The following is a 56,727-nucleotide window of genomic DNA, read 5'->3' as shown; positions in this document are numbered from 1 at the left end:
ATGCGGCAGGGGGACTTTTGGAACTCATCTGCATTCTTTTTTATCAGGAGCACTTATCCAAACGTCCTCGCTTCGGCACTCTCATGCTGGTGAATGTACTGTTGGCCGGATTGATTCTGGGACCGCTGATGGGTGCCATAGCCGTATTTGGACCTGTTGAGGCGGCAAATCAACGATACCCTGCATATGAGCAGTGGCGCTTGGTTCAACTCGGGCACTATATTTCGCACCTTGATTTCTTCTCCATCTACCAGTGGCTTTCCGGCACATTTGTTCGCGTCTCGCTGGCTCTGTTTATTATGGTTGATATTTGGAAACCGGGCAAGCGATTGCCATGGCTCATTTTATACGGCACGCTGATGATCGTTGCCGTTGTGCTGCCTGTGAGCGATGCACGGTTCCTTGATTCTCTCGGGAGCGTGCTTTTCCCGTCGTCCGTTTACGCTGCTTTGGGCTTGACGGCATTGTTTGTCGCGAAAATCTGGATTTCCAACAGAAAGAGAAGGTGAATCCCCATGCTCAAAAGGTGGTTAAGACCATTTCGTTTCCAAAGACCTGTCGGGGCGGTTGAGGCTTCTTCTCGACCAAGCGCCTCACCTTCCGAACGGCCAGCCGTTGAACTGGCCGATGCTTCCGCTATTTTAAATTTGTTCAATCGTTGCGCCGATGTCAAGCATCATACATACACCTTGAACGCACGGGAGGAACGTTCAACCGTACTGTTCGTCTTCTGCGAAGGGATGAGCGACAGCCAGCATATGATTCATGAGGTGGTACTTCCCCGATTGCATCGTTTTTATGAGTGCTACGGGTTTACGGACGCGGGCATGCTTCAAACAGCGAGCCAACTTCAACTGGAACGTCTGCCGGATGATGATTGGCAACGGAAAGCGACGCAACTTGTTTTTGAAGGCAAATTGCTTATGTATATTCCCGCGCTTCGGCTCATCTGTTCCGTTGATATTGCCAAGCTGCCGGGGAGAAAACCGGAAGAATCCAATGTCGAAGTCTCCGTTCGGGGCGCCAAGGATTGTTTTGTGGAAGAGTTAGCCATCAATGCCGCGCTCATCCGCAAACGGCTTAAATCCCCATCGTTAGCCTATGAGCAAATGGCGCTCGGCGAACGTACGCAAACCCGAATCGGATTGATGTACATGTACGATATTGCCGATCCAAAGGTCATACAGGAGGTGAAGCAGCGCCTGCAAAAGATAACGATCGACGGAGTATTCAGCGCGACGGAACTTGAAGAAATGATCGAACCGACATGGGCGTTATTCCCGCTTATGGCGTATACAGGAAGACCGGACTTTGCCGTCAACTGTTTGACGAACGGGCGATTTGTTTTGCTGGTGGACGGAACGCCGGCGGCGCTCATTGGCCCCGCCAACTTGCTGCTCCTGATCAAAACGCCGGAAGACATCCACTTTACAGCGTTATCCTCAACGTTCGGACAATTATTGAGGCTGTTAGGTTTATTCGTGTCGCTCATGCTTCCGGCATTTTGGCTCTGCCTGCTTTCGTACCACCAGGACCAGCTTCCGTTTTACTTGCTGGCGACGTTGAACGTGAATCGTCTCGGAATCCCTTTATCTGCCGGGCTGGAAATGTTTCTTGCGTTGATTTTTCTTGAAATGTTGCGCGAGGCCGGCGTTCACCTTCCTTCCGCTATCGGTTCGACGCTTACCATAGTAGGCGGCCTAATCTTGGGGGATGCAGCCATTCGGTCCGGAATTTTGTCGCCCGGAATTGTGATAGTTGGCGCAATTACTCATGTATTCGGCGCATCGCTAACCAATCAAGCGTTAGGAGGTACGGTAAGCGTGCTGAGAATTATACTGTATATATTTTCATGCATTTTCGGTTTATACGGTTTTTTTCTCGGCGTATTTTTATTGCTGGTCTTGCTGGCGTCTCTTCAGTCTTTCGGGGTTCCATACCTGGCTCCAATGTCTCCTCCGTTTTTCAGAGACTTGCCGCATGCTTTGTTTCGGTTGCCTTTGGCATGGAAGAGAAAGCGTCCGAAGATGCTTCATCCGATTGATGATACGAACCAGGGAGAACAGTCAAAATGAAAGTCGTGAAATTAACTGGAATTCTGATTGTTCTGCTCGTCATCACGACCGGCTGCTGGAATATGAAGGAACTCCAAAATATCAGTTATGTAACGGCCATCGGGTTCGATTATCATGACGGGAAGTACGTTGTGTATTTGCAACTACTTGATTTCTCCAGCGTCGCCAAGTTGGAAGGCCAGCAAAAATCGAAGGAAGCGCCTGTATGGGTAGGGAAAGGCTCAGGAGCATCGTTTACGGAAGCGGCAAACCATTTATATGAAACGTCGCAACAAAGGGTGTTTTGGGGGCATGTTTCCACGCTCGTATTCAGCGAACGTATTCTGAAACAAAATAAATTTCAGGATGTAATGGATTTGCTGAACCGTTACAGGGAAATCCGCTATTTGGTTTGGGTTTTTAGCACCAAGGAACAGATTGAAGATATCTTCAACACAACTCCTTTTTTCAATGAGTCTCCGATGATGTCCATTTTGCACAGCCCGGAGGAACCGTATCGGCAACGATCGATCATTTCACTGATCAGGTTGTATCAATTTGTCATGACGCTGAAAGAAGATTCGCGGATGAGTTACCTGCCTGCTCTACGGATTGAGAAAAATCAGTGGGAAGTAAGCAGAAAAACGCATCCGTTGTTAGAATATGCAGGTATAACCGTGTTTTGGAACAATCGGTACCATGGAGAATTGGATCCGGACGATTTGCAAGGATTGCCTTGGATGCATAAAAAGACGGTTCGCGTGCCGCTTTCTCTCGAACGTGAAAAATCGTTAGCGGCTGTATTGGTCATGGAGAAGCCAAAAGTGCGCATCAAGCCGTCTGTTCAAGATCTTCGCGTTTATTTTGACGTCGAGCTAACGGTAAAGGCAGGCATTAACGAATTGCATCAGGAAATGTCCGAGAAAGAATTGATCGACCTGGCCGAACGAAAGATTGAAGAACAAATTCGCCATACTTACCGGAAAGGCTTTGAGCGGAAGGTTGATGTTTATAATCTGGGCGAGTCGTTGTTTCGACGCTATCCCTCGGTATGGCACCGGATCGAAGACGAAAATCATTTTGTGCTGCATGAGGATTCTTTACGAAACATACGAATCGGTGTTCAACTGACCAATACGGGGAGGTACAAGTTAAAGCCCAGTCAAGCCTAGATGTTGAAAATTCCGATTTTCAAATGATGGATTCGCGGCGCGATTGATACATCCGATCAATCGCGCTTCCACGTCGGCAGCAATGCCGTAACCATTTTACATCCATCAAGCTTTCTCTCTGAAGACAACCTCCTATTCCATTTCGGACAATTCCGTATCGGATTCCATCCATAGCAGCTCCTTGAACAAAAAAGCAACAAACTCTTCTTCAAGTCCCATGTCCCAAGCTGTCGCTATACATTCGAGCAGTTGTTCCTTGCTGAGCAGCCTCGTGGCAACCCTTCCCCTTATTTCTCGCATTCCATTCTCAGTCTGTTGACTTACGCTTTCCAATAATCGAGTCAGTCTTGTAATCTCCTTGGAAAGCTGGACCACTTGATTATGGCTCAAGCCGATTTCCTGCCGATTCCCAAACAATACAGTCTGCGCAGCTATCATGACATGATGCATGACTTCTGACTCCTTTTTATCGAAAATATTGGCTTAAAGGAATTTGTGACAAAATAAGCTCTTTGGAAAATTATATCGCAAAGATTTTAAAGGTACAATCAATTGAATGGACTGTAGTTTAAGAGTACTCCATCCCTCCGACTGCTTTGACTACACTTTACTATAGAGAGGGGTTGTGAGGGACATTATGTCTACCTTTGCACAAATAGTCGGAGCAAAAATTCGCCTATACCGCATGGAGCAAAATTTGACTCAGGAACAACTAGCCGAATCGATCGGCATGGCCGCGACATATCTTGGTCAGATTGAACGCGGCGAAAAAAACGTCAAACTTCAGACAATTGAAAAAATTGCTTTGGCATTACATATGAGCGTATACGATTTATTCAGCGACGAGAAAGAGGCCAATTTGCAACAAAAAAAATGGTTATGGGCCAGCATTCTCTTATTGCTCAAACACAACGATGCCAAACAGCGACAAGCGTATCGTATTTTACGGGAACTGTTGGAACCGGCAACCGAAGATTCGTAAAAAGTGATTCAAGCTATGAAAAAAGCAAGCGGTTGGGACGATCTGAACCAACCGCTTGCTGCTTATTTACCGCGATTCTCTATGTTAAATGGCAAGTCTTTACCGATTTTTTGGATAAATACGGTTTCTTAGGAACACCCGTTTGGAAGGAGTTGGCGCTTTTTGCGCGAATTATTGGGTATAAAGAAGGATTTTGTCGTACATGATCCAACTTCATTCAAAAGGGGGAGGTTCTATTCGTAGGTCCTCAGGCTGATCCCTTTCTTTCAGGATCATAAAAAACGAAACGGCAAACCCATTGAAAAATGGGGGCGCAAAACTTCAGGCCTAAGGATGATATCTATGGTAGCTGGGTTGCCGAAATTATTGCTTCCGAGCTCAAAGCTGCCCCAAATCGGGGTGGCTTCTTATTTTGATTCTCCAGCAAAGGGAGTAGCCTCGATGCCGAATATTGAACAATTAATAGTACAAAACGATTTTTATCATGTGTTCCAGCCCATCTTGGGGTTTCCCGAAAAGAGAATCCTTGGTTACGAGGCCCTCATTCGCAGTAACTCCAACATGAATCCGGATCTTTTATTTCAGCGCGCCATGGAGCAGAACAAGTTGTTCGAAGTCGATTCTTTTTCAATTTTCCAGGCGATTTCAGCCTACTTCGAATTTCCGGGCTCACGGGAACATAACCTGTTGTTTATTAACATATTCCCTTCAACTTTGGTCTCGCCTTTATTTATCGACTTACTCGACTCCCTTGCCGAGCGATTCGAGCTATATAGAAACCAAATCGTATTTGAGATTAACGAGTCCATTTATGAGGGCCTCTTATGGAAAAGCGCTTCTTTCAGAGATGCCATCCGATTGCTGCGTGAACTGAATTTCCTGATAGCCCTGGACGATGTAGGAGATGGAACAACTTCTTTTCGAAATATTGTGGACGTCTCGCCTGATTTTATCAAAATCGACCGCTTCTTTGCTTCTGACTTGAGTACATCCAGGAAAAAACAAAAAGTTGTCGCACTGTTTGCCGAGTACTGCAATGACGAGGCCAATCTGATCCTGGAAGGAATCGAAAAAGAAGAGGATTTGGATACCGCGCTGTCTTTGGGTATCAAGATGGGACAAGGCTATTTATTCGGAAAACCGAATCGGTTAACGTAAACGGTCGAACGTGAAGTCTCACCCGAACATGAAGGAGTAATCAGGATGCAGGATAAACTGAACTATTTCCGCAAAGCAACGCTCTCTTTAAAAATTTCAGAGTTTGAAGTTCCACCCATGCAGGATTTGTTGATCATCGGGAAAAAAGCCCCGATCGGGCCGGAAGCGGTAAAGCGAATGGCGCAGGCGCTATCGCCGGAACAATTTACAATCGTGAAATTGGACCATGCCAAAATTGAAGCGGTCTTGATTCGGAACTCCATTCTTCAAATGTTGGACGAACGTTTGCTGATGCAAATCATATTGGAAGAAGCGGACCGGTTGATCAGCGACAACATGGTCCTTCGTTCCGAACTGAAAATTTCGGTGTCCGTTCAGCGGGAGGTGGAGTTGTCATGAAGGTGGCGGAATTCATGTCGTCCCCGGTCTACACAGTTTCATCGGAACGAGGCGTCCAGTTCGTCTCCGACATGATGAATGAACTTAAAATTGGTTCGCTGGTCGTCACAGATCATGGATCAATCGTAGGGATCATTACGTCTCGGGATATCCGATCTTCCCACCCCAATCGCATTGCGGCAGATGCGATGACCCCAAACCCGATCAGCATTTCGCCTGACCGATTTGCCTGGGACGCCTTAGAAGTGATGGAACAACATTGCATTGAACGTTTGCTTGTCACTCATGAAGAACAGGCAATCGGGATCGTGACCCGAGTAGCGCTTCAAGGCAAGCTGAACCAAATCGTGGATCCGCTAACGGGTTTGTACCGTGCACCTTATATCCAGCATATCGGCGAACATTTTCTGAACCGTCACCAACATTTCCGTTTGCTCTTTATTGATCTCAATAACTTCGGTGAAATCAACAAATTTCATGGGCATCCGGTAGGGGACGATTTTCTAGTCGAGTTCTCCAATCGCTTGCGTACAATAACCAACGAACAGGATTATGTATGCAGGTATGCAGGGGATGAGTTTATTGTGATTACATGCCGGAATGAGAACGATGCCATGCAATTAGAGGCGGCCCTGTCCCAACCCGTCGTCATTCAAAACGTTACATTATCCGCATCGGTGGGAATCATAAACGGCTATCTCGTACCTGACTTTTTTTCGTTGTCTTTTCGAGAACTGATCAGCAGAGCCAGTCTTCTATCCACTTCTTTGAAGCAAAAATCTCTTGCATGATGGAGAATTCGACTTTTCGCCAAACTTGAGAGCGGTAAAAAGCGTCAAGCATTCTGACACGCGTCCTAAGCGTAAACAGAAGGTTGGCGCTATTATTTTAAAACGGATGTTCATCCGATCAGAACGTGTCCGACTGTCTCCGCGGTTCAATCCTGCATATTTTTCTTCTTCCATTGTTTTCTGATCCAGGCCACACCGAGCAGCGCCGCGGGAATGCAAACCAATACCGTCAATGCCGAAAAAATGATCGAAGTCGATAACGCATGCGTCAACTCCTGCAGATTGGGCGCGACCCATACGCTCATTAACAGCAGTAAGAAGCCGACAGGGAATACGATTGGCTTGTATTCACGAAGGCTCATCCATTGAGCGGCGCCCATGGCCGTCACATAAAAGAAAACACATATTTTAACAAATGCGCCCAACACCCAAATAGCCATAAAAAGTGACTCCAGATGGGTAAAGAAATCGGCCAGGTTGATGTATCTGGCGACAATCAGGAAAGGATAGGTATAATTTCCCGTTAGGTCCCCCAATAGCAGCAGCGTAACCAGGTTGGATGACACAAGCGTCACAATGACGGCCAGCAAAGTTATCGCCATGCTTTTTTTCACTTTTTCCGCACGGTTTGCAAATGGAATTAAAAACGACACGGTCAGAAATTCGCTGAACCATGCTTGCAAAACAACCGAACCTGAGAGGGAAGGCCCGATACCTTCTCCCATGATCGGCAGCATCTTCAGAATATGAAGATCCGGAAGCAAGGGGATGATCAGAAGCAGAAAGAGCAGCGCAAAAACAGGGATAAATACATCGGCAAATCTCGCGATGATTTCCACGCCGCTGCGAACAACAATGGCACAAACGAGCACCATGCTTCCGGATACAACCAGCAACGGCGTTTGAACAAGAAACGCTCCGACTACAAATTCGCCGTATTCCCGAACGATAATGCCGCTTAAATACAAATAGTACAACAGTATAACCAGCCCGAACACTTTACCCAGCATTCGACCTAATATACGTTCGCTTGACTGAACGAGATTCTCGCCTGGAAACAATGTTTGAAACCCTAACGCAATACCAATCGCGATCAAGCCGCTGAATGCCCACATCGGAGATATCCACAAATCCTGTTTGGCATATTGATACGTAATCGCCGGCGTGCTTAAAATAGCCGTCGGAGTAATCGCCAAATAGATCATTTTTCCGATTTGCGGGGCGGATATTTTTCCTTTTTCAATCATGTTTCACCCGTTCCTTCGTACGGTAAACTTCTCCATCAAGTCGACCAACGGTTTGTAGATAACATCCAGCCATTGCGTAGGGCCCGGCATTTGGGGATCGATCACAAGCAAGATCGCCAAAATCGCACCCAGTCCGGTCAGGGCGCAATAAGCCGTCTTCTCCCGCTTCGTATAAGACGGCATGGAGCGCCAATCATGCAAAACCATCAAAGTAAGCACCGCGGCAACGCCCAGCAGTTTCCCCCAAATCAAGATCATATCATCACCTCTGCGCCGGCTTGAATATGCTTCTGTTGGTCATGCCGGGGCGGACAACCTTGACTTTCGCCTGTACGTTGACTTGCAGATGGGAATAAATTTCGTCCCAGCGATCCTTGTTTCGGTTCCACTCCTTCGGATACTTCCGGTAAAAAGCATCCGCAAAATTGAAAATATCGGCTTTCATCTCTTTTTGCGCCCGTTCTAGCGCCATTTGAATGCGGCGTTTAATATCGTCTTCCAGCTCGCGCTCCAACTCGCTGATATGGTCCGGCACGGACAGATCCAGTTCCGACGTGTTTTCAACGATGTCATCCTGGGTTTCGATTCGAACCGTCAGGCTCCATTCTCCTCCTTTAAGGTGCGGGATCAGATCCGTACGGCTTCTCAGCAATTGTAGCGACACGAGTCCATTGCTCTCGCCTGGGGAAACGGTAACCGTCGCTTTTTTCACTTCGTTTCTCAACCACATGATTCCGCGTGTCTCGGCATCGTTCATGCGGCCGATCATCTTTCCATTTTTCAGAACCGCCGTGCCTTTAATGAATGCGAACGCTGCTTGCTTTCCATCGCCAGGCTTGATTTCGACCCATGGGATGACGGCGGATCTGGATCTGCCCGCCATCATCTCCGCCAATTCTTTCAACGTAATATTCAGACCTGTTTCATTTTCAGCCATTTTACGCAGAGCATGCGAAACCGAGCGTTCAATCGGCGGATCGAGTCCCAGTACTTCCTTGGCAGGACTTTGGCTGACGAAAACATTGGCCCGCTCTCTCGGAATCGGATGCCTCGTCAAAAATTCCAAAGGTTCGGCGAGCCCTTCTTTCGCCAGCTGCTGACCGAATACGAACACCTCGTCCTGGCCCCAAAACACTTTGCGGCTTAACACCTGCTGCAAATGGGATGCCGCATCGGCCATCGATAACCCACGGGAGGAACGAACAACCGATTTGCCGGAACCTCCGCCGGCGTCTGAAGATACGCTGCCCGATTGATCGGAGGATGATGGCGATACCAAATATTGCTTGACGGAAAGCTCCAGTTTCCGATCTTCCGTCAGGTCCAATCCGCCGGCTGTAAGGATCGCCAAATCATTCACTTCCATCCGGTCCCAACATCCGGACAGCAGCACCGCCGAGGCAATCAGCCCCACCATCAACGTCCTCTTTGCGCTCAGCTTCGTCAATCTCCTGTCTCCCCTTTATGCGGGCCCGGGCGTTGACCGCGGGGCTGCCTTATGGGATTCCACGCCCCCGTCATGTGGGGACGTTTGGTCATGAGCCAGCGCGGAGCGCGCCAGAGTACATCGTTCAGGCTGCGCCACTGCATCGGGGCCAGGGGGGCCATATACGGAGCGCCGAACGAACGCAGTTTGAACAGGTGATTCAGAATGAGAATGCCTCCCATAATCAATCCCAGCAGCCCAAGAAAGCCGGCAAGCACCATCATGGGGAACCGCAGCAGCCTGATGGCAATGCCGACGGTAAAACGGGGGGCCATAAACGACGCGACGCCCGTAATGGCCACGACCATTACCATCGGCGCAGAAACGATACCCGCTGCAATGGCCGCCTGACCGATGACCAGCGCTCCGACAATACTGACGGCGGTGCCGATTTGCTTCGGCAGCCGCGCGCCGGCTTCGCGCAGCGCTTCAAACATGGATTCCATCAACAATGCCTCGATAATGGCGGGAAACGGGATTTGATCCCGGGATCTTGCCATTGTAATCAACAAAGCGTTCGGTATCATTTCCTGATGGTAAGTAATAACCGCAACGTAAAAGGACGGCCCCAGCAAAGAGATCAAAAAGAAGAAATAGCGCAGCCAGCGTATTGCGGTACCTACAACAAACCGCTCGTAATAATCTTCCGGCGACTGCAACAAGGAATAGAAGGTAATCGGTGCAATCAGCACGCTGGGCGTACCGTCGATCAAAACGACGACGTGTCCTTCGAGCAAGTAAGCGCTCGCCACATCCGGCCTTTCGGTGGAAAGCAATTGCGGGAACGGGGAGAACGGGTTGTCCTCGATCAGTTCTTCGATGTACACGCTCTCCAAAATGCCGTCGATCTCGATTCGTTGCAGACGGTTCGTCATTTCTTCCACCAAAGCAGGGGCTGCAACCCCCTCCAAGTAGGCGAGCGCAATCTGCGTGCTCGTATAAGTCCCCATGCTCATCGTGACGATTTTGAGATGGGGAGTTCGGATTTTACGCCGCAACAAAGCCGTATTGGTGCGAAGCGACTCGATGAACCCTTCCCGCGGTCCGCGTAACACCGATTCGGCGGACGGCTCGTCGATGGCCCGTTTTTCCCATTTCGGCAAGCCGATCGCCAGTCCGTGAGGCTCACGTTCCATCAGCAATACGGGATTGCCGCCGGATATTTCTTCAAGCACCTTGGCAATCGTATCCACCGGCTTTATCGAGGAGACGGCAATTTTTCCGCGAATGTCTGCCAGCGTGCAATCCATAGGGAAATCCTGTTGCAACGGAGCGAGCACATGTTGATCCACTTCTTCGATATGAGCCAGACCGTCGATGTAAACGAGCACAGCCTCCATGCGATTGCCTATGCAGAACTCGTGAAAAATCACGTCAGAACAACGAGTATACAAGCGCTGAAGCGCCTGAACATTCTCGGCCAGATTTGCGGAAAGAACCTGATCGAGTTGCCGATTTTCTTCCTGATGAGCAAAGCGTTCGGTCTCGCGCTGATTGGAACGCGGGCGGCGGCTCCAAAATCCGTTCGATTTCCCCATGGCGATCCCCTCATGTTTCATTTCCATTTTATTGTTGGCAATTTACCCCCTTTTTATTCAGTGTCGGGGAGGGGGCGCACACATTAAAAAATCCCGATCTCCGTCGGGTGAGGGGATCGGGACTTGCACTCATACTTTGAACTTGCCGACTAACGTTTTCAGGGAATCGGACATTTCGCCAAGCTGGCGAGCGGTTTGCAGCATTTCCTGACTCGTGGCCGCCTGCTCCTCGGTCATGGCCGCAACCTCTTCAGTGAACGAGGCGGTTTCTTCCGTAATTTTCGTAATTTCCCGAATGGAACCTTCAATCGCTTTGCTGCCGGCGGACATCTGTCCCACAGAAGCGGCAACCTCCATGACTTGAACGCTCAAGTTGTTCACTTCGTTCATGATGGCCCGGAACGACTCGCTGGCTTTCATCATGGCCTGAACGCCATCCTTGACGCCATGGCTGTTCTCATTTACTTTCTGGACGAGTCCGTTGATGCCGTTCAACATCACTTCGATGGTTTCATGGATCTCGCGGGTCGAATGCGCAGCCTGGTCCGCCAGCTTGCGGATTTCTCCGGCGACGACGGCAAACCCGCGGCCTTGTTCCCCGGCGCGCGCCGCTTCGATGGCGGCGTTCAGCGACAACAGATTGGTTTGATTGGAGACGTCCTGAATATATCCGACCACATCCCGAATTTTTTCAGACAGCGATGCCAGTTCCGCGGCGGAAGCTTGAATGTCGGAAAACGTTTCTTCGATCTGGCCGATTTTTTCCGCATTTGCCTGCATTTCGCCGGCATTCTCCGTCGCGACGGACTGCGCTCGCTTGGCAAGGTCGGAAACGTCGGTTGTCGTGGCGGCAACCTGCTCCAGTCCCGATACCGTCTCCTGCAAAATCGCCGACATCTCTTCCGTCTGGGATACTTGTTGTTCCGCTCCCTGTGCTACGCGCTGGACAGATTCAGAGATTTGATCGGCGGCTTTGTAGCTCTCGTCTGCGCCAACCTTCAACATGGATGAGGAGCGTTCCAATTCCAGGGTCTTCCCTTGAATATCGGCGATCATGCTCTGGAGACTGGCTAACAGCAAGTTCGTTTGATCCGCCAAATCTTTCGTTTCATCTTTGGTCTTCACTGAAATTCGTTTCGTCAAATCACCGCCGGAAGAAGCAATTTCTGCGATGGCGTTCCCGACTTTGCGTACGTTCCTGGCCGTCAATGCGCCGGTGAAGTAAGACGAGATAACCGAAACGATAAGTACCAGCAACAGGGAGCCGTACAGTTGCAATCGGAGTTGACCGTTTTTCTTTTCGAGCGCCGACACCCGATTCAACGTGAGCTGTTTTTCGATGGAACGGAACGACGAAAGCTGTTCGCGCAGGGCATCCATATCCTGCTTCCCCGGATCGTCCTGGAAAAATTGCTGGAGTCCCTTGTTGTCATTGGCCTTTTTCAAGGCAATCACTTTCTCGCCGGCGTCTTGAATCCAATGTTCCACATTTTTTTGAATGGCTTTCAAGTTGTCCTGTTGGCTTGGATTGTCGGCAACAAGCTGGAAAAGGGCCTCATAGTGCTTCTGCCAATTGGTTTTGCCGTTGTTGTACGGGTCCAAATATTTGTTTTCCCCGGTTATAATAAAACCTCTTTGACCGGTTTCCATATCTACCAGATCCTTCTCGATGGACTGGGCCAGGCTATGTACTTGCATATCATGATCCGTAATGAATCTCGTTTCCTTCTGGAAGGAAGATAGTTGCCGGGTTACGCTAAGAATGGCGATGACAAAAAACATGACGACGACCAGAAAGCCAAGGCCGATTTTATTTTGGATGCGGTTTAGACGAATGGGTACAGTTTTCATAAATTTAAGCGCTCCTTGTTGTAAGTTGAATTCAGAACCGGATTAACGTAAAATGGCTTTGTTCAAATTGTTAGGCCTTGCCTGTGGTGCACATGTCAGTCATTGTGGCGGCTTAATTTTTGCTTGTACATTCTCTTGTCCGCCATTCTCAAGAGCTCGCCAAGATCGGTGCTCTCGTCGGGACAAACCGCATATCCGACAGAAAGATACGCGTGCGTCTTCAATTCCTCCAGCGATATCGACAGCGCACTGCCAAGACGTCTCTGGAGCGCTCTGGCTCCTTCTTCGTCGGTGTACGGCACAATGACTACAAATTCATCGCCTCCCCATCGTGCAACATAGTCGTATTTGCTCGTTATTTTTTCAAGCAAGTTTGAAAGTTGACATAACACACGATCTCCGGTTTCGTGAGAGTATGTGTCGTTGATATCCTTGAAGTTGTCTACGTCAACATAGAACACGAGCAGTTGTTTTCGCAGCCTTTGAGATCGGCGAACCAGTCTGGGGAAAACGCGCTGAATGAACCCTCGATTATACGCCCCGGTCAAGTCGTCTCTTTGCGAGAGCCGCAACAGCGTATCGAACCGCTTGCCGCACAAGTAGGCCAACGGCAAAAAGACCGCGAGCGACATGGCCACGGCCTTATCCACTACATCATAAACAAGTTTAATATAAATTAGTTGAATCGCGACAAGAGAGAAAACGAAAATGACAGCTGTAACGCGACCGATCTTGTTCATATACACTCGACTATTTCAACGCTTTGGCCAGCGTCTCCACAACTTTTTCCCTCTGAAACGGCTTGACGATAAAATCCGCGGCCCCCGACGTAATCGCATCGACAACCCGATCTTTTTGTCCCATTGCGGAACAGATGATGACTCGCGCCATGGGGTCTATTCGTTTTATTTCCTTCAAAGCGGCGATGCCGTCCATTTCAGGCATCGTAATATCCATCGTGACAAGTTCGGGTCTGTACTGCCTGAAAAATTGCACGGCCTCTTTTCCATTCTCCGCTTCCGCTATCACTTCAAAGCCGCAATCCGTTATGATCTCTCTCAGCATCATTCTCATGAACGCCGTATCGTCCACAATCATAATTTTGGCCATGACAACCTCCCTCATGCCAATGCTCTCAAAGGCCTATGATTCCAAACCTATTATACTCGAAATTGGCACATATTTCATAGTTCGCCTTTTTAAGAATCAGATCAACGTATTTTTGTCGATATCATGATTATTCATCGACAAGAAGGGGCTGACCTCATCAGAGACCAGCCGCTTCTCGCCTCTTCCTTCTATTCACCCGGCTTAGTCGTCATCAGACTATACAGCTTCGTATGCCGTGGGAACTTGTCGGTAAACGGCACAAGGGAGCTGCCTACCTTCATCAATCCGTTCCCGGCGTCAACATTGGTAATATAAGAGAGTTGCAGTTCCGAAATATTAAGAAGCTCGGCTAGCTCTTTCCGGTCGGTGCTGGCCTGATTCAGCATGACAATAAATTCGCTGTTCGCGAGCATAGTCCGGGCCGTATGGCTTTGCAGCAAATCGTCCACGTTCTGCGTAATGCCCGTACAAAAAGCGCCATACTTTCGAACGCGCTTCCAAAGCGTGAACAAAAAGTTGGCGCTGTATTCGTGCTGAAACAGAAGATAGATTTCATCAATAATGATAAACGTATTTTTGCCTTTAACCCGATTTTGTGTAATCCGATTCAGGATGCTGTCCAGTACAACCAGCATGCCGATCGGGAGGAGTTGTTTGCCCAAGTCGAGAATATCGTAGCAAATGAGACGGTTATGGACGTTAACATTGGTCGGTTTGGCGAACGTGTTCAGGCTGCCCGAAGTAAACAGTTCGATCGCCAGCGCAATGTCCTGCGCCTCCGGCTCCGCTTGCTTCAGCAATTCCTCACGAAAGTCCTGAAGCGTCGGCGGCTGCCCCTTATAGTTGCTCTGCAAATACTTCCTGTATACGCTGGCAGTGCAACGGTCAATGAGCGACTTTTCCTTGGCTCCCAGCTGATATCCGCCAATCAGCTGCTCGCAAAGCGAGAGGATGAATTCCGACTTGAGAATAATCGGGTTGGCTCCGTCGCCATATTGCCGGTTCATATCCATCGCATTGATATGGTTGGGCGAGGTGGCAGATATATGAATCGTCTCGCCGCCCAATGCGTTCACCAGTGCGGAGTATTATACCGATAGGTAACGCTTTGAAGTGATCGCCGCGTTTTCCCCCGGTTCACACCGTACGTGATGGTTTCCCATCATACGGCGTTCCAACAAGCAGACCTACTTTCCAGTGATTTCGACCAGATGCACGCTCGCGCCACGCAACTGGCTTTAAGGAACCTCGATTAATCGCTCAATGTATCTTGCAATTTTCTTTGCAAACTTTGGCAGCGCATGTTCAGTGGACACTTTCCCGTGAATCATTCGGTGGCATGTCATACAAACCCAAGCCAAGTTTGGAACTTTGTTGATCAGGTCGATTTTCAAATGTGGCCTCACATGATGGCAATGACGATTCCCCGGTCTAAGCGGCTCTCCGCAACATTTACACTTGCCCTTGTCACGATTGAAAGCATACTCTCTGTTCATGAAATATTCAAAGTTGTACAGCTTATTTGAAAGAGAGTTGTATAGCGTGACTTGGTCGTCATATAACGCAGGGCGGGTTAAGGGCAGAAGCTTCTTTCTTGTCTTCCTGTGCCGCGCTCGTCCATCCTCGGTGTATGGTGTTATTTTCTGGTCAAAGAATCCCCGGATGTGTGCCGCATGGGTGATATATGCCTTGGTTAATCCAATCCACATATCGTTTAGCTTGATTGCAAACACTTTGTCCTTGTAGCCGCTGTGCCGATTAGGCCGATTGTGAAGCTCTTTCATGGGAACCTTATAGTCTTTGGCGTTGCCGGTATACATTTTGTTCCATACTTTGAAGGCACACTCGCTTACGGCATAATCCAGCTTGTGAAAAGCTCGGCTACATATAGCCACCTTCCAGTATTCCGCTATACCAATAATCTGCGCATTGATCTTTTCGACCTGCACCGCCCTTCGCGGTGCTTCGCCCATATGGTATAGTTCATGAATTTCGTCCCGGAGGGCACGCATCTGCTTTTGCAACTTTTCAGGATTTGGATAGATTTTGCACAAGGAAAGCTCACTTCGTGCGCCACACGGTTTTCGCCCTTGTTCCACTTTTAGCATAAATCCGAGAAAGATGACGGGGTGTTCCCTAAGATTCGTAATGACCGTTTTCTCCAGAGAAAGCTCGACCTTTAACTTGTACTTGAAATACTTGGTGAGTTTGCGAAGCAACCTGTCGGCTTCAGCCTTTTTGTTCGTCATCAAAATCCAATCATCGGCATAACGAATCAAATATTTGGGCGTTACGCCTTGATAGCGGAGTCTGTTTCGGTCGCAGGTTAGTAGAGTAGTCCTTTGATGTGGGTAATGATACATTCTCCCGACTGTCCAATCGAAATCGTTCAAATACAGATTCGCTAAAAGTGGGGATAAAATGCCCCCTTGAGGCGTGCCCTTGGTTGTTGCGTTCCATTGTTCCCACTCGATATAGCCCGCTTTCAGCATTTCACCGATAATGGCGATGATTCGCTTGTCGTGCACGCCTGTCTGCCATAGCTTCTTCTTCAACAAACGATGATTGATATTGTCAAAGTAGCCCTTAATGTCGCCTTCGATGCAGTGATATGGCTTCTCCTTTAGTTTGCAGTTTGCAAGTTGAAAAGCTTCATGTACCGCATTTCTGGCAGAGCGATAGGGACGAAAGCCATAACTTTGGGGATAAAACCGAGCCTCGAAAATGGGTTCGAGCACGATTCTCAGACATTCCTGTACGATTCGATCCAGGATCGTCGGGATTCCTAACGGTCGTTTCTTCCCGTTGTTCTTTTCGATGTATATCCGTTTGACTGGCTTTGGCTTGTAATGATACATCGCTTTTTACACCAGAGCCACCAACTCGTCATAATCCATTTGCAAATATCGCTTCATGGTGCGACCGTCTATTCCCGCTGTTTTTGCTCCTTTATTGGACTTGATGTTATGAACCGCCGTTACAATGGTTGCCGGATTCGATGCCACTTCCAGAATTCCATGAAAGCTGCGTCCGAACTGCGAATGATGATAGATGAGATCCAGTTGAGCTTTCAATTCAGCTTCGCTTGAAAAGCCTCCGTTTAGATGCACGGACATCACCTCCGTGGTTCGGAACCCAATATTTCAGGGAGTTTAGAGCTTTTCATTTGAAGTTCCTTAGAATCTGCTTGTCTCGTCCCCTTCGCCATGTAGTTGGCTTTCCCAACCGCGGACTACTATGGGACGGCTGACTTCCTGCAAATGTCATCACCCTGTCCGGCTCGATTTGCAGGCTCTCAAACGTTCCGTTCTGCTTATCCTTTGGCGTACCCCTTAGGTCAACGCTATACCCCGGAAGGCCCTGCCGTGGTTTAAACCACAATTGTGCCACGGTCTACTATCGCTATTTCAAGCGGTAAGGCAGCAATCCAAATGCAGAGGGCCTTGCTGCGCCTTCCATTGCTCCGCCTTTCGGCGGTGACCCCTGACGAGGCTTGAGCGTTTTCATATACTTAACCATAGGGTACGGACGCCCGCGCCATTAGTCCATGCCAGCTTTCGCTGGTTTAGGCATTCAGGCTACGACTTTACCAAGCTATCATACCGCATGTGGTGACAGCCACTTGCGGCATGTTGGAGGTTTCAGCGCGCGCACCATCTCCGGCAGACAGCCTTCAACGATGTTGGTTTTGTGCGGCAAGGGATTTTCACCCTTGATTTCAGCAGAACAGTTCTCTCATCCCTTGTCAGTTCAGCTTCAACCGCTTTGCCGACGATGGGATGCCGTGGCTTTCGCGTCGCTTGTCAGGCGACACTTATACCTCGACGTTTCGCACCCCGTTCCGGGTCGATCAAAATAATATCGTCGTCGCTGGCCAGCATCTGGTTGACGATTTCCCGTTTCGCGGTAAAGCTTTTGCCGGAACCGGATACGCCGAGAATAAAGCTGTTTCCGTTCAGCAGCTGCTTGCGATTGGCAATAATCATGTTTTTGCTGATCACATTTTGCCCATAGTAAATGCCGCCCGAATGCACGATTTCCTGTGCCCGAAACGGAATAAAGACAGCCGTGCTTTCTGTCGTTAACGTCCGCAGCGCGTGAATCTTCCGCAAGCCGTAGGGGAGCGCCGTATTCAGACCGTCCATTTGCTGATAGGTCAGCGTAGAAAACTGGCACAAATGCTTGCGGGCGGTGGTGAGCAGCGCCTCCGTATCGCTTTCAAGCTGCTCCTTGCTGTCTGCGATGTGGACCATCGTCAGCAGGCCGAACATCATCCGCTGATCGCGGGTGGTCAAGTCGTTCAGAAATTCTTTGCTCTCTTTGCGTTGCTGCTCCATGTCGTAGGGGACCACGGCAGAAAAATTATTGTTTCGGTTTTGTCGCCGCTGCCAGTTGGTGATGTTCGTCTCCACGCCAAGCAAACGGCTCTCCACCTCACGAACGGCCTCGTCAGTCGGAATCGGGATAATATCCAGTGACAGCAGCAAATTCCGGTTCAGGTCACAAAGCTCGGACACCATGCTGTCCTTTATATAGCTGGCGTATTCCCGCAGAAAGATGACGCGGCCAAAAAAGTTGCCCATCCGAAAATGATCTTTTTCAAACTCGAACGTATCCGGGCAAATGTAGTCCTTGAAATCATGACCCTTGCGCATCGTTTCGGACAAATGGAAACGAAAATCCGCTTCCTCGCCGATCCGAAAGAAATCATGGAAAATGCGCAGACGGTCGGTTGCATCCAGTTCGATACATTTGGAACCGAGACGGGAAAAATGCGTCATCAGTTCGGTTCCGACCCTTGCGAAATATTGACGGGCTTCCTCCACATTTTTCTTGACCACAGAAATGGTAACGTACTTTTCCTGAATCGTACCGTTTGCGCCGATGGCCTTTGCGAGCAACATCTCGTTGTACTCCTGCCGGTACACATCTAGATGATCCTCCCGAAGCGGAATCAGAATCGAGCTTTCAAAATCGGCCCGATTCAAACGCCGGTTATGGATTGTAATTTTCGTGGTCGCTCCGCTGTCGAAGGAATTGAGCAACTCGGAATAAGACAAAAACATCGCTTCCTTGTCTTCTCTGGACGCTACGGCGTAGTTGATATCCTCGAACCGATACGATTTGGAGAACTTGTTGCCGACAAAAAAAATCCCGTCCGGCCAGAGGGCGCGAATCGGGATGACTTGCTGAACGCCTTTCGGAATGACAAATCGTTCCTTGTCCTGCTTGATGATGCGTCTGAGCGTTTTAATCATGGCGCTTCATCCTTTCCTGCTCGTAACTATGCATGTTCTTTTTCAGCGCTTCAACATAGACATTGGTCGAATAGAAGACGAAGCGTCTTGGCAGCAGAAATTCCGATTTCACATACGCCCAAAGCAGCTGCTCGGCCGTCATGCCGTGATAGCTGATGAAACCCAAGGCTGCGCAGGGCGCAGCCCCCAAAATGCACATCCAGCTGAGCGTTTCCAAGCCAAAGCGGCCGCGCAGTCCAAAATATAGTCCGATCGCCACGCCAACAGCCAGCACAGAAAAAAAGAACTGCCGCAAGGACAGTCCAAAGAATAAGCTTTCCGTATAATCCCGGATTTCCCGGTTAATTTTCACTTCCATTTGAAATCCTCCCATAAACGATGCTCACTATGGTCTACAACTCGCCCTCAGCTTCCGGTTGAACCGATGTTGGCTCTGTCTTTTTCGATCTTGCCAACAACTTATCGCCGGATAGAAGAGGATCGGCTAAAAGCGCAAATACAAGCTGAGCGCCGTCTCGCATGCCTTGCAAATATAACCATTCATTCATGATCGCCTGCTTAAAATGGTGCTTGTCCTCCCATTCCATAAACGCCGGCAACTGCGTCATATCCACGCCGGAAAACATTGCTTGAAAAGCCGATTTCTCTTCATCGCGACATCTACGCAACTCGGGATGGTGTTCGATCCGAGCCGAAACGTGGTCCAGCCGCCGCTGGATCGCATTTTGAAACCATAACGGAAACTCCATTGACATCCCCCCTCCTTGTGCGAATGCGATCTAGCGCAACTGATGCTCTCGTCCGGACTTCCTTTGAAGCCACTGGACAATCCATTCGTCCACCTTCCGGCTTTGAGCCTGAACCGCCTCATTCTCAAACAGAGGAATTCCCTGATCAAGAGATTTTTTCCCAAGTTCGTTCAACTTTCTTCTTTCCTCCTCCAATTGACCAAGCAAACGTGTCATCGGTCGGCCTCCCCGTGTCTTCATTAGATCGGCGTTCCTGGCTGTCTGAAAGATAGATTACCTCTCTATTTTATTGCGTAAATCGGTTTATTTCATTTTAATGCGATATTCGCATTAAAACAACGATGCACTCACGTACAATTTTGCTTGTAATGTGAGGTGCATACAAATGAAACATCGTAAAGAACCGCCAGGCGACAAAAATATAATCGGCGTGAGAGTCGTTGCCATCCGCAAGGCAAAGGGGATGAAACAGAAGGAGTTTCTCGCCAGACTGCAAACGGCTGGTCTCGACATCAGTCCAACGAGCCTTTCGCGTCTGGAAGGGCAGTATCGGCTTGTTCAGGACTACGAAGTCGTTGCGATCGCCAAAGCGCTGGATGTTTCCGTCCGGGAATTGTTGGGCGAAGAATCGGAATGAAGCTACAGCCCCATCATCTCCCTCACCACCCGGTCCGCCATTTTGACCGTCCCCACGAGCACCAGCATGTTAAAAATCAGCTCGCCGATGTACGTCCACACCATCGTAACCGCGCCAGCGCCTTCATCGACCGCCGGGGGAGCGGAGGCAAAGGCGGAGTAGATGATGCAGGCGAGTATGATAATCGCTCCCTCTAGGCAAGCGGCCGCATACCCTTTGAGAAACGATTTACCGATATTTTGGCTCGGCTCCCCGGCAAAGGAGGAAAGCGGAACGGGAGCGATCGCCGTATATAAGTAGATACGAAAAAAACGTCCGTACACCGAGAGGATCATCACAAAAGACAGCACCGTGATGAACAGACTGCCCAGAAGGGTGACAACCCACAGGGGAATGCTTTGCCAAAAGCCGACATCTTCAATCGCTTTTGCAATGGTGTTCGGCAAAGTCATAGCCTCCGTCCTTCCGAACCCGGAACGTCCCATCATCGTGGAGATGATTCCCTGAACAATGGTAAACAGCGCCATCATGAGCTCCAGCCCGTAGGTAACGACCGCTTTGGCCAGGACAAAACGGATAAACAGCTTGACGGCCATCTCCGGCTTTTTCACTTCGGCAAAATTGCCGGTCGTCTTCACCACGCCGATCACAAAAAACAAGACCAGAAGCGCCAGTCCCGTCGCCTGCAACGCGCCGTGAATGTCGGTAATGACGCGCCAAACGCCGCCGCCCTTGAAGTCGGCCGGCGACTCGGTAACAAGCTGCCAGATTTCGTTTATTTTCTCGTTCCATGTATCGAGCGCATGTTCGAGGTTGTCAATAATCCAACTGTTTTTGGCCATATTCTCACCCCTTTTCTGTAGACGGGGAACGGATAAATCGCCCGTTCCCCTCATGTGCGACTCCCGTTTAACCGGCTATCAGGGTAAGAATTTCCTTCGTGAAGGTAATGATAATTCCGCCGGCGAGCGTCAGGAACCCGTTCGCTCGCTGGGAAGGATCGTGAGACTTGAGCGACAATCCGATCTGCACAATGCCGAAGCCGAGTATGATCATACCGATGGCCCGTATTAATCCGAATATGAAAGTGGACAAATTATTGACCGTCGTCATCGGGTCGCCCTCGGCATAAGCGGTAGAGACGAATACGGTTCCCGTTAACATCAGCATGATGTACAGTGCCAGCAGCCGTTTCTTTTTGAACTTCATTTTCATCATTCCCCTCGTAAAAATAGCGACTCCATGTCTTCTTCCGACAGAAGCTCGTACTCTCCGTTTTCATCAAGCGTCACGGTTCGCCAATCGAGCGCAAGTTCCGTGCCCCCATGCTGGTAGGGAGGACCGTTGCCATCCGTCGTGAGAGCGACATGGGGATGCCTGAGCAAATCGTATTTGTCGTCCTGAACAGGACGCTCGCCGCGAATAAAGAGCAAGGCATGACGGTTATCGAGAAGCCGCACCTCATCGGGCGTCAGCAAGTCGCGGCCGGACAACTGATAGTTGATCGAATAGCTGCCGCTGCGTCCCTTGCTTTGGCCATAGGTGTTCGTGTCGATCGTTTCCTTGCCCAGCAGCTCCGATACGTATTTGTGGGTGGATTGTTCATTGCCGCCCAGGTACAAAAACACATCGCAGTTCCCAACGATCGATTCCCACGACTCCTTGTACAGCGATTTGAGCTGCGCCAAATTTTGCAGGATGATGGAAACCGAAATCTCGCGGCTGCGTATGGTGGAGAGCAGCTTGTCGAATTCATCGGGCAAGGCGACGTTGGCAAATTCGTCCATCACGAAATGCACGTGCACCGGCAAGCGTCCGCCGTGCCGATAGTCGGCCTCGTACATCAGGCATTGGAAAAGCTGGGTGTAAAGCATCCCGACGATGAAGTTGAAACTGCTGTCGTTGTCGGGAATGACGGCAAACAACGCCGTCTTCTTTTCTCCCATGACAGCCAATTCCATTTCATCGACCAAGCTCATTCCGGCGATTGAATGCAAGTTGAACTTCTCCAGCCGAACGCCTAGGCCGATCAATATCGATTTGGCTGTTTTCCCCGCCGCCAGTTTGAAGATGTTGTACTGTTTGACCGCCAAATGCTCCGGGTCGCGCATCGCCAGCCGTTCAAACAACTCGTCCAGCGGACTCTGGTAGGTTTCGTCTTCTTCCCGCACTTCGGCGGCGGCGATCATCTCCATCACCATCGGGAAATTCTGTTCCTCCGGCGGCGCTTCATAGAGCAAATACAAAACGAGCGCCTCCAATAGCGCCGTTTCGGATCGTTCCCAGAACGGGTCGTTCGTGTTGCTGCCCTTCGGCGTCGTATTGCGAATCAGGTTGGTGACCAGTTTCAGCACGTCCTTGTCGTCGTGCAAATAGGCGAAAGGGTTGTAGCCGTGAGAGCGGTGAGGATTGATCAGATCGAGCACCTTGATGTCATACCCTTTGGATTTAAGCAGATGGCCGGTATCCCGCAAGATTTCGCCTTTCGGGTCGAGAACGACGAACGATGTGTTCGCTTGCATGACGTTCGGTTTTGCATAAAACCTTGTTTTGCCGGAGCCGGAACCGCCTACGACGAGCACATTCACATTTCGGCGATGCTTGCGGCCGTCGAGCCCGATGCAAACCTGCTTGGTTAAAATTTTGTTTTGTCCCGGCTGCTTGCTTCTATATTTGGCGCATATGGTTTTCGCCCGGCCCCAGCGGGCGCTGCCGTGCTCCTCCCGTCGTCGATAGTTTCGCGGGGAGGCCAAGTAAATACAGACGCCGAGTCCATAGGCCAGCGTAAAAATGAATAGACAGCGCGGCGTATCGTCTACCCACTGAATGTCGAACGGGTGATTGATCGCCGCGCTGAGATGCTCCACAATCGCCGGCAGCCCCCCGGAAAGTGCAGGGGCGGTGAGCAATGCCGCCCAAACGACGGGAATCAAAAAAATCGCAAAGAGTATCAAATGACTCCTTGCGGTTTCAACGCGCCTCATGATGGCTCCGTCGTTTATGTTTTTGATAGGGGGCTTCAATTGTTTTGAGCAACAGATCATCGACGGCATCGGTGGGGCGCTTCTCGCCGATCAAATCGTTTCGCAGCGCATTCAGCGCATGCACCACGATGCCATGCTCATAATGATCCAAACAGAGAATCCGTTCTTCTTCCTTCACAGGCGCTCCCTCCCTGAGCAAAATAGAACTTGACGGCGCTTACCTTGCCGGTTCCGGCCGCTGTTGTTGCCGCTGCTGCGCCAGCATCCGGTTCATCCTGCGGGCCATGTCATGCGCGGTATCCTTCATCACCGCCAGTTCGGTGCGAATTTGCTGCGGCTCGATGTCCTTCAGCTTCTCCGGCACTCGATGAAAACGAAAAGAAGACGTGTCTACGCCGAACTGTTTGCACAGCATATAGGAGGCGCAATATGCATGGAACGTAAAATCGGAACGGCTGTATCGGCCATCGCCGCGATCCAGTTCCGCATGCGCCAGCTCCTGCGCGAGCGACCGGAAAATATCCCCGGCATCCAGGCCGCGGCGGATGACAATATTCCGCATGTCCGGCTGATAGAGCGCATGCGCTTCCGGCGGCAGCGCATCCCCGATGACGATCGGAACAGGGGCGCGATCCATCAGCGCTTTGATCCGCATCCGGTCGTCCGGATAGGCCGGTTGTTCCCTCTTTTGGCTGGCCGTCGTTTGTGCGATGTCGAACATTTTTTTGGGGTTATAGCTAATGCCGGTGCTGCCGTCATCCCTCCGGTACTCCTCTCCCGGCTCTAAGATGTAAAAGCCGGTTTCCTTGCGGCGGATAAATACGCCTTGTTCTTTCCACGTATCGAAATCAGAGATGCGGGTCGCCTCCGGCCGCTGTGCGAGAATCAGAAGTGCATTGGATACGCTGTAGCGATCGAAACGGCTCTGCACATCCAGATAACGCTGAAACTCATCGCCGCTTTGCGCAATGGACGATGTCGCGGCATCAATCGTCTCGTAAGTCCATTGCCTAAGTTCCTGCTTTTTCTGTGCCCAGGTTTCCTTGTCAAAAGGTTGCTCAGACGGATTCGTGGATGATCGACTGGCTGCATCCTGACGGAATAAATCGTCCAGATTGTTCACTTGGCTTTCCCTCGCTTTCGAGATCCGTTGGATTTTCCCGTCTTCGCTTTATCGGCATTTCGCACGCTTCGTTTGGGCAGCGACGGTTCCTTGACGATCTGACGCCGTTCTTTCTCCGCCCTTCGATTTTCTTCACGAATCTCGCGCAGCAGTTCGCGAATCGATGGCCGTTGCTGCACTGTCTCGGCTTTCGGTTCAATCGTACCCCTTGCGGATGCTTCGCTGCGCCCGGAGGTAGGCTCGGACGGATGGGGCGGCTCCGTCGTCGCCATCGTGGGGTTTGTTTGAACGTGTGTCGGGAAAGTTGGCTGCTTTGATTTGTTCTCCTGCATCAATTCGTCCAAAAAATCGTCGGCTCTCTTTTCCGGAGTCGTTCCCTTGGACGCGATGTCTTGCTCCACCGTTCGCTGCTGGGTTTGATCCAATGCTTGCTCATGCCCTTGCTCGGACGCATGTTGAACGGGCTGTTTCCCGGCGCGGGATTTCTCAATTTCGCTTTTAATGCTGGCCGTATCCACGGTCGCCAGTTTGAAGCGTTCGACAATACGGTTGATTTTGGATGCGTCCTCGGCCCGCACCATCACATCGCACAAGCCATCGACATTCTTTTTGTCCCGCAGGGCACAGTACAAAACGCCGTATCGTTTGGCCTCCTTGCAGAAGGTAGGCAAGTCTTCGTTTTTGACGGCAAATACTTTCAATTCCTTGCCGCTGCGGAGCAAGCTTTCCAGACGAATGCTGCCCTTCGTCCGTTTCTGCCCCTGCAGGGCGGCAAACAAATAGACGGCCAGATGCTTAGCGCCTTCGCCGGAAATCTTGGCCATCACCTCGATGCCCCGAAGACTCATGTTGACGACCTGATCGGCCGCCTCGGCACCACTGCTCATGGATGGAATCCTCCCTTCGTAATGATTGATTTTTCCTGTCACCATGTAGTTTAGTCATCATTTCCCCGGATCGGGCCAGGATGCCCGCACACAGCTTCACCTCCTTTCGAAGCGCGGCAAGCCGCTTGGATAATACGGCTATCTGCTCTTTGCAAGCGTAGATCCGGCCTTCCTCCTTGCAGCGGCGAAGACGGTTGTACAGCGCTTTGCGCTCGCTGGAAAGTAGGCGCATCTCCTGTTGGGCAATGGATACATAGTCCAAAAGCTGCTCTTTGCTGGAGATACGGCGCTGGCAGAGTAGTTTGGTCTGAGCGGTAATAACCGCCAAGTGTCGCAAGTCTTCCCGTAATAAAAAAGGCGTCCTTCTCACGGACGCGCGAAAACGGGGCCACATGCCCATCTCATATAAATAGCGCAGGTACAATGCTTGTAAGCCGCTGAACTTCCTGCCGGATCGAAGCGTTCCTTTGCAAACGGCGCGCCTGCGTTGCGGCATTGGCAGAGGCTGTGTTTTACGGGGAATGCGATTTCGTAAAATCCGCTGTTTCAGAGCCTCTTCCGTATAGTCGTCTCCCAAGCTGCGCAAACGAACGAAACGTTCCTTACCCGGTGGACGCACTGCCATATGCTTCACGGTCGTCTTCACATCATAGCCTTGCTTTTGCAAAGAGGCGATAAACTGGGTCCACGTCATGGATGCCGCAATCGCCTGATCCACATCGCTCCGAATCGTCCCCCTCCAAGTCGGCTTACCTTCCCGATCTGCTTTCCATTCTCCATAGTGTTTGGCCTTGCTCTGCTCGGGTTGCTCGATCACAGACAATGCATGTTCACGGCATAGCCGGTCGGATGTTCTTCTTAGAAGGGCGTAGGAGGCTTTGTTGTCGTAATACCGTTTGCCGTCCATAAAGGAGACGGAGTTTAGCACAAAGTGATTGTGCAAATGCTCCTTGTCCAGATGGGTCGATACCACGACTTCAAAACGATCGCCCCATAGCTCCTGTGCCAGCTTGACGCCGATGGTGTGCGCCATTTCCGGCGTCGTTTCACCGGGTGCAAACGCTTGGTAGCCGTGAAACGCGACGATGCCATCCATCTTTTGAAATTGACGCTTGGTGCGCTGCATTTGCTCATAAGCGGTGAGCGGATCGCAATTGATTCCGCTCACATAAAGATGCCTCTCTGTTTTGACATCCGAGGCTGCATATACGAGCGCCTGTTGCAAACCTTCATTCTCGATGCGCCCTAAATCCGTTTTGTCGGGATTGGAAGCATAGTCCAGCACGCGCTTGAGTCGATCGGTAACGTCCCAGATTGCAGTTGTCGCCATACGCATGCCCCCTTTACGGCAGATGTACGTTCAAATTCCCGCGCGGCTCGGTTCTAAGCTCCGGCGCTGTTACAGCCTGTTGAATGTATTGGACGGCGCGGCGCAATTGATCCGCCTCCTGCTGAAAAGCGGCCCGATCCAGATGCCCGGTTGCGTGCGCCTTCGCCGCCAATTGATTGAGATTATTGCCGATTGCGTGAAGCTCTCGCATCATCGCATAATAATCCGGCGGCGGCAGCGGCTTCGGTATATACCCATTGATGAGCGCCCGGATGTACGCTTCCCGAGAAAGACCTGTTTGTTTCACTTCATTCATTAGACGAACATGTTCGCTTTCACTTAAACGAAGCAGAAACGAGATCGAACGTTTTCTCAACGAACAACCCCCTTTCAAAATCAACTATTCGAAGAAGTTTACGCCGCAATAAACAAGCGATCATGAAGGGTCTTAGGGGCGCAGGCCCCTAACAAGCGAATTTGGATATCCAAATTCAGTGCTTGCTGCAACACGAGACATTCGTCTCGTGTCGCCTTCAAAGCACCTGCCGGGAAAAAGAGAGGCCCCAAAAACACAAAAAAGACGCCGATCCGCTCAGCGTCTTCCGCAGAATTTTTTTGTTATCGCACCAACCAGCGGTAATCCTGGCGGCAGTCTACAATGAAATCGACATACACGATTTCATCCTGAATCTGATACAACACCAGATACCATTTATCTACGAACATTTTGTGGTACTTGTTTGACGGAATAAATTCCGCTTCCAGAAAAGGATAGCGTTCCGGCATTTGCGCCAAGGAACGTATCGCTTGCAGCAATTCGTTTTTCGTTTTCCGCGCCGCATCCGGACTTTTCTCCGCAAGAAATCGCACATGAACCGCCAGCATTTGGCGGGCGCGATCGGAGACGACGATCTTATAACGGGGCATCTTTTCCATGCTGAACCTCGTCAATAATGCCCTCCAGGTAAGCGTCCAGTTCGTCCGGCGTCACACCAGCACGGCCCGCCAAACGATCCTCTTGCACAGCGAGCAGTTCTTCGCGCAGCTTTAACATCTTCTCGCGACGGGAGAACGTCTCAATGTCCATCACGACGAGATCGCCTTCACCGTTCTTGGTCAGATAAACCGGTTCCCCGGACGATTTGCATAGATCGGCGATTTCATTATAGTTTTGCCGGATACTGGCGGAAGGTTTGATAATCATCATGGTCACCCCTTGCATAGCTGTATATTGATTTTATTATACCTATTACATGCTATATAATCAATGCGGTTGCGCTTATCCCCAATCTATTCACATCTTATCCACATACAGTGAGAATTTTCCGTAGCCCAGAAAGAAAAGACGCCAACCGTTCAGCGTCTACCGCTATCGGGATGGTTCACCGCGTCTTCTTCGGAATTCCATTAAATCGTTGTTTACATCCTTTCCGAACTTAGGCGGCTCATCGAATATGAGAAGGGCTGGAGAGAGGAGTCTTTGTATCGTGGCTGCCGCCAATCGCCCCGGCTCATCATTGTCCAGATGCAGGACAAGTCGATTCACCTGGGGAAAGCACTGCAAGTAATGCATTAGGGCTGACGGGGGAGTAGAGTCCTCCCCATTTGTCCTGGGCCTGTATATTCCGGCCAGCGACAGCTTATGCGCCTGCCGCCAATCCCGGCCAGCGAGATGTTCCAGCGTACAGTAGGATAAGAGATCAATGGCGCTCTCAAACAGATGCAGTTCCGTACAGTTTCCCGAGGCCGGAATGGAAAACGAATACCGCTTGTCGCTGCCAGCGGCTTCCCCCATATAACGGGTGCTTGTCGTACCGCGTATCGCCGCATAGCGCGGCGTTCCTTGCTGGTCGAAACCGACGAATACCGCGTTGTGATAGCGGCGGCTTTCATACAAACGCCCCGTTTCGAGACAGTAGTCGATCAACGTGCGATGGATACCGCGTTTGCTGAGATAGGCCATGACGCGATGCGATGTACGATTCGGTTCGGGAAGCTCAAACCGCGCTGGAGAATAGCGTTGTTGCAAAGATTGCGAAAATGCAGGTGCGCTGCCCGGATGAACGCCTTCAATTTGCAGCACCGCATCGGGAAAAGACATGCCCCGCACTTTGATCAAATAGTCCAGCGCCGAGCGTCCGCCGATCCCCCTTGACCACCAGTACCATTTGCCGTTGGAAATTTTCAAGCTGTCGTGTATCCGGGTGGTGTAGACATTGCGAGAGCATCGGACCAGTTCTGCCGGCTCGTGCATATGCAAATATGTGAGCAGATCCAGTCTTTTGGCACGTTCGATCTGTTCCTTGTTTACGTAGCTCATTGCCGCAGCTCCTTTTGGAAATCCAGGCAGCGTCCGATGGGTATATGGTTCATCGTGCCTTACCCCTCTTTTTGGGGTACGTATAAGCTCTGCCTTCCTTCAACTTCGTAACGCCTTTCTTTTTCATGAATGCGTCTAAATCGCCTTCATGAACTTGACTGGTCACCCCGTTTGAGTCGCGGATGTAATAATACGTGTCGCCAAATCCGTTTTTCTCTTTGGATATCAACTCCAACGATGGCACGGTTTCTCCCTCCTCGATCAAGCCGGTTCCGTAACCAAAAGGCGGCAAAATCGGACAAAAGCATCCGCCGCTTGGGCTGGCATACAACATGTTCATTCCTCCGGAAACGAGAAAAGGACCCCAAAACCGGAGTCCAATTCGTCATGAGATTGATAACTTTAACAAGTGAGCTATCTTCGACCTGTGAAATGCTCGCACCGATACCATGTTCTTTTCCGTAATGGTCAGCATGAAGTTCCCTTTCAGGGGGAGGAACGACGGTGTCAGGCCGTTATCGCTCACGGCCCACCACCCGCCGTTCGGGCGCTTCCGGTTCTTCGTCCGGAACGCTGTCCACGGCTTCGTTTTCCCGTTTGTCCATGTTGAGCAGCGCATTCAATTCCGCAAGCCGCGCCGCTTTCATTTGCAGCTCCTGCTCCTTCTCGAAAGGAGCCTCGATTTGCTCTTTGGCCGTGACCATCTGCTGCCGCAAGGTGGCAAGCTGCTCGCGGGCATGCTCCAGCTTTGCAGGCAAGTCGGACAAGGCATTGTTGATGCGGCTTATGTTGCCGCCTGCATCCGCTCCGAGCGTCACCGTATGACCGAGCGCGCCGCGAAGCGTGACCTTGTACTCCTTATGGAAGCTGTCAAAGGACAGCCACAAGGAAAATCCCCGGTAGCTGCCGAATTCCTGCGGATCGGGCGATGTCATGCCTTTGCAAGCGTCCAGCAAAGCCGCGCCCGCTGCCGCCCTCTCCGAGTAGGTGTAATCTTTGATCGTCATGCCGGGAAATTTATCTGCCCCATCCGCCTCGGATGCCAAAGATCGTGTATACAAAGCAACGTCCTGTTCATAGCCGGCAATTCGTTCTTCGGTGGATTTGATCTGCTGCGGCAGCATTTTGAGCAGGCGGTCCTCCAGTGCGTAGCGCTGGCTCAAGTGGTTGGCTTTGAGCAGCTTCAATTTGGATACCTGAATGTCCAGGTCCATTTTCTCTTTGATGTACGGGTTGCCGGTCGCCAGCGCCTTCACTTCGGCATAGGAGAGCGCCGTCTCGTCGATATCCTCGGCGGAACGGACCGGCGACTTGCTGGTCATGATCTGCGAAATGAAGCGCTGCTTGTTCTCCAGTGTCTGATAAAGGTACGCGTCGAACGTGTTCTCCGTCACATAGCGAAAAATATGCACTTCGCTGTTCTGGTTGCCTTGCCGGATAATGCGCCCGCTGCGCTGCTCCAGGTCCCGCGGACGCCAAGGGCAGTCGAGGTCGTGAAGGGCAATCAGCTTCGTTTGCACGTTCGTGCCCGCGCCCATTTTGAATGTCGATCCGAGCAGTATCCGAACCTGTCCGCTGCGTACTTTGGCGAACAGTTCCTTTTTCTTGACCTCGGTATTGGCATCGTGAATGTACGCGATTTCCTCGGCAGGAACACCTTTCTCCATCAGCTTGCGCCGCAGCTCGTCGTACACATTGAAGGCACCATCCTGTTTCGGAATGGACAAATCGCAGAACACCAACTGGGTCAAACGCTGCTCCTGATGTTCCGCCCAATACCGGAAGACATTGTCCGCGCAGACGCTGACTTTGCTGCCTTCGTCGTCGGGAAGCAGGGGATTCGCCAGCCGCTGATCGAGCGCCAGTTTGCGTCCGTCATTGGTGATCGTCAGCATGTTGTCCTCGTGCGGCTCCACTTCTTTCGCCCGCACCCGCTCGGCGCGGCGGGCGAGATCCGCCACCATTTCCCGCTGGAAGTCGCTTGGCGGCACAGCAACATTATGATAATGCGCCTTCGGTACGGGAAGCTGGAGCATGTCCGCCGTCTGGATGTCGGCCACTTCCTTGAACATATTCATCAGTTCCGGCAAATTGTAAAAACGGGCAAACCGGGTTTTCGCCCGATAGCCCGTTCCTTCCGGCGCAAGCTCGATCGCGGTGACGGTTTCGCCAAATGTCGAAGCCCAAGCGTCAAAATGCTGCAATCCCTGCCGCTTGAGCCGCTCGTATTGCAAATAGCGCTGCATCGTATACATCTCAGTGATGGAGTTGGAGATCGGCGTACCCGTCGCAAAGATGATACCCCGGCCTCCGGTCAGTTCGTCCAGATAGCGGCATTTGGCAAACATGTCCGACGACTTCTGCGCTTCGGTTTGCGATAGTCCGGCCACATTGCGCATTTTCGTGTAAAGAAACAGGTTTTTGTACGAATCGGCTTCGTCCACGAATAGCCGGTCTACGCCCAGTTCCTCAAAGGTGACGACATCATCCTTCCGGCTGGTGTCGTTCAGCTTCTCCAGCTTGGTTTGTAGCGTCTTTTTCGTTTTTTCAAGCTGCTTGATCGCATAGCGTTCGCCTCTGGCTTCCTTGAGTTCCCGGATGCCGCTTGTAATCTCCGAAATCTGTTCGTACAGTTGCTGCCGCTGCCGCTCCGTCGAAATCGGAATTTTCTCAAACTGCGAATGGCCAATGATGATGGCATCATAATCGCCGGTGGCAATCCGCGCGCAAAACGTTTTGCGGTTTTTCGTTTCAAAGTCCTTCTTGGTCGCCACCAGAATATTCGCCGACGGATATAGCTGCAAAAACTCCGCCGCCCACTGTTCGGTCAGATGGTTCGGAACGACCAGCATGCTCTTGTTGCACAGCCCCAAATGCTTGCTCTCCATCGCCGCGGCGGTCATCGCGAAGGTTTTACCTGCACCGACACAATGCGCGAAAAGGGAGTTGCCGCCGTACAGCGCCCGGGCAACCGCATTGACCTGGTGCTGGCGCAGCCGGATTTCCGGGTTCATCCCGGTGAATCGGATATGACTGCCGTCGTACTCGCGAGGACGGATGGCATTGAACCGGTCATTGTACAGCCTTGTCAGCCGTTCACGCCGCTGCGGATCTCGCCATATCCAGTCGCGGAACGCTTCTTTCATCATCTCCTGCTTTTGCTGAGCGATGGCCGTTTCCTGCTTGTTCAGCACACGCTTTTCCACGCCGTCCTCATACACAGTGTCAAATACGCGCACGTCCCGCAAATTCAGCGTATCTTCAAGAATTTTATACGCATTAACGCGGTTGGTGCCGTACGTGACGTTCGCCTTGATATTGTTGCTGCGGTCATCGCTTTTGCCTTTGACGTTCCAGGCAGCCGTATATTCGGAATACATGACATTGATGTAGGTCTGGTACATCGGCGGCGTGTCCACCAGTTCAAACAGAAATTGCCGAATGTCTTCCGGCGGGAGCCAGGTTGCGCCCAAGCGGACATCGATTTCGGCGGCGTCCAGGTCTTTCGGCTGCACCGCTTCAAGCGCTTTGACGTTTTCGCCGTAACGTTCGGCATCGTATGCGGCAAACTGTCTGGCCACCCGCAGCTTCTCCCGCACATTGCCGGACAAGTACGCATCCGCCGTTTCGTAGATCGGCTTCCCTTCCTCATCCAAATTTTCGGGATTGGGAAAGATGACGCCGCGCAGCTCTTTTATCAATTGTTCTTCCGTCCAGCCGGTTAGCTCCGCCATATACGGCAGATCGACACGGGCTTTTGCGCCGATGGAAACGGCCAGCGCCTCCGAAGCGGTATCCACCTGTTCCACGCGGATGCGCTGCCGGATGGTGCGTTTGGTGAACATATCCGCCTTGCGCAGCAACCGCCCTTCCTCGTCGATGATTTCCAGCGAGCAAAGAAGAAAGTAAGAACTGTCGTCCGAAAAAGCAAGGCTGTTGGCGCGGCTGTTGATCAGGCCGTATTGCGCCGTAAACCGATCATACTGCGTATTCAGCTTGCGCTGTTGCTGCTCTATCATCTCATCGCTGTAGTCTTCGGTTTGATACTCGATCAGCTCGCGCACGGTGTCCCGCAGCAGAATCATTCCCTTGATGCGGCCTGACGCCGTAGCCGAAGTGTCCACGCGCCGCATCCGGCTGTTCTCCCGATAGTAGATTTGTCCATCCACCAACGCAAAGCTGAAATTGCGCACAGTCGGATCAGCAGGGAGAGAAGGGTCTTCTTCCTCCGGCTGGTCTTCCCGTTCCAGCTCCACCCATTCGGCATGGATGCCCGACAACGCTTCGCGCAGCAGCTCATCCAGATTGGCGTCCGGGAATGGCTTGCAGGACGTTTCCTGCCGGTTGCCGTACATCCGGTCGTCAAAAACCATGGTGCCGAGCACCATATCGGGATGTTCTGCGAAATAGCGATTCACCGGAACACCGTCCGCTGTCTCGGAAAGGGATAGCCATGCTTCGGTTTGCTCGCTGACGGCGACCATGCGATCCCGTTTCTGTAAAAAGATGATGTCGGCGGTTACTTCGGTTCCGGCATTGGCCAGAAACGCATTGCTCGGCAGACGCACCGCTCCGAGCAGTTCGGCGCGTTCCGCAATATATTTGCGAACCGCCGGGTTCTGCTTGTCCATCGTTCCTTTGGACGTAATAAAGGCGATGATGCCGCCCGGACGCACTTTGTCCAGTGTCTTGGCGAAAAAGTAATCATGGATGAGAAACTTTTGTTTGTCGTAACGTTTATCCGCCACGCCATAACCGCCGAACGGCACGTTCCCGATGGCGAGATCGAAGAAGCTGTCCGGCAAATTCGTCTGTTCGTAGCCGCTGACCGCAATCGACGCCTGCGGGTATAGCTGCCTGGCAATACGGCCGGTAATGCTGTCCAGTTCCACGCCAAACAGCCGCGAGCCTCGGATCGACCCCGGCACCAGTCCGAAGAAATTGCCGATGCCGCAGGACGGCTCCAAAATATTGCCGCTGCGAAAGCCCATCGATTCCAGACAGTCGTACATCGCCTTGATGACGGTCACAGACGTATAATGGGCATTCAGCGTTGACGCGCGGGCGGATGCATATTCCTCCGGCTCCAGCACATTTTTCAGTTCCGCATATTCGGCTGCCCACTGCGTGTTCGCTTCGTCAAACGCCTGCGGAATGCCCCCCCATCCAACATATCGAGCCAGTATCGCCTGCTCGTCCGCTGTCGCTTGCCGCTGCTCCTGTTCCAGCTTGTTCAGCAGCCGAATCGCTTCCATGTTCCATTTGAACTTCGTTTTTGCGCCGCCATGCCCCAGCTCATCATCCGTAATCCGGTAGTTGACAGCCGGGACAGACGGACGGGCTGGCGCGGTGCGGCCGGCCGCACCATCAGAGGAAAGGGAAGTGTCTGGCTGCGATACGGTCTCTGGCCCTTCCGTCACCGGCTTTTCCTCCGGTAAAACCGCATCTTCCGCCGTTTCCCATGCCGTTTCGTCAGTCCATTCCGATTCCTGCTCTCCGGTAATCAAATGATCGTTCAGCGGGTTTTCGCGCAGCATTCGCTCAAAATCCCGGCGATTTACCTCTTTGATGAAGAGCGGGAACTGACGGTCTTGCAGCACCACTGTTCGTTGCTCCAGCTGCACAATTTCATATTCGTCCGCACCGATCCAGACCGTGCTGCCCGCGTCATAACCGTAGCGCGCCCGTTCCCGATTCACAGGCGTGTGTTCCGGTTCCGCTTGCGCGTCCGGTCGGGAAAGCCCCGACGATGCATCCGGCTGCGGCACATCGGACCTGTCCAATTCCGCCGCTTGCAGCCGCAGCTTTTCCTCCTGTTCTTCCGCAAAGGCGGGCAATCGCTCGGCTTCCTTCCGGTTCAAGTAACGACCCGCTGCCAGCAGTTCGCCGATACGTTTCTGCACGTTCATCCACGGCAGCACCACCTGCGTATCCGGGTTCATGATCGAGCCGCGGGTCAGCGTGATGCCTTTGCTGTCATAATTCATGTGAATATCCGTGCCGATCAGCGCGGGAAGACGCCCGCCGGTCCCGTATTCCCGTTTCAGGAAATCGGCGTTCTCCTGTGCGGACAGCGACTGCTGGAAATGCAGCGCAATGCGATACTTGCCGTTCTCAAAACCGCTGCCGTTTTGCAAAATGGCGTCAATGACCGCTTGCGGCATGAAAAAAGCGGAGGCTTTTGCGTCCTCCGCTTGTTCCATCCACAGCGTCTGTTGCTCGATGGATGGTTCTGACTTTCGCGACAAGTCAAATTCGTTCAACAGCATCATGCTGGCGAGATGCCCGGCGATGACACCCCAATCGTAAAAGCTTTGCGCCGTGCGTTCCTCCGCCGTCCCTGTCCACAGATGCAAAACGTTGCGATACGGTTCAAATCCTGCTCGTACGCCTTCATCAAGCGTCAGTTCGGTGATGCCTGCCGGAAACAAACCGCGCACATACAACATGCGCTCGCGCTCATCCTCGTGAGCAAGGAAAAATGCTGTGATGTCCGACTTGCTCTCCCGCAGCGGCGCGGCTCGGAGCATGCCATTGATGATGGCATGGTCATGAAAAAACGGAAGACCTCGGTCCTCCGTTTCCCGATCAAACCATTTTAATGATAAATCAGTTCCGCCAGAATCAGTTCCTCCGCCTGCTGCTTCAGGTTGTTCATATGTCCCGTCCAGGCCAGCGGATCGCTCGCCTTGTCCGGTGCCGGGTTCAGCCGAAGCATCTCCTTCATCGTCCGGTCGATCTGCTCCCGCGCTGTCCGGTCGATGTCCGCCAGATGCCGGTTCAACTGCTCCGACAACATCAGATGGGCGTACATGCCCTTCCGCTCGGTTTTCAGGAACGTCTTGCGCATCATCCCGTACTTCCCGATGGTCGTCTCCGCTTCGCTCAGCGTCAGGTTGGGCAGCAGATAATCCCCTTGCGGCGAGTACGTCAGTTCCATGTTCATCCTTCCTTTCTTGTCGAGTAGCTTCATTGTGCGGCAAGGAATCGGGTCTTGCAAGGGTATGAAACGATTGCCCCTCATTTGCACGTTGTGCCTCCCGGCGCAACGCTCGAACGGTCGATTCCACTTCCCGCAGCATCATCTCGGACACATCGCTAATCGCTGCGCCCAAGTGAGACAGCGCAGGAAGCGTGTTGAAATACCCGATGCCGGACAAATCCTCGATGCTGATGTAATGTGCGGGATCGAGTCCGCAACGGGTCATCGCCGTGTAAGCGACGGCCGTTTCGGCCATTTGCTTGAACAGTAATTCCACATGTGGTATGTCCAGGTCTTCCAGCAAACTGTGTTCCCGCTCTTTCATCAACTCCGCCACATAATCGGCGCTGTTGTCATCCACCGCATTCCACGCAGCAGCGAGCAACGCAGCAGGCAGATCCGCACGTGGTTCCATCTCATCCGACGCGCCGAACGCATTTTCCAGCGTTTCGATGACATGAGCCGTATCGCTGTCCTGCAATCGCCAAAGCGACACCTGCGGCTGGCGTCTGCTCTGGGTATCCGATACGTCAAACACATGGCGCAGGCCCAGGTGGTTGCCCCGATCTTCAATCAGGGCAATCCCTTTCGCGCCGCGCTTCACCCATCGATCCAGCCGTTTGTTCCAGACGTCAATCGGCGCGCAGGCCGTTGCGTCAGGACGTTGTGCGTAGATCAACAGTTGATCCTGAAACGGATATTTATAGTTCCAGGCCGCCGTCCGCAAAAAATCCGCCCAGCGGTCAGGGTGATTCGTCACCGTGCGAGCCGTGCTGGCAGCCAGTTCGACGATGCGCTGCAACTTGGCTGTCATGAGAGCACCTCCCTTACCGAAACGTGATTTGATTGGTCAGGCGAATGCCTTCCTCGGAATAACGAGCCGTAATCCGAAGGAGTCCGATATGCTGCAACAGGTGCAGATTGCGACGGACAGTCGAATGGGAAAGACCCACCTCCAAAGCCAGCCTTTTGCCGGACAACAAGACGCAGCCGTGCCGCCCGCCCGCGCGGTCCATCAGGTAGCTGTACAATAGCTTTGCGGCAGGAGATACCTTCGCTTTGGCCAGCAGTTGATACCGGGTGAGATCGTTCATAAACTTCCTCCTCGGCAGACGCTATCGCCCCGGCGATCGTTCCGACAAACGATCCGGCCGGATGTAGCAGTACAGATAGAAATTGTAGTCTCCCGCATGCGGGAAACAACGCAGGTAGTACCGATGGTGTGCGGTTTGAAAACAAAAGCCGTATACGCCGGAATGCCACGCCCCCGATAATCGGGCCTCCGGATGCGACAGGCAAAAACGGTGCATCTGGCTGCGGCTTTGAAGAAGTCCCTGCTCCGTCAATGCCCGCACAACCGCCTCCAGTTCCGCCCGGAAAGCCGGCGTTTTTAGCGCTGGCAAATGCTCGAACCAGTTTGCCCAGAATGTCTCGCCGCTGCTGCCAAAATAACCGCGCAGGTGCCCGATGCAACCCCGTTCCGTATCCTTCTTTATCGAAGCGGAATAAAAATAGGCCGCGTCCTCCGACACGGCCGTTTGCAGTCTTTCCAGCATATTCTTTTCCTCCCGGCTGGTAGGTGTTCGCTCTAGGTTGCGACACACATAGAAGGGGAAAGTCCGATATCTGCCACAAGCCGACGGGAGGAAAGCGGCTGTTTTTTCCGCCCGCCAAATTCAGTAAATAGCAGTACACCAACTTGGCCGCAAGCGGAAGCGAGGCTCCGTCCAGCAGCCGATAACGAGTGAGATCGTTCATTGCGTCCTCCTATCGTTGCGTTTCCGTTTTTTTCTTCTGTGCGGCAGGCGTGGAAGGCGCTTGCTGTTGCTGCTCCACCAAGCGCTCCGGCCGGGCATAGCAGTACAAGTAAAAGTTGTAATCCCCGGCAAAGGGAAAGCAGCGCAAATAGTAGCGGTGATCCTGCGTTTGCATGCAAAACCCGTATACATCCGTGCTCCAAGCACCGCCGATGCGCGCCTCCGGGTGCTCGCTGCAAAATCGTAACATATGCTTGCGGCTTTTCAGCACCTTCTGATCGCCGATAGCTTGAAAGACCTTACCCAATTCTTCTTTAAAAGCAGTCGTTTCAAAGGGAGAGCGCCGGGGAAACCAGGTTACCCAGAACTCCTCGCCCGACCGCCCAAAATCGCCGCGCAGGTGGCCGATGCAGCCACGTTCGATCTCCTCTGCGGCAGAAGCGGAATAAAAATAAGCCGTATCCTCTGGCGCGGCACTTTGCAGCTTTTCCAACATGTTTATCCCTCCCGTCTGGTGAATTTAATGGGTGCCTCCCGTCCCAAAGTCGTCGTGGCTGGACAAATTGGCATGATAAAAGACGACGTCGCCGTCCAGCAGGGAGAACGTTGCCCCGTATGGATCGACGAAGCTGGGCTGAAACCCTTCCATCCGCCACTGATTGTCCAGCGGCGCGTTTTTGTATTGCAGATGCGGATGGTTCAAGTCTTGATTGCGGATCGTTTCGATGTTGAAATTGACGATGATGTACCCATCCTTCAGAAATACGGGCGCATGGTCGTCCAGCCGGTGCGTGCGGCCGTACTCCGCCAGATTGAAGCCTTTCGGCACCACGTACGGCGCGGCGGGCAAACTGTAGTCCCCCCGCCATCGCTGAACCGAAGCGTTGGCGCGGGCCGCATCGATGCCGGAGGGCACCTGCGTGCTTCCGACAAACGTCCGAAGCTGAGGCGGCAGCAGCATGATATCGTAGCCGCCCACATAGGTCGGCTTCTGCGCATCCTTTACATATTGATCGATAAACGTCTGCCTCGCTCCGGGCGAACCGTTCAGCGACCAAAGCGTTGCGGCGGTGCCGGTCAACTCCTGCTTCGGCACATTGCGCAGGCGAGCGTCGAGCGTCACATACCGTTTCTCCACATCGTCGCTGGAGCCAATACGAATAAACCGCTGACTGCCTGAATGATAGTAGAGATCGACTTCCTGCCTGTTCTTCCCCTTGCTGTCCACAAAATAAAACGTCGGTGTAATGAGGATGCCGTCGCCCGAGCCGAACATGTTGCCTTTCGTCATGACTTCGAATTTGACATGGTAACCCGTTTTGACCGCAACATTTTTCTTGCCGCTCTCCGGGTGACTGCCTTGCCGTACCGGCAGCACGTAAGGAGGGGTATTGCCGCGCGGTGCGCCGTCAATGCCTTTCGTGCCGACCCAGTAGGCGTTTCCTGTCGGCGTCGCGCTGCCCTTTTGGGTGCGGAACACCGATTCCCAGGCAAAATCGGCAATGTCGGTGATGCGGAAATCATAGAGACGTCCGATCACTTCCACTGGAACCACCTGCGCAGCCACATGGTTGGACAAGTCCAGATTGGCATTCATCTGGGACGTAAAGGAGGCCGGACTATTCTCGGCAAACGTTCGGAATAACACGTCGTAATGGCCCTCGTCCACCCAAACGGGCAAGTAGAAGGTCGTCTGCAACTGACCGACCGGGATGGACACCCACGTGTCCTTGGGGACGAACGACGTGCGATCCGCTTTGTACACATCGAACGGAAAGCGTACCTGCTTGTCCCTCACATACTTGGCATAATCCCGATTTCCGTAGCCCTTGATGTCCATGTGCGGGCCGCTTGTCGGAATCGTCACGGAGAAGGGCCGGTCCAGAATGAGCGCCGACCGCCCGGCAGTCGGCTGCGTTTTCTGGTTGTGGGCCTGATCGTCCGACACCGAGGCGTAGTTCACCACCGGCGTATGCACCGTCACCGGATTGATGCCGCCGATCGGATAGCTCTTGTTTTCCCCGCCGCCAATGCCCTTGACCAGCGTATAAAAGATGGTGCCGGTGCTCGGTTGATTCGCTTTGTTTGTTTTGAAAGCGTCAATGAGATAACCTTTGCCGTACAGCACATCTTGCCCAATCATCGGCGGGGCCGGTATCGCCCCCGGCGTCGGCGCTTTTTCCTCAACGATTCGGTTGTCCATGATTGTATTTCCGTTAAAAACGAACGAGTCGTTTTTTACCTTGATCTTGCCAATAGCTCTCTCGGCCTCGTTTGTCCAGTCCTCGTTCGGTACGGAAGGCCGGCTGGAACCGCCGGAAATCGTTTGTCCGGGCAGCGTCACATTCGAATAGACCGGATCGGTCATATGCGCGCTGAGCGACGCATCATGCGCAGCGGAAACGGTTGGCGGCGTATAGCCATTCGGCTCCAGCGTAACTGTTCCCGAAGGAAGCGCATAATTGGAGACCGTCGCCTTTTGAATGCCGTACACTTCGAGATTTTGAATCGTCCAGAAGCTGTACTTGCGTTCAATCGAATAGTTTTTGGTGACCGTCTGTGTATCTGAACGCGGAACGGTAATGGTGGTCGGATTCCCGTCCGCATCGGGCGGGCCGGATCGCGTCTCCGTCCAGGTGAGGGTATATGTTTTACTCACCTGAATCGGGTATTGCTTCGTGCCGGTCGTTTCCGTGAACGTGTTGCGATACAAGTACGATTTGGCCAAAGCGTTCACATACAGGTTCTCTGAAGTCGGAATGCCTTGCAGCACATCAAATTTTTCTGCGCCGCGCGCATCCGCCTGAATGACAGCAGAAGCGCTTGGCTCCATCGCTTCGGCCTGCTGGGAAGCGCCGGGCTGCGGTTTTCCGTCGCCGTCGCCTTTGCGTACCGTATGATCGGATGTCGAGTCCCCCGTATTGCCGTCCACATCCTTCACAACGACGGTGATTTGCACGCTCACTTTGTCGCCGGACGTGAACGGGATTTTGATCGGAATCGTTTTACTCGTTGACGTGCCGGAGAGGTTTCCGGTTTTGTCGCCCGTTTGAACGAGCCTGGCATTTCGAATATCCGTGATTTCGTATGACTGCAAATTTTTTAACGACTTGACTTCAAAAACAAAATTCCCGTCCACTTCGGTCACGTTTTGGTCGACCGTTTCCGGCGCTTCAATCCGGGACGCGACCGTTACCGAGGAGGGAATTTTGTAAATGCCGATAAAGTTGGAGCCGCCCGATCCCACCAGAATGGAGCGCTCTTTGAGCTTGGGGTCGCCTTTTTCCTGAATGAACAGCTTCTCGTCGGGTTTGTTATTGTTCGTAATGTAAGAGCGGATGATTTCATACGTCTGACCGCCGGAAGTGATTTGTCCTTCGAACGTATGGTTCGCTTCCTCGCCGGTTGCGAAAACGCCTTTGTCCACTTCTTTGAGTTTGGTGCCGTCTTCTTTTTGATAGATGGCCTTCACCGGATTGTTCTCCGCATATTCGGCAACCGCGTCCGTTCCGCCCAGATGCACCGTAAAGCTTCGCGTTCGCACCTTCGGATTGGTTTCCGGGTCTTCTTGCAGCCAGTCTTTCCGCGTCGGGTCCTGCTTGGGCGATAAATAGGAACGAACGATCGTATACGTTTTTCCGTTGTCCTCAATCGTTTCGGGAAATTCATGATTGATCGTTTCCCCGACTTTGTACTCGCCCTTTAGAAATGTAACTTCCGGTCTTTGAATGACTATGCCGTCTACGGTTTTTGCAATGACATCGACGGGAAATTCCGCGCTTCGATAGGGTACATGAATGCCGAAATAATCGTCCAAGTCGTCCGGGTGCGCCCAAGGTTCGGCTCTCTTGATCTCATCTAACGTATAAAAGGGCCCTTTGCGCACGTTGCCGTTTCCGTCGATGGACACCATGATGGCATACAAATATAAGTCGTCGTTGTCTTTGATGTCGCCCATGCCCGCGTTCCACATGCCTTCCGTGACAAGCGCCTCGCTGACTTCGTAATAGGTCGTGACAGGCTGGCCGGGGATCGGCGGATTCGGTTCCTGTCCTACTTGCCGTACTTGCTGGTCCAAAAATGAAGCATGTTGGCCGCTTCTCGGATCGCCACACTGCTTGGGCGTCGTATTCGAACATAATTGGTCACGGCGCACCGTCCAACCCACGGTTCTGTATCTAATAGACGATGTTGCAGCCGTACTGGTGATTTCAAAGCTGATTTTTCCTGCCTCAGTTCTTACTTTTGGGGTTTCGGCTTTCGCTGCGAAAGGAAAACCCGAAAATAAAAAAGAGCATGCCAGAAGCACGCTCAACGCCGATTTTATGAATTTGTTTTTCTTCATCTATTCCGAGTCCGCCTTTCTGATGAAATAATTGCGGAATAAACTGGCTCCCGGATCGACTTTCAATGTACTGCCCCAATCGCCGCCAACATTCGTGGAAAGGGAAATATCCGCGTAACCTTCGTACCAAACCTGCTTATCGAATTTGCGATCATTGGGGAACCGCTCATCGTACAGCAAATTTTTACTTTCCGTGAATGAGTTGAATTTGATTCTGAACTTGGAACGTACATAATTATTTCCAAACCCGTCTTTATAGATCATGGAAGGCTCGGGATCAAGGTATCCTTCGGTCTGAATCTTGTTTTCTTTAACCCACTCCACATACCGCCGGATATATTTCAATTCCGCATTGGAGCTTTGCATTTTCGTGGCGAATACCGCCTGCGCCCAAGAATCGTCAATCGTTTTGTAGTCCACATTCAGCCACAGCGCGCCGAACATTTTCAACCGGTTCATCCATATATCCACGTTTTTCTTATTGAATTCCGGTATGGTTGAATACAATACCGATGAAACCTTGCTGTCCGTAGGATGCGAGTAGGGATAGGCCATCTCATACGCTTCATTCGGCACATCGGCCAGAATGTACGGGTAATCTTTCGCGTTCTTCGGCAAATGGGTTGTGCGAATCAGGCGGCCCCATTCATCATACTTCGCATTGGCGTCTTCTTGTGTGGAAATGAAGACGGTCGATGTCGGGCTATCCCAATTCACTTCCGCCCCCAGCGCTTCGCTGACAAAACGCAGCGGGACAAACGTCCGGCCGCCGCTGGTGATCGCCTTCGAATCGAAGGTCACTTCATTACCGTTGACGAGCGCCTTGCTATCGCCGATCGTAAGCACAATATGCAGGTCGTCCCGTTCAATCGGTACGGTCATGCTTTTGGGCTCCCAGCCTACGTTTGCGCCCATCTTTTCCGCGATGAATCGAACCGGCACGAGCGTCCGGTTGTTTTCATCGACAAATGCTTGCGCATCGGGAAACCAGATTTTTTGTCCGTCCATGACGACGCTGACAAAAGACGGAGGGTTGCCTGCCGCGCTTGCCGTCGCACTGAACAGGCTGCAAATCATCGCGGCGACAAGTCCTGAAAATACCCATTTTCTCACGCAATTCGCTCCTCTCTTAATAGGGATCATGACAAGTTTGGAAGATTTCTACTGTCAGGTTCATCATAGAGCCGATCTGACGGCGTGTCCACTTTCCGAAATCACCGCCGTCTCGTTAAGATGGCGAGACAGGACAGTCCAGCGGCATATAGCCTTTTTGCGCGGCCGCTTTTTCGCTGGAAAACGTCTCTTCCACCGGATAAGCAAAGCCGCATGTGCTGCGGTAATACACCTTCATGCTTCCTTTCCTGGCTCCGACAATCTCCGGTTTCTTGAGTATTCGGCTTCCGCCGAGGGCGTAATTGTTGTAAAACTTGCCTCCCATCGGAATGCCCTGGATGAAAGCAAGCACCCCGACGTCATCCACGGTATTGTTCCATTCTTCCTGTGAAATCGTTGGCAATGTAAACGTGTAGGAGAGACCAAATCGGGAAACCGATTCGTTGTGTTTATTGATCCGGTACGCGAGTTCGTCTTCAATTGCGCGGACGATGGTGCTCCGGCGCACCTGCTCAAATCGCACCGCATCCTTTAATAGCGCAATATTTGTCTGCTGCCCGACGTCGGCGCGCAAGCCTTCGTGCCAGCTCCGGCTGCCCGCATCGTAAGCGAGGACGAAATCGTCCAGCGTAAACGAAAGGCTGTTGCCCGTTTGATCGGCGTAGGCATACGGCTTTTTCGCTCCCCAAACCGGTTTCCGTTCCGTGTTCCCGTCCGCTCCCGTCCACTCCTCCTCGGCATAGACGTAGAAGCCGTCGTAACCAATCACCGCAATAGCCGGGATATACCGACCCAGCACGCCTTGGGCAACGGGATCGTCGGCAATGCCGAAGCTTGCGTACAGCGTCCGATAAAAAGCGGCAATCGCCTCGTCCTTGTTCAGCGCCACCCGCTTGGCCGATTCGTATTGCGTCTCCCGCTGCTGGTTCGCATTGACGGTCAACATCCGCGCCGCGTCATCCACCGCCGCATCCAGCGCGGCGTTATAGCGCAGCTCGGTCAATAGCGCCTTTCGCTGCGTTTCGACCTCGATCCGGTTCACGGTCGCAAACGGCAGGAAAATGAGCGCCCCGACAATGGCCCATTCAATCAGCCTCATTGCGCACCACCCCGCCGTAAGGAATGAAGATTTTTTCGTTCGGACTGATGGCCTGGTTCAGAAAATCGAACAGAATCGTGCTTTGAGTCCGGTTCGTATTTTTGACCGTGACCGCAAACGTGTCGCCGACCCGCAGCTTGTAGCGTCGCGCCGGATCGTCTTTTGCGGCCGCGCTGTTCGGGAAGAGCACAGGCAAAATCTGCGCGTTGTAAAATAGGTCGTAGTGCACTTCGTAGCTGCCCCGAAACGTATCCGGCCTTGTCGGGTCGTCGTAAACCGGCACGTACTTTTTGCTTCCGTGTTCCATTTGCACATCGAAGGTGTTGCCCGTTGCCGCAATCGCCTCCATAAAGTCCGTATACATGCTCGGCGACACAAAGCCCTTGTCCCGCACTGCATCCACAAACGTTGTCGTCGCTTTCAGGACGACCAGTTCCGAAATATCGTCCTGCTGGTCGAAGGCTGCGGAAATGGGGTAGAGGTAGAGCAAAAGAACGGCAATGAGCGCCGCGAAAACTTTCGAGATACTGTTCATGGCATTCTCCTTAGCGTAAAGCGAAAATGAGACGCACCAGTTGTCCGGACGCATCTCGCTGGGCGACTGCCGTATACCGGGCATTCAGGCGAATGCCGGCGGGGACGAACGGGTCCCGATCGAGCGGCGGCACGTATCGAACGCCGTCCACCACAATTTCCGCGTCTCCCGTCTCCAGCCGGGCAATGGATTGCGCTACCTCTGCGCCGGATACGGTGCCGTCGCCGGCAATCGGCGAAAACGTCATCTGCATGTTGCGATCCAGCGACTTTCCCGACACATAGGCGGTGGCGTTCAGCGCGGCCCCGGTTTGAAAGAGTAGCAGTCCGCTTGTTACGGCCATCAGAAAGAGAAGACAGGCCACGCTCATTTCCAGCATCGTTCTGGGGGCATGTTCCATCGGCTTCCTCCTTGGAAAAACTGGGCGTCCGTCTATACCCGAAAGGACGCCCCATCAGCGTTGTGATGTCTGTAAGGACGCTTACTGCTGCCGAAACACAATGCCGCGAATGACGTTGCTGCTGTCATGCACCAGTTGCGCCCGAAATTTGCCGCTCGGATTGACGTAGTTGATATTCGCTTCATCGAGCGCATGGCTCAGTTGCCCCGGCGCTTCACCAACCACTGAGCCGTAGGTCACGCTGTCGATCGGAACACCCGTGTTGATCACCTTGCCATACCACTGACCCGCCGGATTTTTCCCGGTGACAATCTGGATGCCGAACTGGTCCTGATCGCTGAACTTGCGCAGCGCGTTGACCACCTGACTGCCCGACAACGTCGTGTTGTCGTACACCGTAAACGCCGTTTGCGACAGCTCCGTCTGGATATTGCTGAAATTGCTTTGCGCCGCCTTGGTGGAGTCTTGCGCGGAAATAAACAATACGACGGCAAGGGTAATGAGCGCGATGGCAAGAAAAATGCCTGCCGCCATCACAAGTGCTTTTTGCGCGTTGGACATGAACCGATCTCTCCTTCAAATGAAATTCGAAATAAAAAAGACACTTCCCGTTTGGAAAGCGCCGCAACATGTCCGCTTACTGAATGCGCTGAAGCTGTTCGTAGTAAACGGACATCTGATGCAAGCTGACGATGACGAGCGGAATGACCAGATAGCCGAAAATGAGGGCCATCATCGGCGCAAACCCGATCCATTTTCCCCAGCCTGCCTTTTGCTCGATCAATTGCTCATACTCCTGTTTGCGCTGCTCCTGCGCGTAAGCCTGTTCCGACTCCAGGTCGTCGAACGCTTCCCGGATCGGCAAACTTTGCGCCGCCAGTTCCAGCTTCTCGACCGTGCGGACGAACGACACAAACGGCGCATCCTCTTTCAGCTGCGCCAGCGCCTGATCCGCGCCCTGTTCGAAATGGAGCAAGCACGTTTGCAGCGGTTCCTTGAAAACGCGGGCAAACTGCTCCATCCAGATGAGCAGATGCTCGACCGACATCCGGTCCAGATCCGCCAGCATGGCGATGACGGCATGCAGTTGGTCCACTTCATGCTTCATCTCCATCTGCCGCATGCGCCGCTGGAACAACCGAACGCCGACCGGCATGGCGTAGCCGCCCCATCCCGCGAGAGCGGCGAGGAGCGCTTCCCACCATTTCACATACTGATTGTCCAGCTTCGTGAGCTTGCCCAAAATGCGCCGAGCCGCGGCGCGAAGCTGATCGTCCTGATTCGCCGTCGGCGTTTCGCTGCGGAGCAGGGCCATCACCGTTTCTTCGGTGCGGTGCTTCACCTCCTTTGCGCGATCGATGATGCGGCGATCGAGCGCCGCCGCCTCGCGCGCCCTGGCTTCCTCCTCCGGCGAAAGTTGGCCGAACAGGATGCCCGGCTTTACCGGCGCATACAAGATTTGATGCCGGCTTGCGGCATGAAGCGCCATAAACATCCCGAGCACAGCCAAAAAAGCCATGCCCCCCGCCACGATGCGCTGCACATAGAGCCATTCCAGCCGAAGCGGCGATGCGGTGTCTTTAAGCAGCTTGACCATGCGGTCAGCTTCCCGGGAACCGGGGGCGGGACCTAAACGATGCACAAGCCAGCGCATCCACGGCCATTCGTAAACCCGTTTCTCCCATCTTTTTCGGCCGGTTGGTTTTGGACTCGCGTCCAGCTCCTGAATGTTCCGCAGCAGGACGTAGGACAGCCATACGACCGCCATCAGGCCGATTTTCACGATCCAGCCGGTCGTGCTCGCATAAAAGGCGTCCATGGCCGGAAAGTAATGGCTGGCCCAAGCTTCGATCGGCCGGGTAAACAAGAGCGGCAACAGCGCGATGGCGGTCAGTCCTTGCAACAGGAAACTGAGGCGCTCGCGGCGCAGCAGTTCCAGATTCAGTTCGGTCGCAAGCTTCCCAAGCGCCTTCAAGTACACGGAACCGGTTGCGGTTCGTTTGTCGCCGTATTCCTTCACCAGATGCGACAGCCCGGCCAAGCCCTGCAAATAGCGGTTCGGCGCGCTCTCGATATACTGCGCCAGCCGCTGCTCGGCGTCGCTTGCCGTGAGCACTTCGTATATTTCGTGTCCGTGCAGCGCCATCTCATACGACGCGCCGTCCGCCGCTTCATAAACGGCTTCTTCCACCATGCCGTGCCGATGATAATGATGGCGCACATCCGAAAAGAAATGCCGGAGTTGCCGAAGCAGTCGCGTCTCCAGCCGATGCACCAGATTGTCCGAAAGGATTCCGTGGCCAACCCAGAAGCCGATGCCAATCATGCCGAGCGTGGCCGGGTCGCGCACGCCGATCGCCAGCGGAACAGCCGCCGCGAGCAGCACGCCCCAAATCAGCAGTGCCGTCCGCATCGTCTCCAGCCGAAGCTTCCATTCGTCGCCAAGCCGGAGAATGGTCATTCGTTTGCGAATATGAAGCAAATAAGCGCGCAGGATTGGCACGCGTTCGCATAGGCGATACAACTGCTGCAACACGCTGTACATCGCTTGCTTCTTGCGGGCTTTGCCCGGTTTGCGCAGCGCTTCATACCGCCGTACAGCCTCCGCGTCCGAACCGTGGCGGGATACCCATTGAAACGCCGCCACCATCGCGAGAAACAATACCGTCGCGGCGCCAAGCAACAGGGACAGCCATTCAAGCCTCATCGCCATCCCCCCAGTGAACCGCCAAAAACGCTTCGAACGCCGCCTGGTCCGGCCCGGCGAGGCATGCGGCGATTTCCTTGCGGCTTCGGTCGGACAACGGATAAACGGCGACATAGCGTCCGTCGCGGTATTCGATGACGTTCCGCGCGACGTAAAGCGGTCGGTCCGTCGATCGGCGGAAATATTCCAGCATCGTCTCCATGAACGCCGTCATTTTCTCCTCGGTCGTCGTTTTGTGGCGGAACGTCTCCGGGTAGCCCTCTTCCCGCTCCACCGGGACGCATTCGGTAATCCGTTCAATGTAGCGATGTCCGTCCGCGTCCCGCCTGAGGTGAATGTCGAAGTTGATGACGCTGACGACCTGCTGCTCGGCCACTTTTTCGTTCGTAAACACCCCTGTCTTCAGCAGCGAGTTGCGGAGCGAATAGACAAGATCGCGGAATGTTTTGGCATGATGCGTAAACAAGGTGAACAGCGAAGCGACCTGCGCCATCTGCACCATCCAGGCGGCAACCGGGTCGGTCGCCACTTCTCCCAAAATATTGACCGAGCCGTCCGTTTTTTTCTGGATGTCCAGACCGTCTTGCCCGGAGATCGTTTCCGTTTCCCGCAAGCTTAAAATGTTGCGTTCCCGGTATATTTTCCGAAGCTGAAGCTCAAAGCTCATTTCCTGCACCCGGATCGGCAAGATGGCCGGAATGTAGCGCACCATCGCCATCAAGAGCGTCGTCTTGCCGCTGCCCTGCGCGCCGGTAATGGCCGTAATGCGCTCGCCCATGACGAGATATCGGATCAGCCCAATGGGCAACTCCGCATTGTCGTCCTGAATCAATTGTTCCAGCGCGGCGTTTTGCACATCGAATTTGCGCACAAAAAAAGCCCACGATTCGCTGAACCGGGGGCGCAGCACGACGACGCGGGAGCCATCGGCCATTTCGTTCACCTTAAAGCCGTTCGCCTCGGACAATTGGCCGGGAAAATTATGTTTGTACACGTTCTGGCACACGCGCCTCAGTTCTTGCTCCGAGCCGAAGGACAGGAAGCTCAAATGAATGGATTTCCCTTTATAAAACAGCCACACGCTGTCATGCGACCTTGGCACTTCGCGCAGCAGCGCTTCTTCCTCCAGGCCCCACTCGCCTTCCCACATCGAGGGCGGGATGCCGGAGACGCCGCCCGATACGCCGTCGATTTTCATGTCGCGGATTTCGTCGATGACGCTAAACCCTTTGTACTGCTGGTAGATCCGCTGCACAACGATCTGGGTTTTGTCCTCGGCAGACAGCTTGCGCGCTTCCTGCTTGTAGATGTCGCGGATTTCGTCGGCGGTAATCCGGTACGACTCGGTCTCTTCGTCTTCCACGCTCCGTTTGGGGCGGTCCAGTTCGTATTTTCGGATCAGCTCGTCCAGCGCTTTCAAACGATGTTGTTTCTTAAAAAGAAAGAGCAGGATATCAAACTGATCTTGTGGCGAGAGCGCCTGTGGGTCTTCAAACGGCAGGAGGCGATTCAGGTTATTATCGTCCAAGGTATAACGCTGTTCGAGCAAATCGGCGATCACTTGCTTCACATACGCCTTGTCCCGCAAATCTCCGGACGTGCAGCCCCGCAGCGCTTTTTTCAGTTCCGCGCGCTTGTTTTTGCGGCGGCGGTATTCTTCTTCCGACAAGTCGAAATCGATCAGGTTGCTGCTCGTCATCTCGTGCAGCGCCTCTTTCACAAACGCGGTCATCGCTTCCAGCGTATAAACCGGTTTTTCGTCCGGCTGCTCCGGCAAGCGGCGGCTCATGCGCAAATAGAGCAGGACTGCGATCGGAATCAGGACGCCCGTTATTAGCAATCCGTTCAGCACGAGCATCATCGAACGTCTTCCTCCTTCCCGCCGAAAAGAGGCTTGTTCAGTCCGACGTTGTTGATGAGCGCCTGCGCTAATGCCCGCACCTGTTGCATAAAGGGATCGTTTTCATGACCGCGCGGCACCTGCCGGTTGCGAAATAAAAAACGGACGGCTTCTCCTTGTTGGGTCGCATCCAGCCAGCCCGTATTATGGACAATCGGGTACGCAGGCTCCCGCCGATGAAACTGGCGCATGACGTTTTTGACGCTCAACGCCGACCCTTGGTCATATTGTCCGAATACAAGCAAATGCTTCCGGTTGGACTGAAGCTGCGCCTCCACCAGCGGAAAAACCTGCTCCAGCTTGAGCGCGTTTTGCGGCAGACAGACGACCAGCAAATCCGCCTGACGCAGCAGCGCCTGTGTCCACACCGACAAATTGCCGCTTCCGCCGTCCAGCAATACCAGATCGTAAGCGCGCCTTGTCAGTTCCAAAAGGGGCGCAAGCCATTCCTGTGCGGCGGAAACAAACGATGCATCCGGCTTGTTCGATCCCGGAAGGATGTCGAGCCGGTCGGCGAGCAGCGGCAGCGTGTAATCCCGCAACCTGTTCGGTTCCAGCTTGCGGTTTTGCAAAAGCCTGAGCAGCGCGTCGATGCCCGCGTCAGACGGGGCGTCCGTTCTGCTTATCCAGGAACGTCTCGGGTAAAAGCCGCGTTCGATGGCCGCGTATTCGCTTTGCAAATGCCCAAGCAGCAAAAGGCGCGAAGAATATTCAAGACCGAGCAGCGCTGCGGCGGCGATCAGGTTGCTCGTCGTACCGGCCTGTCCCGAAACCGGGCTCCAAAACACCACGGTAAAACCCATTGTTTCATCTCCTTTCGCATAAAATTACCGGACACGCGAACGCTTTCGGGAGCGCGCCCATGCCCGCCGGGCGGTTTTGGCATCGCAATCAAACAACTGCTGCAGCATGTCGAGCACGGTCCGGCGATACGTCCCGGACAGCCGCCTGATGTCGATGCTGCCATGATGCTGGTTGTCCAGTTCGACCGACATATCCCGTTCGTCCAGCGGAAAGCGGAACACGGTGTCCTCCCAGCGGACAAACTGCTGCGGTAGCAGCGAATCGATATACGACTCGGGTATGGCGATCGGCAGAGTGGGAGCGATCATTTTGTAAAACGTGAGCGGCTGGCCTTCCGCTTCGTGAAGGCACAGCCGCTGCATCAACTCCGCGTTTTTATACATGCCGAGCCGTCTCCAATTGCTGCACCAAACCCGCTTGTCATAGCCCGGCAACTCTCTTCCTTTCACAAACTCGGCGTGATCAGTGTCGAGCAGCATGACATCGTAGGCCGCTTCGCCTTCGGCTTGAAGCAGGGAGCGTTCCAATTGCGCTGGCGTGATGAGCCCGGTTGCCACATCGATGCCTTCAAACTCCCGCATCGAACAGCCAAAATCCGCTCGCGGCAAATAGCCTTGCATGGATTGAGCGAGCGTGGAATCCACGATCAGCACCTTTCGCTCCATCGCCGTGAGCAGCTTGCCCAGCACAAGGAGCAGGTGGCTTTTGTCCGGCGCGCCAAAAAATACGACTTTTTTCATGACGGCCTCCTTCACTGATTAAAAATTTGCTCCAATTTATCCACTTTTGCAGGCTCTCCAGACGGCGAAGCTGGTGCCGGATCTGTTGAAACAGATGATGTAGACTCCGCTGACGTTTCCGGCCGATTCTCACTCGTCGTTGTCGGAACGGAAGAGGAGGGCAGCGGCTGCGCAGCTGGCGGTACCTGATCGACCTTAGCCGTTGCGCCTGCCGGTGGTGGCGATGGGGTCGCCTCATGCATGGCATTGCCTTGCTGAGTGACAATCCGTTCGTTTTGCAATTGCTGCTGAACCGTTACGCTGCCGCTCGTTACGCGCAGTTTGTCCGACTCGCTCATCGCCTTCAGATTGTCATCCAGTGTCGTTCGCAGTTGGCGGGCAAGCTCGGTTGTCGCTTTTTCGAGCAGGTTCGGATCATGTTCCATCAAATCGAGCACCTTCGGATTGGCGGGATAATTGACTACCGCCGATTCCTGCAAGCCCGGCTCGATGTAGGGCAGGGCATACAGCCGCGCGCCTTGCAAGTAGGCATCGATGATCGCGCTTGAAGTCCGTAATAGATCCAGCTCGTTCATTTCCAGCCAGATGACATTGCCGGACAACTCCCGCGCCTTCTTCTTCGCCAGCAAGACAAAATCCTCGCCAGTCGGGAAGTTGATTCGCACGTCGATGTACTGTCCCTTTCGCAGATTGGAGGGAAGCTGAATGACATGAAACTCCTGCACACGCAAATCCTTCGGGATCGGCGCGCTCTCGTACAGCATGGAAGGCATCAACGGCGTGCCTGGCTGTAATTCGATTTTGGCGCTTTTGCCGATGACCGCGTTCTGATCGGTAATCATTCCTTGCGGCACCAAATTCGCAGGCATCGGGACAGACTTGAGGTCTTCCGCCTTCACCGTGTCACCGGCAGGAATGGTGCGCGCCACAGTCCAAACACTTCTGCGAGATTGTTCCTCTATCGTTTTCAGTTCCCTGATTTGCCTTTCATATTGTTCCTTCATCTGTTGCTGTTTCTGCTCTTGCTCTGATTGCTTGATCAGAGAATAAACGGCCGCGGCCGCAAGCAAACAAACGCTTATGGCGACTGCGGCGATAATAAGCGTCTTGCGGTGCCGATACATCCACGACATCGCTCACGTCTCCTTTCTCCTATATATGGAATTGCATCTCTTACCGGGCCTCGTCGCGGCGCTTAGACTTTTGCCTGGTTACAGCCTGATGCTGCTCCAGTTTCTCTTGCGCCCATGCGGGCATGTGCTCCGGTTTTATCAGACCCATAAAATCCTCCCGATTCCAGCGAGCCTCCTCTCCGGTATACAGATTGATCACGTAGACGGCGCGACCTCGGGAATAGGCAGAGGTGCCAAAACCGCTTAGCGCCAGCACAAGCTGGTTAACAGCGGTGCGATATTCGGGTCGCAACCGTTCCGGCCGGATGACGACAACCTGGTTGTCAATGCGCATGTCTTCGCGAATCGAATGGCATTGTGCTTGCGTAAGGGGAGATAGGGGGACCTTGACGCTGGCCCTTTCTTCTTTGAGATCCTCCAGTTCCCATTGCACGCGGGAAATAAAGTCATGCATGGCTTCAAGATTATCCGCGCCGGCCGCAATCGCGTAAAATTGCTCGACACCCAACGAATGGTTTCGGGTGCAGGTACAAACCATGTACGGACGTTCGGCATTGGTTTCGTCTATGCCAAGCAGCACTTCCACTTTCCCGATGGAGATGGCCTGATCGACTTCGTAGTTGTCCACCATTCGCTTCATTTCTTCCATCGTCCGTCCTCACTTCCTGGAAAGTTGCAATCTTCCTGCGTTCTCCGGTTTCGTTTTGATTGGCCGGCTTCACGAGATTTCTTGTTTCGCGTGCGCGGCTGCTCGGTCTCATCCTCCAAAACTTCAACGCGGTTGAAACCCGGCTTTTCTTGCATCAGGCGCTCATATTGACGACGCCTCCCTTTCGTGAAATACATCATGAATCGCCTCCCCAAAAATGGGCATAAAAAAGCTCTCCGTCCTAAGGGAGAGTGCCTGCCGAACAGGATACAGGTTAACGTTCCTGTTCCCGTTGCCGTTTTTTATACCAGCTTTCCAACAATTGTACGATCAGATCTTCCTTTTGCTTTTCGGTAAAGTCCCTCGGGAAGAAACGGTCGACCCGCTCGCGCCGAATGGTCATCTTTTCTTTCTGGTTCGGCTTCTCCTCTGTGAGAATCGAGAAGATGACATCCACGTTAAGCCGCCCGTCCTGACTCAGTTTTTTCATGCGCTGCGCCTGCGCCAGCGAAGGCGTGCAGTCCTCGGACTGCATCGTTTCGTACAGGGCTTTCTGTTCTTCTTCGGCCAAGTATGAAAGTTCTACGGCCGGATTGAAGGCGATCCGTTTATCGTCTACCATTTCGAGAATGGAGGGGGTTAGTTCGGTAAGACGGATATAGCGCTGGATTTGATTGCGACTTTCCCCTGCCTGATCTGCCAAAATTTCAACTGAATATTTGCCTCGTAAATCCTGCCCAACTTGGGTAGAATTTTCTTTACTCGGTCTGCCCGCCTGTCTTTTCATCGCCTCCAACTTCATCTTATAGGCGAATGCTTTCTCGCTTGGCGCAATATTTTCCCGTTGCAGGTTGCTGTCCACCATAATGATCGTCGCCTGATCGTCGTCCAGTTCGCGGACGATGCAGGGCATCGTTTCTCTGCCTGCCAATTCGCTCGCTTTTTTACGACGATATCCGGCTACCATTTCATAGCCGCCGTCCGCCTTCGGACGAACCAGGCCGGGAACAAGAACGCCGTATTGCTTTACGCTGTCCGCCATTTCCAGCATCGCTTCATCCGCCTTCACCTTAAACGGGTGGCCGGGAAAATCGCTGATTTCAGATAAAGGGATGTCCAACACTTTTTCCCGCTTTTCATCGGCGCGGCTCTCCTCGGTGGAGAATAAATCAGCGACTGTGGTCAGTTTGATGCTGGCGCGCATGTCGTCTTTCGCTGCCAATGCTCTGCACCTCCTTCGTAAAGGCGGCATACGCTTTTGCCGTTTGACCATTGGGGTCATGAGCATAAATGCTTTTTCCCTTGGCGCTCGTTTCCGCCGCGCGAACGGATAAGGGAATTTCGGTGTTGAACACGCGCAGCTTGTCGCCGTAGTCGCGCCGAAGAACAAAGGAAATGTCTTTGGCAAATTTCGTCCGGCTGTCTACCATCGTGAGCAGCACGCCGTCCAAAACCAACTTCGGATTGATCTGCCTGCGCACACGGGCAATCGTCTGCAAAAGTTGGGTCATTCCTTTAGCCGGCAAATAATGCGCCTGTACAGGAATAATCACGCTGTCTGCCGCAGCCAGCGCATTGATGGTCAACATGCCCAAACTCGGCATGCAATCGATCAGCACGTAATCGTAGTCGGCTTTAACGGAATCGATGTACGAACGCAAAATCGTTTCTCTGCTCATCGTATTGACGATCGATACCTCAACAGCGGACAGTTCAATATTGCCTGGCATCAGGTCAACGCCTTCATGGTGATGCAAAATACCTTCCCGCGCTTCATAGGATTCTTCCAGCATCGTTTTCGCCAGCAATGTGGCTAAAGATACCGGCAGATTATCCGGTTCGTGGAATCCTAACGAATCCGTCAAGTTGCCCTGCGCGTCCGCATCGACCAGCAAAACCTTTTTCCCATCCCCAGCCAAGCCGATCCCCAGGTTGACCGCCGTTGTGGTCTTGCCCACGCCGCCTTTCTGATTGGCGAGGGCGATCACCTTGGTCATCTTACACTTCTCCTTTCAAGCAAAAAGCCGATTGTTCTGAACATTCAAGTTCAGACAATCGGCTTTCTCGAAAAATATCTATATGAAAAGAGAACGCCGCTCTCAAGATGGAGGGACGTTCTCTTGAATATTCATATATTTTCAATCTAGGGTTCCTTGTTATATCTTGTATCCTTTGTGTAATTATCCCCAATATTCTTCCTTGGGGTAGGAAGAATAGCTGATTGAGATTATCAAGTTTTTCAACTCATCCGACTTTATTACTTTGGCAGTGCTCAACTTACCTATTCTAATGAAGTGGTCTTCTGGCATTTCTATTCCCACAGCTAGCCGGTATTCTCTTTGGTAGTCTAAATCTGAGTTCTTGTACAGAAAGCGTTCTTTCGCGCTTTTATTGAAAGCTTGCATTCTATCAATTCTGTTTTGATTGCAATATTCAACTTTATCAAAGATATAATCGCATCCAAAGTGATTACAATATGCGGCAATCCTCGCTTCTACTTCTCTGGCTCCAAGTATTACACAATATTCGCCAAAACGTTCTGTCATTGTTTTATATTCGTCATCCGTGAATGGAAATTTGAAATCAGCATGTGTTTCATCGACATCAATAATTTCCATGTCGCCAAGAGGTATACCAACAAATGAGACAATCGGTATCAGATCATCTTCCTTAAACTGTGTCTTCAGTACGCCCTTGGGAGCAGTAAAAACCACATTCCCTGTTTCGCTGTCAATAACCGTAATATTTTCAGTTTGTATGGATAACAGCAGCTCGAATTGGTCACCCTGTCCACGTTCGCCAGTTTCAATTTCTCTTCGCCTAAAATACTCTGCTGTGTTTCCATACAAATCCCCGTTACACACATTTTGCGCAAAACTTTCGCAACTACAGAACTTTAGGTAAAAAAGAGGGCGTGGGCTTGTTAGGTTCTCTATTTGCTCAACCAAATACTTTTTTTCTTCTGGTGTAATGCTCATGTCACAACTCCTCCAAGTTACAAATGCCCTTGTAAACTTATTGTTTCAACATGTCTACACACGCGACGTCCAAATCCAGGTCCAAAACGACGGAAACCTCAATTTTGTCTTTGAGCACCTTATTTTTGAAGTCGTTGCTGTCCGCCGTGAACGTCATAAATCGCGCAAAGTGTTGAAAATAAAGGATTTCTACGTATCGATTCGTTGCATTCCTATTACGCACTCCACATGCGCCGTCTGCGGGAACATGTCCACCGGCTGAATCCAGTCTAGCCGGTAGCCTTCCCCGAGCAGCACCAGGCAGTCCTTCGCCAGGGTGGACGGATTGCACGACACGTAGACGAGTCGTGCGGGCTTCGCCTCGGCGAGCGCGAGCAGCAGCGGGCGCTCGCAGCCGGTGCGCGGCGGGTCGACCACGACGACGTCGGGGCGGATGCCGCGCTGCACCCATTCGGGCAGCAACTGCTCGGCACGCCCGACGAAGAAGCGGGCGTTCGCCGCGCCGCTCG

General features: G+C 52.6%; 58 protein-coding genes, 1 pseudogene and 1 riboswitch (1 of these 60 only partly in view). Of the genes and pseudogenes, 10 read left to right on the top strand and 49 right to left on the bottom strand.

The window, feature by feature from the left end:
- The 3 genes in view from PEH01S_RS16590 to PEH01S_RS16580 are tightly spaced (at most 6 nt apart) and all read left to right on the top strand, a layout consistent with a single transcriptional unit that may run on beyond the window.
- Positions 1-509: the final stretch of a GerAB/ArcD/ProY family transporter gene (locus PEH01S_RS16590; RefSeq protein ID WP_246062955.1), read on the top strand. The gene continues 580 nt to the left of window position 1, outside the view; the window shows 509 of its 1,089 coding nt (coding positions 581-1,089); its start codon lies beyond the left edge, outside the window; the stop codon is at positions 507-509.
- 6 nt (positions 510-515) lie between these two features.
- On the top strand, positions 516-2,075 hold the full coding sequence (locus PEH01S_RS16585; protein ID WP_127486791.1) for a spore germination protein: 1,560 nt from the start codon (positions 516-518) through the stop codon (positions 2,073-2,075).
- Entirely contained in the window at positions 2,072-3,226 is a 1,155-nt protein-coding gene (locus PEH01S_RS16580) for a Ger(x)C family spore germination protein (protein WP_127486789.1), read from the top strand. Before PEH01S_RS16585 ends, PEH01S_RS16580 begins: the two co-directional genes overlap by 4 nt.
- A 132-nt stretch (positions 3,227-3,358) precedes the next feature.
- Here the strand turns inward: PEH01S_RS16580 and PEH01S_RS16575 are convergent, their stop codons facing one another.
- Positions 3,359-3,676: a hypothetical protein gene (locus tag PEH01S_RS16575; protein WP_127486787.1), complete on the bottom strand. Its 318-nt coding sequence runs from the start codon at positions 3,674-3,676 to the stop codon at positions 3,359-3,361.
- Between the two features lie 187 nt (positions 3,677-3,863).
- Between PEH01S_RS16575 and PEH01S_RS16570 the strand changes: the two genes are divergently transcribed.
- The 4 genes from PEH01S_RS16570 to PEH01S_RS16555 all read left to right on the top strand — a co-directional run bounded on the left by PEH01S_RS16570 (position 3,864) and on the right by PEH01S_RS16555 (position 6,556).
- Positions 3,864-4,208: a helix-turn-helix domain-containing protein gene (locus PEH01S_RS16570; RefSeq protein ID WP_079913921.1), complete on the top strand. Its 345-nt coding sequence runs from the start codon at positions 3,864-3,866 to the stop codon at positions 4,206-4,208.
- Between the two features lie 278 nt (positions 4,209-4,486).
- A riboswitch (cyclic di-GMP riboswitch) is annotated at positions 4,487-4,570 on the top strand.
- Positions 4,551-5,366 (top strand): EAL domain-containing protein, encoded by an 816-nt coding sequence (locus tag PEH01S_RS16565; protein ID WP_245347211.1) that lies wholly within the window; start codon positions 4,551-4,553, stop codon positions 5,364-5,366. (Overlaps the previous riboswitch by 20 nt.)
- A gap of 45 nt (positions 5,367-5,411) precedes the next feature.
- Positions 5,412-5,765 (top strand): hypothetical protein, encoded by a 354-nt coding sequence (locus tag PEH01S_RS16560; protein WP_127486783.1) that lies wholly within the window; start codon positions 5,412-5,414, stop codon positions 5,763-5,765.
- Positions 5,762-6,556 carry a GGDEF domain-containing protein gene (locus PEH01S_RS16555; RefSeq protein WP_127486781.1) on the top strand — a complete coding sequence of 265 codons (795 nt, stop codon included), beginning with the start codon at positions 5,762-5,764 and terminating at the stop codon, positions 6,554-6,556. Before PEH01S_RS16560 ends, PEH01S_RS16555 begins: the two co-directional genes overlap by 4 nt.
- 146 nt (positions 6,557-6,702) lie before the next feature.
- Here the strand turns inward: PEH01S_RS16555 and PEH01S_RS16550 are convergent, their stop codons facing one another.
- The 4 genes from PEH01S_RS16550 to PEH01S_RS16535 are packed head-to-tail and all read right to left on the bottom strand — an operon-like array spanning position 6,703 to position 10,683.
- A complete protein-coding gene (locus PEH01S_RS16550) occupies positions 6,703-7,803 on the bottom strand; it encodes a GerAB/ArcD/ProY family transporter (RefSeq protein WP_127486779.1) in 1,101 nt (366 codons plus the stop codon).
- A 3-nt stretch (positions 7,804-7,806) separates the two neighbouring features.
- Entirely contained in the window at positions 7,807-8,055 is a 249-nt protein-coding gene (locus PEH01S_RS16545; protein ID WP_127486839.1) for a hypothetical protein, read from the bottom strand.
- A 10-nt stretch (positions 8,056-8,065) separates the two neighbouring features.
- Positions 8,066-9,250, bottom strand: a complete 1,185-nt coding sequence (locus PEH01S_RS16540) for a Ger(x)C family spore germination protein (RefSeq protein WP_246062953.1) — start codon at positions 9,248-9,250, stop codon at positions 8,066-8,068.
- Complete coding sequence (locus tag PEH01S_RS16535) at positions 9,247-10,683, bottom strand: spore germination protein (protein ID WP_246062958.1); 1,437 nt, start codon at positions 10,681-10,683, stop codon at positions 9,247-9,249. Before PEH01S_RS16535 ends, PEH01S_RS16540 begins: the two co-directional genes overlap by 4 nt.
- Here PEH01S_RS16535 and PEH01S_RS35455 point away from each other — a divergent pair.
- Entirely contained in the window at positions 10,570-10,914 is a 345-nt protein-coding gene (locus tag PEH01S_RS35455; RefSeq protein WP_246062960.1) for a hypothetical protein, read from the top strand. The genes PEH01S_RS16535 and PEH01S_RS35455 overlap by 114 nt on opposite strands.
- 42 nt (positions 10,915-10,956) lie before the next feature.
- Here the strand turns inward: PEH01S_RS35455 and PEH01S_RS16530 are convergent, their stop codons facing one another.
- The 10 genes from PEH01S_RS16530 to PEH01S_RS16490 form a co-directional block, all read right to left on the bottom strand.
- Positions 10,957-12,678 carry a methyl-accepting chemotaxis protein gene (locus tag PEH01S_RS16530; protein WP_127486775.1) on the bottom strand — a complete coding sequence of 574 codons (1,722 nt, stop codon included), beginning with the start codon at positions 12,676-12,678 and terminating at the stop codon, positions 10,957-10,959.
- Between the two features lie 95 nt (positions 12,679-12,773).
- Positions 12,774-13,310, bottom strand: a complete 537-nt coding sequence (locus PEH01S_RS16525; protein WP_246062956.1) for a GGDEF domain-containing protein — start codon at positions 13,308-13,310, stop codon at positions 12,774-12,776.
- Between the two features lie 118 nt (positions 13,311-13,428).
- Complete coding sequence (locus tag PEH01S_RS16520; RefSeq protein WP_127486771.1) at positions 13,429-13,788, bottom strand: response regulator; 360 nt, start codon at positions 13,786-13,788, stop codon at positions 13,429-13,431.
- Between the two features lie 188 nt (positions 13,789-13,976).
- Positions 13,977-14,864 (bottom strand): VirB4-like conjugal transfer ATPase, CD1110 family, encoded by an 888-nt coding sequence (locus PEH01S_RS16515; protein ID WP_456320091.1) that lies wholly within the window; start codon positions 14,862-14,864, stop codon positions 13,977-13,979.
- 162 nt (positions 14,865-15,026) lie between these two features.
- Positions 15,027-16,646 (bottom strand): reverse transcriptase domain-containing protein, encoded by a 1,620-nt coding sequence (locus tag PEH01S_RS16510; RefSeq protein WP_218032706.1) that lies wholly within the window; start codon positions 16,644-16,646, stop codon positions 15,027-15,029.
- A 6-nt stretch (positions 16,647-16,652) separates the two neighbouring features.
- Positions 16,653-16,898, bottom strand: a complete 246-nt coding sequence (locus tag PEH01S_RS35145) for a hypothetical protein (protein ID WP_218032705.1) — start codon at positions 16,896-16,898, stop codon at positions 16,653-16,655.
- Positions 16,899-17,591: 693 nt separating this feature from the next.
- Positions 17,592-19,046, bottom strand: a complete 1,455-nt coding sequence (locus tag PEH01S_RS16505) for a VirB4-like conjugal transfer ATPase, CD1110 family (protein WP_456320090.1) — start codon at positions 19,044-19,046, stop codon at positions 17,592-17,594.
- Entirely contained in the window at positions 19,039-19,404 is a 366-nt protein-coding gene (locus PEH01S_RS16500) for a PrgI family protein (protein ID WP_127486769.1), read from the bottom strand. The genes PEH01S_RS16505 and PEH01S_RS16500 overlap by 8 nt, the downstream gene beginning before the upstream one ends.
- A 34-nt stretch (positions 19,405-19,438) precedes the next feature.
- The gene (locus tag PEH01S_RS16495; protein ID WP_127486767.1) at positions 19,439-19,795 is read right to left on the bottom strand and encodes a hypothetical protein; all 357 of its coding nucleotides are present in this window, start codon (positions 19,793-19,795) and stop codon (positions 19,439-19,441) included.
- 30 nt (positions 19,796-19,825) lie between these two features.
- The gene (locus tag PEH01S_RS16490; protein WP_127486765.1) at positions 19,826-20,011 is read right to left on the bottom strand and encodes an aspartyl-phosphate phosphatase Spo0E family protein; all 186 of its coding nucleotides are present in this window, start codon (positions 20,009-20,011) and stop codon (positions 19,826-19,828) included.
- Between the two features lie 169 nt (positions 20,012-20,180).
- On the opposite strand from PEH01S_RS16490, the gene PEH01S_RS16485 reads away from it, so the two are divergent.
- Positions 20,181-20,432, top strand: coding sequence for a helix-turn-helix domain-containing protein (locus PEH01S_RS16485; RefSeq protein WP_054819090.1), 252 nt, complete (start codon positions 20,181-20,183; stop codon positions 20,430-20,432).
- Between the two features lie 2 nt (positions 20,433-20,434).
- On the opposite strand, the gene PEH01S_RS16480 is transcribed toward PEH01S_RS16485, so the two are convergent.
- From PEH01S_RS16480 to PEH01S_RS35450, 14 genes are all read right to left on the bottom strand, one after another.
- On the bottom strand, positions 20,435-21,274 hold the full coding sequence (locus PEH01S_RS16480; protein WP_127486763.1) for a hypothetical protein: 840 nt from the start codon (positions 21,272-21,274) through the stop codon (positions 20,435-20,437).
- A 67-nt stretch (positions 21,275-21,341) separates the two neighbouring features.
- Complete coding sequence (locus tag PEH01S_RS16475; RefSeq protein ID WP_425454001.1) at positions 21,342-21,641, bottom strand: glutamyl-tRNA amidotransferase; 300 nt, start codon at positions 21,639-21,641, stop codon at positions 21,342-21,344.
- 5 nt (positions 21,642-21,646) lie between these two features.
- On the bottom strand, positions 21,647-23,416 hold the full coding sequence (locus PEH01S_RS16470; RefSeq protein WP_127486761.1) for a VirD4-like conjugal transfer protein, CD1115 family: 1,770 nt from the start codon (positions 23,414-23,416) through the stop codon (positions 21,647-21,649).
- A complete protein-coding gene (locus PEH01S_RS16465) occupies positions 23,403-23,594 on the bottom strand; it encodes a hypothetical protein (RefSeq protein ID WP_080835107.1) in 192 nt (63 codons plus the stop codon). Before PEH01S_RS16465 ends, PEH01S_RS16470 begins: the two co-directional genes overlap by 14 nt.
- A 39-nt stretch (positions 23,595-23,633) precedes the next feature.
- The gene (locus PEH01S_RS16460; protein ID WP_127486759.1) at positions 23,634-24,539 is read right to left on the bottom strand and encodes a hypothetical protein; all 906 of its coding nucleotides are present in this window, start codon (positions 24,537-24,539) and stop codon (positions 23,634-23,636) included.
- Positions 24,536-25,426 carry a PcfB family protein gene (locus PEH01S_RS16455; RefSeq protein WP_127486757.1) on the bottom strand — a complete coding sequence of 297 codons (891 nt, stop codon included), beginning with the start codon at positions 25,424-25,426 and terminating at the stop codon, positions 24,536-24,538. The genes PEH01S_RS16460 and PEH01S_RS16455 overlap by 4 nt, the downstream gene beginning before the upstream one ends.
- Positions 25,335-26,756, bottom strand: coding sequence for a relaxase/mobilization nuclease domain-containing protein (locus PEH01S_RS16450; protein ID WP_127486755.1), 1,422 nt, complete (start codon positions 26,754-26,756; stop codon positions 25,335-25,337). The genes PEH01S_RS16455 and PEH01S_RS16450 overlap by 92 nt, the downstream gene beginning before the upstream one ends.
- Positions 26,757-26,769: 13 nt before the next feature.
- Positions 26,770-27,132: a plasmid mobilization protein gene (locus PEH01S_RS16445; RefSeq protein ID WP_127486753.1), complete on the bottom strand. Its 363-nt coding sequence runs from the start codon at positions 27,130-27,132 to the stop codon at positions 26,770-26,772.
- Between the two features lie 242 nt (positions 27,133-27,374).
- A complete protein-coding gene (locus PEH01S_RS16440; protein ID WP_127486750.1) occupies positions 27,375-27,692 on the bottom strand; it encodes a type II toxin-antitoxin system RelE/ParE family toxin in 318 nt (105 codons plus the stop codon).
- Positions 27,670-27,960: a type II toxin-antitoxin system Phd/YefM family antitoxin gene (locus PEH01S_RS16435; protein WP_127486748.1), complete on the bottom strand. Its 291-nt coding sequence runs from the start codon at positions 27,958-27,960 to the stop codon at positions 27,670-27,672. The genes PEH01S_RS16440 and PEH01S_RS16435 overlap by 23 nt, the downstream gene beginning before the upstream one ends.
- Before the next feature lie 165 nt (positions 27,961-28,125).
- Positions 28,126-29,076, bottom strand: coding sequence for a DUF3991 and TOPRIM domain-containing protein (locus PEH01S_RS16430; RefSeq protein WP_127486746.1), 951 nt, complete (start codon positions 29,074-29,076; stop codon positions 28,126-28,128).
- Positions 29,077-29,125: 49 nt separating this feature from the next.
- A complete protein-coding gene (locus PEH01S_RS16425) occupies positions 29,126-29,410 on the bottom strand; it encodes a hypothetical protein (RefSeq protein ID WP_041052803.1) in 285 nt (94 codons plus the stop codon).
- Between the two features lie 181 nt (positions 29,411-29,591).
- Positions 29,592-35,525 (bottom strand): helicase-related protein, encoded by a 5,934-nt coding sequence (locus PEH01S_RS16420; RefSeq protein ID WP_246062952.1) that lies wholly within the window; start codon positions 35,523-35,525, stop codon positions 29,592-29,594.
- A gap of 149 nt (positions 35,526-35,674) precedes the next feature.
- The gene (locus PEH01S_RS35450) at positions 35,675-36,016 is read right to left on the bottom strand and encodes a TnpV protein (RefSeq protein ID WP_245809711.1); all 342 of its coding nucleotides are present in this window, start codon (positions 36,014-36,016) and stop codon (positions 35,675-35,677) included.
- A 319-nt stretch (positions 36,017-36,335) separates the two neighbouring features.
- On the opposite strand from PEH01S_RS35450, the gene PEH01S_RS35445 reads away from it, so the two are divergent.
- Positions 36,336-36,899, top strand: a complete 564-nt coding sequence (locus PEH01S_RS35445; RefSeq protein WP_246062951.1) for a hypothetical protein — start codon at positions 36,336-36,338, stop codon at positions 36,897-36,899.
- On the opposite strand, the gene PEH01S_RS16415 is transcribed toward PEH01S_RS35445, so the two are convergent.
- From PEH01S_RS16415 to PEH01S_RS16320, 20 genes and pseudogenes are all read right to left on the bottom strand, one after another.
- Positions 36,886-37,152, bottom strand: coding sequence for a helix-turn-helix domain-containing protein (locus PEH01S_RS16415; protein WP_127486742.1), 267 nt, complete (start codon positions 37,150-37,152; stop codon positions 36,886-36,888). The genes PEH01S_RS35445 and PEH01S_RS16415 overlap by 14 nt on opposite strands.
- Positions 37,153-37,173: 21 nt before the next feature.
- On the bottom strand, positions 37,174-37,614 hold the full coding sequence (locus PEH01S_RS16410) for a hypothetical protein (protein WP_127486739.1): 441 nt from the start codon (positions 37,612-37,614) through the stop codon (positions 37,174-37,176).
- Positions 37,615-37,825: 211 nt separating this feature from the next.
- Positions 37,826-38,311, bottom strand: a complete 486-nt coding sequence (locus tag PEH01S_RS16405; protein ID WP_080835137.1) for a hypothetical protein — start codon at positions 38,309-38,311, stop codon at positions 37,826-37,828.
- A 24-nt stretch (positions 38,312-38,335) separates the two neighbouring features.
- A complete protein-coding gene (locus PEH01S_RS16400; RefSeq protein ID WP_407669439.1) occupies positions 38,336-42,160 on the bottom strand; it encodes a DUF5704 domain-containing protein in 3,825 nt (1,274 codons plus the stop codon).
- On the bottom strand, positions 42,161-43,273 hold the full coding sequence (locus PEH01S_RS16395) for a copper amine oxidase N-terminal domain-containing protein (RefSeq protein WP_246062948.1): 1,113 nt from the start codon (positions 43,271-43,273) through the stop codon (positions 42,161-42,163).
- A 115-nt stretch (positions 43,274-43,388) separates the two neighbouring features.
- Positions 43,389-44,372 (bottom strand): hypothetical protein, encoded by a 984-nt coding sequence (locus tag PEH01S_RS16390; RefSeq protein ID WP_127486735.1) that lies wholly within the window; start codon positions 44,370-44,372, stop codon positions 43,389-43,391.
- Complete coding sequence (locus PEH01S_RS16385) at positions 44,359-44,907, bottom strand: hypothetical protein (protein WP_127486733.1); 549 nt, start codon at positions 44,905-44,907, stop codon at positions 44,359-44,361. The genes PEH01S_RS16390 and PEH01S_RS16385 overlap by 14 nt, the downstream gene beginning before the upstream one ends.
- A gap of 10 nt (positions 44,908-44,917) precedes the next feature.
- Positions 44,918-45,307, bottom strand: coding sequence for a hypothetical protein (locus PEH01S_RS16380; RefSeq protein WP_127486731.1), 390 nt, complete (start codon positions 45,305-45,307; stop codon positions 44,918-44,920).
- Between the two features lie 81 nt (positions 45,308-45,388).
- Complete coding sequence (locus tag PEH01S_RS16375) at positions 45,389-45,868, bottom strand: hypothetical protein (protein WP_027093301.1); 480 nt, start codon at positions 45,866-45,868, stop codon at positions 45,389-45,391.
- Positions 45,869-45,944: 76 nt separating this feature from the next.
- On the bottom strand, positions 45,945-48,014 hold the full coding sequence (locus PEH01S_RS16370) for a hypothetical protein (protein WP_127486729.1): 2,070 nt from the start codon (positions 48,012-48,014) through the stop codon (positions 45,945-45,947).
- Positions 48,004-49,875 (bottom strand): ATPase, T2SS/T4P/T4SS family, encoded by a 1,872-nt coding sequence (locus PEH01S_RS16365; protein WP_127486727.1) that lies wholly within the window; start codon positions 49,873-49,875, stop codon positions 48,004-48,006. The genes PEH01S_RS16370 and PEH01S_RS16365 overlap by 11 nt, the downstream gene beginning before the upstream one ends.
- A complete protein-coding gene (locus PEH01S_RS16360; protein ID WP_127486725.1) occupies positions 49,872-50,717 on the bottom strand; it encodes a MinD/ParA family ATP-binding protein in 846 nt (281 codons plus the stop codon). The genes PEH01S_RS16365 and PEH01S_RS16360 overlap by 4 nt, the downstream gene beginning before the upstream one ends.
- Positions 50,718-50,741: 24 nt before the next feature.
- Positions 50,742-51,458 carry a hypothetical protein gene (locus tag PEH01S_RS16355; protein ID WP_127486723.1) on the bottom strand — a complete coding sequence of 239 codons (717 nt, stop codon included), beginning with the start codon at positions 51,456-51,458 and terminating at the stop codon, positions 50,742-50,744.
- Between the two features lie 11 nt (positions 51,459-51,469).
- Positions 51,470-52,591, bottom strand: coding sequence for an SAF domain-containing protein (locus PEH01S_RS16350; RefSeq protein WP_127486721.1), 1,122 nt, complete (start codon positions 52,589-52,591; stop codon positions 51,470-51,472).
- Positions 52,592-52,631: 40 nt separating this feature from the next.
- Positions 52,632-53,240 carry a hypothetical protein gene (locus tag PEH01S_RS16345; protein ID WP_127486719.1) on the bottom strand — a complete coding sequence of 203 codons (609 nt, stop codon included), beginning with the start codon at positions 53,238-53,240 and terminating at the stop codon, positions 52,632-52,634.
- Complete coding sequence (locus PEH01S_RS16340; RefSeq protein ID WP_127486717.1) at positions 53,228-53,440, bottom strand: hypothetical protein; 213 nt, start codon at positions 53,438-53,440, stop codon at positions 53,228-53,230. Before PEH01S_RS16340 ends, PEH01S_RS16345 begins: the two co-directional genes overlap by 13 nt.
- Positions 53,441-53,514: 74 nt before the next feature.
- A complete protein-coding gene (locus tag PEH01S_RS16335; RefSeq protein ID WP_430031079.1) occupies positions 53,515-54,462 on the bottom strand; it encodes a ParB/RepB/Spo0J family partition protein in 948 nt (315 codons plus the stop codon).
- Entirely contained in the window at positions 54,410-55,237 is an 828-nt protein-coding gene (locus PEH01S_RS16330) for a ParA family protein (protein ID WP_127486715.1), read from the bottom strand. The genes PEH01S_RS16335 and PEH01S_RS16330 overlap by 53 nt, the downstream gene beginning before the upstream one ends.
- A gap of 183 nt (positions 55,238-55,420) precedes the next feature.
- Positions 55,421-56,218, bottom strand: a complete 798-nt coding sequence (locus PEH01S_RS16325; RefSeq protein WP_127486713.1) for a hypothetical protein — start codon at positions 56,216-56,218, stop codon at positions 55,421-55,423.
- A gap of 189 nt (positions 56,219-56,407) precedes the next feature.
- A pseudogene (locus tag PEH01S_RS16320) lies at positions 56,408-56,727 on the bottom strand (class I SAM-dependent RNA methyltransferase); the annotation flags it as partial.

Source organism: Paenibacillus ehimensis NBRC 15659, assembly GCF_004000785.1.
Classification (GTDB): Bacteria; Bacillota; Bacilli; order Paenibacillales; family NBRC-103111; genus Paenibacillus_G; species Paenibacillus_G ehimensis.
Note: the sequence above shows the minus strand (reverse complement) of the source record. Positions and strands in the feature narration are given on the sequence as shown.

What these genes read in the sequence shown, in the direction of transcription:
- PEH01S_RS35455 (WP_246062960.1), top strand. Translation starts at nt 10,570, where the DNA reads ATGTTGATCCACTTCTTCGATATGAGCCAGACCGTCGATGTAAACGAG.
- PEH01S_RS16530 (WP_127486775.1), bottom strand. Translation starts at nt 12,678, where the DNA reads ATGAAAACTGTACCCATTCGTCTAAACCGCATCCAAAATAAAATCGGC.
- PEH01S_RS16420 (WP_246062952.1), bottom strand. Translation starts at nt 35,525, where the DNA reads ATGTTGTATGTGCGCGGTTTGTTTCCGGCAGGCATCACCGAACTGACG.
- PEH01S_RS16355 (WP_127486723.1), bottom strand. Translation starts at nt 51,458, where the DNA reads ATGAAAAAAGTCGTATTTTTTGGCGCGCCGGACAAAAGCCACCTGCTC.
- PEH01S_RS16325 (WP_127486713.1), bottom strand. Translation starts at nt 56,218, where the DNA reads ATGAGCATTACACCAGAAGAAAAAAAGTATTTGGTTGAGCAAATAGAG.
- PEH01S_RS16410 (WP_127486739.1), bottom strand. Translation starts at nt 37,614, where the DNA reads ATGCTGGAAAGACTGCAAACGGCCGTGTCGGAGGACGCGGCCTATTTT.
- PEH01S_RS35445 (WP_246062951.1), top strand. Translation starts at nt 36,336, where the DNA reads ATGTGGTATGTCCAGGTCTTCCAGCAAACTGTGTTCCCGCTCTTTCAT.
- PEH01S_RS16510 (WP_218032706.1), bottom strand. Translation starts at nt 16,646, where the DNA reads ATGTATCATTACAAGCCAAAGCCAGTCAAACGGATATACATCGAAAAG.
- PEH01S_RS16370 (WP_127486729.1), bottom strand. Translation starts at nt 48,014, where the DNA reads ATGAGGCTTGAATGGCTGTCCCTGTTGCTTGGCGCCGCGACGGTATTG.
- PEH01S_RS16380 (WP_127486731.1), bottom strand. Translation starts at nt 45,307, where the DNA reads ATGGAACATGCCCCCAGAACGATGCTGGAAATGAGCGTGGCCTGTCTT.
- PEH01S_RS16475 (WP_425454001.1), bottom strand. Translation starts at nt 21,641, where the DNA reads ATGAAGTTCAAAAAGAAACGGCTGCTGGCACTGTACATCATGCTGATG.
- PEH01S_RS16425 (WP_041052803.1), bottom strand. Translation starts at nt 29,410, where the DNA reads ATGTTGTATGCCAGCCCAAGCGGCGGATGCTTTTGTCCGATTTTGCCG.
- PEH01S_RS16430 (WP_127486746.1), bottom strand. Translation starts at nt 29,076, where the DNA reads ATGAGCTACGTAAACAAGGAACAGATCGAACGTGCCAAAAGACTGGAT.
- PEH01S_RS16550 (WP_127486779.1), bottom strand. Translation starts at nt 7,803, where the DNA reads ATGATTGAAAAAGGAAAAATATCCGCCCCGCAAATCGGAAAAATGATC.
- PEH01S_RS16505 (WP_456320090.1), bottom strand. Translation starts at nt 19,046, where the DNA reads ATGATTAAAACGCTCAGACGCATCATCAAGCAGGACAAGGAACGATTT.
- PEH01S_RS16435 (WP_127486748.1), bottom strand. Translation starts at nt 27,960, where the DNA reads ATGATTATCAAACCTTCCGCCAGTATCCGGCAAAACTATAATGAAATC.
- PEH01S_RS16375 (WP_027093301.1), bottom strand. Translation starts at nt 45,868, where the DNA reads ATGTCCAACGCGCAAAAAGCACTTGTGATGGCGGCAGGCATTTTTCTT.
- PEH01S_RS16400 (WP_407669439.1), bottom strand. Translation starts at nt 42,160, where the DNA reads ATGAAGAAAAACAAATTCATAAAATCGGCGTTGAGCGTGCTTCTGGCA.
- PEH01S_RS16440 (WP_127486750.1), bottom strand. Translation starts at nt 27,692, where the DNA reads ATGGAAAAGATGCCCCGTTATAAGATCGTCGTCTCCGATCGCGCCCGC.
- PEH01S_RS16580 (WP_127486789.1), top strand. Translation starts at nt 2,072, where the DNA reads ATGAAAGTCGTGAAATTAACTGGAATTCTGATTGTTCTGCTCGTCATC.
- PEH01S_RS16340 (WP_127486717.1), bottom strand. Translation starts at nt 53,440, where the DNA reads ATGATGTATTTCACGAAAGGGAGGCGTCGTCAATATGAGCGCCTGATG.
- PEH01S_RS16360 (WP_127486725.1), bottom strand. Translation starts at nt 50,717, where the DNA reads ATGGGTTTTACCGTGGTGTTTTGGAGCCCGGTTTCGGGACAGGCCGGT.
- PEH01S_RS16480 (WP_127486763.1), bottom strand. Translation starts at nt 21,274, where the DNA reads ATGGCCAAAAACAGTTGGATTATTGACAACCTCGAACATGCGCTCGAT.
- PEH01S_RS16450 (WP_127486755.1), bottom strand. Translation starts at nt 26,756, where the DNA reads ATGGCGACAACTGCAATCTGGGACGTTACCGATCGACTCAAGCGCGTG.
- PEH01S_RS16485 (WP_054819090.1), top strand. Translation starts at nt 20,181, where the DNA reads ATGAAACATCGTAAAGAACCGCCAGGCGACAAAAATATAATCGGCGTG.
- PEH01S_RS35450 (WP_245809711.1), bottom strand. Translation starts at nt 36,016, where the DNA reads ATGGAACTGACGTACTCGCCGCAAGGGGATTATCTGCTGCCCAACCTG.
- PEH01S_RS16415 (WP_127486742.1), bottom strand. Translation starts at nt 37,152, where the DNA reads ATGAACGATCTCACCCGGTATCAACTGCTGGCCAAAGCGAAGGTATCT.
- PEH01S_RS16560 (WP_127486783.1), top strand. Translation starts at nt 5,412, where the DNA reads ATGCAGGATAAACTGAACTATTTCCGCAAAGCAACGCTCTCTTTAAAA.
- PEH01S_RS16490 (WP_127486765.1), bottom strand. Translation starts at nt 20,011, where the DNA reads ATGACACGTTTGCTTGGTCAATTGGAGGAGGAAAGAAGAAAGTTGAAC.
- PEH01S_RS16495 (WP_127486767.1), bottom strand. Translation starts at nt 19,795, where the DNA reads ATGGAGTTTCCGTTATGGTTTCAAAATGCGATCCAGCGGCGGCTGGAC.
- PEH01S_RS16390 (WP_127486735.1), bottom strand. Translation starts at nt 44,372, where the DNA reads ATGAGGCTGATTGAATGGGCCATTGTCGGGGCGCTCATTTTCCTGCCG.
- PEH01S_RS16520 (WP_127486771.1), bottom strand. Translation starts at nt 13,788, where the DNA reads ATGGCCAAAATTATGATTGTGGACGATACGGCGTTCATGAGAATGATG.
- PEH01S_RS16555 (WP_127486781.1), top strand. Translation starts at nt 5,762, where the DNA reads ATGAAGGTGGCGGAATTCATGTCGTCCCCGGTCTACACAGTTTCATCG.
- PEH01S_RS16585 (WP_127486791.1), top strand. Translation starts at nt 516, where the DNA reads ATGCTCAAAAGGTGGTTAAGACCATTTCGTTTCCAAAGACCTGTCGGG.
- PEH01S_RS16570 (WP_079913921.1), top strand. Translation starts at nt 3,864, where the DNA reads ATGTCTACCTTTGCACAAATAGTCGGAGCAAAAATTCGCCTATACCGC.
- PEH01S_RS16470 (WP_127486761.1), bottom strand. Translation starts at nt 23,416, where the DNA reads ATGAGGCGCGTTGAAACCGCAAGGAGTCATTTGATACTCTTTGCGATT.
- PEH01S_RS16365 (WP_127486727.1), bottom strand. Translation starts at nt 49,875, where the DNA reads ATGATGCTCGTGCTGAACGGATTGCTAATAACGGGCGTCCTGATTCCG.
- PEH01S_RS16565 (WP_245347211.1), top strand. Translation starts at nt 4,551, where the DNA reads ATGGTAGCTGGGTTGCCGAAATTATTGCTTCCGAGCTCAAAGCTGCCC.
- PEH01S_RS16575 (WP_127486787.1), bottom strand. Translation starts at nt 3,676, where the DNA reads ATGCATCATGTCATGATAGCTGCGCAGACTGTATTGTTTGGGAATCGG.
- PEH01S_RS16345 (WP_127486719.1), bottom strand. Translation starts at nt 53,240, where the DNA reads ATGGAAGAAATGAAGCGAATGGTGGACAACTACGAAGTCGATCAGGCC.
- PEH01S_RS16525 (WP_246062956.1), bottom strand. Translation starts at nt 13,310, where the DNA reads ATGTCGCTCGCGGTCTTTTTGCCGTTGGCCTACTTGTGCGGCAAGCGG.
- PEH01S_RS16385 (WP_127486733.1), bottom strand. Translation starts at nt 44,907, where the DNA reads ATGAACAGTATCTCGAAAGTTTTCGCGGCGCTCATTGCCGTTCTTTTG.
- PEH01S_RS16330 (WP_127486715.1), bottom strand. Translation starts at nt 55,237, where the DNA reads ATGACCAAGGTGATCGCCCTCGCCAATCAGAAAGGCGGCGTGGGCAAG.
- PEH01S_RS16350 (WP_127486721.1), bottom strand. Translation starts at nt 52,591, where the DNA reads ATGTCGTGGATGTATCGGCACCGCAAGACGCTTATTATCGCCGCAGTC.
- PEH01S_RS16500 (WP_127486769.1), bottom strand. Translation starts at nt 19,404, where the DNA reads ATGGAAGTGAAAATTAACCGGGAAATCCGGGATTATACGGAAAGCTTA.
- PEH01S_RS16455 (WP_127486757.1), bottom strand. Translation starts at nt 25,426, where the DNA reads ATGAGCAGTGGTGCCGAGGCGGCCGATCAGGTCGTCAACATGAGTCTT.
- PEH01S_RS16405 (WP_080835137.1), bottom strand. Translation starts at nt 38,311, where the DNA reads ATGTTGGAAAAGCTGCAAAGTGCCGCGCCAGAGGATACGGCTTATTTT.